A 40,793-nucleotide genomic window follows, 5' to 3' on the forward strand; every position below is an offset into this window, starting at 1 on the left:
GCCCTGCTGTTAGGTTTTCAAACTCGGCTGGCGGCCATTGGACTGATACTGATCCTGTTGCCCATCACCTTTACCGTACAAATAGGGCAATGGGCTACCTCAGGCCCACTTTTTAAAAACATAGCCATACTGGGAGGCCTTACTTTTTTTGCAATCAATGGCTCGCTATGTCATTGCCTGGACAACTACATAAAAATCAATTCCTCTAAATCAAAAAAGAAATCAATATGAAATCATATAAAAACAAAATTCAAGTAATAATCGCGGTACTATTCATATTAGGGCTGACCTTAAATGCATCCGCTCAAACTACCTCAGAGCAGGGTGAAAATACTGGCAAGAAAAAATATGCTTTACTGGTCAGGAATACTGAGCACATGGGAGCCGCATTAAAAACAGCCTCTCAAATGAGAGAATCCGGGTCAAACTATGAAGCCTTTGAAGTGGTGGTGTGTGGTAAGGTAGTAAGCGAACTGATTGATAAGGAGAACGAGACTATTCCGGACATGCTAAAGCAAGCTGGGGAACTAAATGTAAGATTTTCTGTCTGCGGTATGTCCATGAATAAGTTCAACATTTCACCCGGGCTATTACCTGAGCAATTTGAGGTAGTGAACAATGGTCTGATCAGGATTTTTGAGCTACAGGAAAACGGCTACTACACCATTGAGCTTTAGTCTCATGCAAATGATTTTTAAACGGTAAAAATTTAATAAGATGACAAATAAAAAATATATGCTTCTTACGATGGTCCTTTTGGTACTGGGCTCAGTAACCTTTGCCTTCATACTGAAAGACGAGGAGCAGGATAAGCAACTCCAGGAAAATAAAGAAGTGGAAACTTCTGCAAATTATGGCCTTGACTTTAGCCTGGTTGATAAGGATGGCCAGCAAATCAATTTGAAGGATTACCAGGGAAAAACCGTGGTGCTTAACTTCTGGGCAAGCTGGTGCCCTCCCTGCATCGCTGAGATGCCGACCATTCAAACTTTTTACGATGAAATCAATAAAGACGAAGTGAAATTAGTATTGGTGGCGCTGGACAGGGACTTTAATAAATCTATAAATTTTATGGAGAATAAAGGCTTCAATATGCCTTATTATCGTCCGGCCTCCAATCTCCCCAGTCAGTTTGATATAAGAGGAATCCCCATAACCTACATCATAAACGGTAATGGTGAAATCGTCATCACGCATTCAGGTATGGCAGACTTTTCAAGTACAGAATTTAAAGAGTCCGTTGAAAAGGTGGCATCATGATAAATATCATTAAACATAAATGGGTGGTCATCCTCGGAGTGACCACCATTCTTTACTTCTCCGGATGGCACAAAGAAGTAATCGGAAAGCTTCAGCAAGGAGTGTTAGCAACAGGATTAATCAAACCTGAAGTGCAGGAGCGCAATACTTCTGAAATAGAATTTTTAAGCGGAGATATGATATTAGAATCCGCCAGTGGTGAACGGACAGCGCTAAGTCAATTGCAGGGCAAAGTCCTGTTTATCAATTTTTGGGCTACCTGGTGTCCTCCTTGTATTGCAGAGATGCCTGGTATCAACAAACTGTTTGAACACACAGATACTGATGAGGTAGCCTTTTTGATGATCTCCAGGGATGAAGATTTCAGCAAGGCCATTGCTTTTGTTCAGCGTAAGGGGTTTGATTTTCCTATTTACAGACTGAAGAGCCCCCTTCCATCTGTATTGCAAAGCAGGGTGTTACCCACAACATATATCATAAAGAAAGATGGAGAGATAGTGGTAGCACATCAGGGCATGGCTGACTACAATAATGAAAAAATGAAAGAACTTTTAAAGCAATTAAGTAATGAGCAGAGCTAAGAACTTGATTAGATTGTTTTTCATATTGATCTTCCTGATATCTTCCCAAATAATGAACGCCCAGGTTCGGGAAGATCCTGAATGGATCCTGAGTATATCAGACAGTCTTGAGACAGGACAAGAGGCAACCATTATAATAGAGGCCTCAGTCCCCAAAGATTGGTATATGTACTCCAGTGATTTTGACCCTGAGCTTGGGCCTATGGTTACTGAGGTACTTTTTGAAAAAAACAGCAGTTATGAGCTTATTGGTGGATTAAAACCAATAGGAGAAAAAGAAAAATATGATAGCTTGTGGGAAGGCAAATACACGTACTTCACTAAAAAAGCCGTATTTGAACAGCAGATTAAGGTAAAGGATTTGCCACTTCGGATAAAAGCCAGGGCCACTTACCAGATTTGCTCTGATGTAACCGGGCAGTGCATTCCATTTGAAACAAGTCTCAACTATCCTCAAGAGGTAAAGTATCAGTCTAACTCATTTAATAATGAAATGCTTCTAAACCAAAAGGAAGGGAGCATGGAAACAGTTAAAATACAACCCTTTGATAACCCTTATGAACCAAATGAAAGTAATAATTCTCTATGGGGTTTTTTCCTAATATCCTTTGGAGCCGGATTGTTGGCCTTGCTCACGCCTTGCGTATTTCCGATGATACCCATGACGGTTACCTACTTTACTAAATCAACTGCCAGCAGAACTAAAGCTATCGTAAATGCTTTGATTTACGGTGTATCCATTGTGGTGATTTACGCGTTTGTGGGGACACTTTTCTCTTTTTTATTCGGAGCTGAGTTTGCAAATTTTCTGAGTACACATTGGATACCCAATCTCATATTCTTTGCGGTATTTTTCATATTTTCTCTCTCATTTTTTGGGCTTTTTGAGATTACTTTGCCGAGTACACTCATCAATTCTTTTGATCGCAAGGCTGACAAAGGAGGCTTGACAGGCATCTTTTTTATGGCAATGACACTTGTATTAGTAGGGTTTAGCTGTACCGGTCCTATTGCCGGCACTATTTTATTGCAGGCAGCTAGTGGGGAAACCTTAATGCCTTTTGTAGGAATGCTCGGATTTTCATTGTCTTTTGCTATCCCTTTTACACTTTTTGCGGTTTTTCCCGGTTGGCTCAGATCTATGCCAAAAAGCGGTGGGTGGCTCAATACAGTAAAGGTTATTTTAGGTTTTTTAGAGTTGGCCCTTGCCTTAAAGTTCCTCAGCATCATTGATCAGGTGTACCACCTCGAGTGGCTCAGCCGAGACGTGTTTCTGGTACTATGGATCAGTATATTCTCGTTGGCAGGTTTCTATTTACTGGGTAAAATTCACTTAGCTGGAGATCAGAAAAACCAGCCCCTTTCTGTAGGTAGGCTAATGACGGCTATGCTGATGTTTGCTTTTGTTATTTACCTTATACCCGGACTTGTAGGAGCACCTTTAAAACCATTGGCCGGATATTTGCCTCCCATGACCACCCAAAGCTTCTCCTTGAAATCTTATTCTGGTAAAGACGAAGTATCGGAACAGACTGGTAACAAATCATGTGGTTCTCCAAAATATGATGATTTGTTTGAACTTCCTCACGGCCTGCATGGCTTTTTTGATTATGAGCAGGCACTAGCCTGTGCCGAAATGGAGAATAAGCCCCTGTTTATTGACTTTACAGGACATGGATGTGTAAACTGCAGGGAGATGGAAGCTCGTGTCTGGAGTGACCCTGGTGTGCTAAAACGCCTTAAAGAAGATTATGTAGTAGTCGCACTATATGTGGATGATAAAACAACATTGCCTGAGAAGGAATGGTATATCTCAGCTTATGATGGTAAGCCGAAAAAATCAATTGGGAGGCAAAATATGGACTTTATGATTCAAAAGCTCAACGCCAATGCACAACCCTATTATACTTTGGTAGGTGAAAATGAGCATTTGCTCTCAGCTCCATATGCCTATAATCTGGATGTGGAATCATTTATTGAATTTCTGGATAAGGGTATTGAGCGGTTTAAAGAAAATAAAAACCTATGAGTCAGGTAATTTTAGGGTTGATATAGATAAAGGGAGAAAATTGTGATGATTTGTCCTGTGCGGAAAAGGCCTCTTTCTCATACATATTCGGCGGGGCAATAATTAAATTGCCTCTGGCCTGCCAACACCAAAAACCATAGCTCTACCCCATTAGCGGGGCAGAGTTATGGTAAAAGTCGTACCTTTTTCCTGATTGCTCTCCAGTTGAAGGTCTCCCTCATGGGCTTTGATAATCTCATTGACGACGTAAAGGCCGATCCCATAGCTACTTTCACAAGCTCTGCCTTCACTCTCGGTGTACAGACCGGTGAAAATCATCCGACGCTTCTCCTCCTGTATCGGGTTACCCAGGTTATGTACAGAAAAACAGGCATGGCCGTTATCTGAGAATACCTTCACGCTTACTGGCCCACCCTGCTTACCGTAACGCAGGGCATTGGCCACCAGGTTAGTAATCACCTGGTTGATGCGCAACAAGTCCCAGTTCCCAGCTACCGGACCTAAAGATTCCAAATTGATTTCAGATTTGGGATAAGCAATCTGGAATTCCTGTACAATCTGCTCACACTGCTTGCTTAGTTCAGCAGGAGTTTTTTTGATAGACAAGCCACCTCCCAGCCGAAGGTTAGTCAGCTCCAGCAAATTGTTGATCAGCTCTTCCATGCGTTTGATACTGGTATCGCTGCGCTGCAGCAAGGCCTGATCACGCTCGGTAAGTTCGGGCGATTCACTAAGAATCTGGTTGACCCCCTTCACTGCTGCCAGTGGATTGCGCAGGTCGTGCCCCAGGATACCTAGGAACCAGTTTTTACTTTCGTCTATCTTGGTATGAAAACGTGCCATGGAGTGCATCCATGCCTCATCTATGGCTTCGTTGAAGCGGATCATATCCTGGAAGTTGACCTGCCCGGTATCGTGCCCCATTTTTTCTTCCCAGAGACGGAGGACGCTGGCCCGCAGGGCACGAAATTCAGAGCTGAGTTCTACGATGTCAAAGCCGGCTTCTACCCTCTGTGCCCCATGCAGTACGGCCGCCAAGTCGTCAATGGCATGGGCAGGCTTGTTTCCCCGTGACTTTTCTTTTTGCTCAGCCTTATTCTGGGGACTCTCCATATCATTAACGATACGGTCCAGCATTTGCATAATGTGGTCAAGTATTGAGTCCCGCTCCATGTCCTGGGTTGCCTGGATGTTATCCTGTGCGAAGAGCACCCACTCATAGGCGATTTCTTCTTTATTTTCCTGAATAAAATCAGTCAGTCTCATTGCGATTTCGGTAAAAGTTTGATCAAATGAAATAGTATCATGAGCAACTACCAGGTTTTATGGGGTAAAGTTCATTTTAGAGCTTTATCTGACAATATAGCCCAACTGAAGGTTCAAGTAGTGCATGTAAAGCTGATACAAAAAAACACATCAATATAGACTATTTCTTCTAACGGAAGAACACTAATTATTTAACCAAGGAAATTCACGCAATAAGTACTAAGCAAAAACATGGTTTAGTTCTATGGTTGTTTGATATTTTTTAAGGCTTCGTGGCATGATTACTAGGGCAGTAGGCTAACATGTATGGCCCGACGCCTGGTCCGGCTTATGGAAAGTAAAACAAAATTAACGGAGGCGAGCAGCAGTACGCAGGTAGCTAATGCTGCCAGCAGTAAAAATAATCAGGATTACTGACTATTCCTTTCGTGTTTATTTTGGTGTTAAGACGAATATCTGTGATAGGCTGTAGTTGATAGGTTCTATAAAAGTTGCTCCTTCTACCCAATGTAGATCCAATAGTACCTCTTTGTCTTGTCTTTCCTAAAAAGGTCCCTTTTTCGCACTTCTTATAAAGACAAAACACGCCATGAGTTTCCTTAGCTTGATTTAATATTATCCAACTTGATACTGAATGACTTAAGTCATTTTTATTTTTTCCTTAATTCTACATTTTTAGTATTGTATCAGGTATTTGTTGAGCCATGAAACCTAATCTCATAAAGCTCGCTATTGGCATAGTAGGCTTTCTTGTCATAGTATTGGCTGTAATGAAGCTTATAAGCCTTCGTTCCTACGATAAGGATAATCCTCGTAGCTTACCCAACGGCTATTTGATGACGCATAGCGTACACATAGATCGCTCTCCAAAGGAAGTTTTTGATTTCATCACTTATCAAATGGCAGATTATAATCTTTCGCTGGCTGATGCCCATGACAAGTTTGAAATCCTTAACGGGGATGGCCTTACTGAGGGGGCCATCTTCATTTCCGAAGAATATCAGGAAACCGAAGGGGTACGAAATCGCTACCTGGTGAAAGAAGTGATCCCTGAAAAGATGATATTCTATGCCTCCACGCCCAGCCTGATCTATGAATTAGAGGATGATGAGTGGAAACAAACGGGAAGCTGCAATGCCTATGTATATTTTGATATGAAAGACCAAAATGGGGGTACAAATCTTAGCCAGACCCTGGTGTTAGAAATGCACAACTTCTTCACTAAATTTATGATTGACATGATCATATGGGGAGAGGAGGAAAATGAATGGTACGATCACTTGGTGGAAGAACTGGAATCGCTGAAAGTAGCTATTGAATCCAATACTCCAAAGCTATGAAAACTGTAGGAGCCATTTTCATTATCCTACACGGACTGGTACATCTGCTGTATTTCGGGCAAAGTCAAAGATATTTTGAACTCAAGCCCGGATTGCAGTGGCCTGACCGGTCCTGGTTTTTATCCCGGATTCAATCCGAAAAAATGAACAGACTACAGGCAGGTGTTTTTTGCATCATAGGCGCTATAGTACTGGTTATTTCTGGCTTTAGCTTGTGGTGGGGAAAAGTTTGGTGGACCAACATCACTATCATTGGTCTGCTTTTTTCCTCCTTTATCTTTTTGCTGTTCTGGAATGGTAAATTGAAAAACCTGGCTGAACAAGGGGCCTATGCACTACTGATTAACCTGGTGATTCTTATAGTAATCTACCTTTGACGTAAAGATGAATAGTTTTAACGATTCAAGCTACAACCATGCCGCGGCTGCCATTGGCTCTGGCTTTGGCACTCTCAGCGCCTTAGGAGGCATGACGCATGGGATTGGAGAAGTACTTCAGGGCAATGTCTCTCCCGATGGTTTGTTCATAGCATCCTGGGCGGAAGGGCCAATAGCCGAACACCTTGGAGGAGATCCCGGTATGACGGTTATTCCTAACTTCCTCATTACAGGAATTGTATGTCTGATCGTTTCGCTGTTGATGATTGTTTGGTCAGCGAGATTTATCCGTAAAAGAAAAGGAGGTGTCGTATTGGTTATACTAAGCATCTTATTGCTATTATTTGGAGGTGGTGGAGGCCCTCCTGCTCTTGGCCTTCTGGCAGGGCTGGGTGCCTTAGGAATTCACAGCAAGTATCTCTTGTTACGGCAAAAATTGCCAAACACTTTTATTTTTGCTTGTTCACGAATATGGCCCTGGCTGTTTGGACCGACATTGCTGAATGCTATCTTCTTAGTGGTAGGTCATGTAGTGGCTGTTCTCTGGCTTGGAGTTACAAATGCTGAAATATTCGTTTTCAGCTTCTTCTTTGCGGTCTTATCTATCTCTCTATGCATCCTATGCGGTATCGGATATGATATCCATAAAACCCAGGAGGTTCATGAGGGAAAAATGATTGAGTATCAATAATCAACTTTTAAAGTGCTAACTGCTTTGGCTAAGAAACACTTAATATCTACACTTACTATTCTTTATTTCTCCCCACCTCTATTTCATATTCTTTTTCTTTATCCTCTGAATTACTCTGAACCATATCCACGGCAGCAGGGAGGGAAAAAGACGATTCAACCACCAGATAGGAATTTGCTTGCGAGGAGATACAATGATGCACTTATTTCTCAAAACTCTGCGCATCATATAATCAATGCATGCTTCGGGAGTAGGATAATTATGTTTTTTGCGTAAGTAACTCTCATCATGTTTTTTGTAGTAATCCGTAACAATCTGTGCAGATTTATGCATGGGCGTTTCCAGGTAACCCGGGCAAAGCGCAATAACTTTTATTCCATATTGCCTGGCTTCTGATCGCAGATTCAAAGTAAACCCTACCGCAGCATATTTGGAAGCACTATAGCTTGACATAAGCCCTCCTGGCATGAGGCCTGCAAAGGAGCTCACATTGACAATATGGCCGCTACCTTGCTGGATCATTATCGGATAAACCTTCATGCAGGCATAAATGATACTCCAGAAATTAACATCCATCATGTTATGCCAATGTTCCAAGGTCATGTCCTTAAACTCTCCCCCCAGTGCTGCTCCTGCATTGTTGAAAAGGAAATCAATACGGCCGTACTGATCCATGGTTTTATTGATCATTTTATCTACTGCCTTAGGATCTGCTACATCAACATGAATTACTATCCCCTCTCCCCCACCTTCTTTTATCTGATGTAGTGTTTCATCTGCTGATGATAAGTTGATATCTGCAACCGTCACTAAAGCTCCCCTTTTCGCACAATATTGGGCAATAGTTCTACCAAGCCCCGAGCCAGCTCCAGTAACGATAACAATTTTTCCATCCAGTTTCTTCATGACAGCTTTTTTGTGAACCAGACAGTAATCTGTTGAGTAAATTTTTATTGATACTCGTCATTTTAGGAATGTTCCTAAGCATTGTTTAGATGTGGGAAAACTGAATACCGACAAGGTTACAAGTATCTTTTTCTCTTAGTCTTATTGATCACTTATCCTCAATATTTTACCATTGGGTTGGATAGCAAGATTATCCCGCTCAACTACTCAAGATAAGTTAGCTTTAATATTAAGGCTACTTCAGACAGTTATCCTTATCTTTTCCTAAATCTTTTTTGCCCATGCTTCAGCTCTTTTCTTTTCTCCTTCCAGTAGAGGCCCTTCCTTATCCGTAACACAAAATCCTTCAGGCTCAATTATTGACTCTCCACCCTTTTTTTTCATGCTCTTTTCAATCGTCTTAGCCGCATAGCCCCCTGTTTTGACGATAAATCTTAGTACTCCTGACTTGATACTTCGTAAAGCCATTCTGGTATCAAAAGCCGCTACCATTATACCTTTTAGTTTATCACCGGGGAGTGTCTTGAAAAACTCCTGTGTTGCAGGGGATGGACGAAACCCTCGGGTGGGAGAACCCACGATTAAAAGATCTGGTGTACTGAAATGATTTGGGTCCAAGGTTTTAATATCAAGTACCTCAACCTTTGCTCCGAATAAAGTTTGTCCGATCACTTCAGCAATTTCCCTGGTATTACCAAAGTATGAATCATAAAGAATCTGGATTTCCATTGGATTCTCACTTAAGATTATTCTACTCTCCTTAAATTTCCCACTTCAATGCCATATTATCAATGACATAAATCAACTAAACATCTGATTTAATACATACCTGTCATGAAAGTGCATCTATTACTCGTCTTCTACTATTTGCAGCAACTAAAAGTAACAGGAACCTTCCATGTCTCTCTCCCATCTTTTCCTAAATAATTCATTCCATGTTTATCAATTTTTTTCCACAAACCCCGTCCATTATTCATAGTGCTAAAAGAACATGGTGATCATGAGTTTTTTAACACAAGATATTTAGAGCTCTGACAAATACGATCCAGCTGAAAAGTCAGTTTGATTGGCAGATGATTATAAAATAAAACCTCCTTTTTCCTGTAATGTTGATTTAGTACACATCCACGTTTAGCTTTGCATTCGGGTACGCTGACTTTGCGAACTTATTCGCGCAAACTTCACGCATATATCCCTATACATGAGCATAGTTCTAGGATCACTTTAATTGCAAGAGAGATACTGACATGCATAGGCAACTCCCATATTCGTGTGTTTTTTCACGCTAAGAGTTCTGAAACTGAAGTCAATATGAGTAGTATAGGGATCGAGTATATATTGAGTTATACACTCCTTGATGGGGAATTGTGAAATATTGCTGGTCCTTGGTTGCTCAATATTGCGCCAAATTGCTACGGAATATTGAGCAATATCTATAGGGTTGCTATGACTCCAACCCACCATGTATTTAATATACCGCATACCTATGGAAACATGGATTTTTTCACCTGGGCAACTGTGAGCCAATTAATTACCGGAAAGTCTATGCTCTCCAACACCTTAAAGTCTGAGCTGTTATTGCTGATTAATAGATCTGCCTGACCTGCTATATAAGCGTCTGTAAACTTATTATCATCCGGATCTTTGATGATCAGATTCCAAAAAAAAGAGGGCTCTACCCTTTTACAATTGCTCCTCCTAATGATCCCATTGACCACATTTTCAGCAATGGATGCATTGGTCTTCCTCATCAGGATTTCATGATATTCCAACAGAATATCTGTCGTTACAATCAGTTCATACCTTTTCTCTACAAAATATTGAAAGATCCAGTGCTTAAGCGATTTTCTAGGAAAAGTTTGAAGCAGTGCGTTGGTATCAAGAATGACTTTCACGATGATAAGGAGTTCTCAATTTTTCTTTACCCCATTGAGCTGACTTTTCCTTCATATCCCACTCTTCTTTTTCTGCTAGTTCATCTAGCTCCTCTTGAGCTTTGTCAAGAAAATAATTGGAAAGTAAGTCCTTGATTTCTTCTTCTTCTTTTGAAGTCAAATTTTTATGAGCAAACATATCCAGTATTTCCATTTGCATGGGAGTCATTTTATTGGCAGCCAGTACGGGTTTACCCTGTTGTCTTTTCATCTCTTTACTCTTAGTCATAAAACATCATGCTTTGATCCTTCAATATATTGATACGGGCAAGAAAAAACTAATGTTGTAGTGTCACTAAGTGACAAGCAGGTACAGTTGGCTAACTCTAAAAACTTGACTTGTCCTGTTTTGAAAAGGTACTACGCTAAGCTCCTCCCTCCTACTTATTCTTTACTTTAGGGATATATAATGGCCATCTAGTACCAAATTAAGCAAATACGACCTCTATCTATCAGGCTCTTTCTCATCTTTTGGTTACGCTACCACAACGCATCTGTAACGCTACTTAACGCGGACTTTACGATAAAAAACGATACTTGAACGCTATCCACATCATCTTTACGGAAGCTTAACGGATCTTTTACGCATCAACTACGATATTTTTACTGACGAATTTGAGATGAAAGTTAGTTAACCATCTGGGTCTTTCATGTTTCGGGGCACCTAAATACTATTCAAGTGACCAAAAGTCCACCATAAGGGTGAGTTTCTTAGCCATATATTTTTACTTTATTCAGGACACATTCACCTCAACTAAAGGGGGCAATTCTACATGGCATTTAGAATACAATACACTCAGGTCCTCAAAAGAACAGCAGTTTTCATAGTGCAAAAGTTTTATGTGGTCCTAACTTCTCACTATCCAGAATTCTAAAGTAGCTAAAGCTCTAAGGTAATACTTTTCATTTTGAAGAGAGAATCATTATCAAATAAACCCTCCTTTTCTTCTAGTTAGTGTAAACGGCGGTCATGGGGTTTCTTGAAAATGGAATGCCTATATCTTCAGAACTTCGTTCATTAGTAGTTAAGCTAAGTAAGCTGTCAGAAAATATATAGTCACCCTCACTTGTGCTTCCAAAACTCTCAGGTACGAACAAAGATAAAATGGATCGAGCACGCTTCAAACTCCCCGTCATTGTCAAAGTCATATTCCCCAGAATCAGCGCCCCCATTTAAGGATAGGGTGGTCCCGTCAAAAGTATGACCGTAAGTATCCCAATCATTAGGGTCATCATCCCAGGCAATGGCTAAGTAGAATGTTTGCTGCCACTCCTCCCAGAACAGTTCTCCACTTACTGTATAAGCATTCCGGTCTACCGGATCCAGTGTCAAGGTAAAGCGGCCATTAGATTGCACGGACATGCTGGCGTTTCCCCCGTTTGCGACCACGTCTACCGAGACAGTATTTACACTAAATTGGGCTTTAGTGGCATTCCAGGTTCCGGCCAGTTCGCTGATCCGGAACGGACCATCTTTGGTTAGGGGCTCTTCGTCATCATCCGTACTACAGGAGAAATTCAGAGAAACTAATCCGATCAAAAAGATATATATACACGATTTCATAGCTATAAATTTTGGGAGTTACAAGTGTACCCACTGCCGAAACAACATTAAGTTATTTTGATTTTTTACTTTTAACAATGACATTGATCAGTGTGCTGGTATTACTTCCGAACGCTGTGAAAAACGTTCTGCACTTCGTCATGCGCTCCGATATTTTCTAGCGGCTCTCAACTTTATCAATTTATTCAACCCTCAGTTCCTCTGTTTCCAGCCGAACACGCTTAAAACTGGAAAATGATTCCGATGACATGTAGGGGGTATTATAGGTAGGTTAATAGTTGATGGAGTTGGTCTATAGAGTAGAAAAACCTGGTGAATTTAGGTGCTTTCATCTTTAATGTGCAACAATCGCTTAATGTCGAATTATTCTCCCCCTACTCCCTGAATGGGCGAGTATTAATTTAATAATTTCAATTGAGAGGTAAATTATGATAAAATAAACCTTCCTTTTTTCGGTAATGATAATTTGATGAAAATCATTTACTTTGTAGTGCTTATTATTATAAATAAATATCCATCTTTGAGTTTTCTTCTAATTTATAAGAAATGAGCAAAAATATCACTCAAAGAACAGTCGCTTACCTTCGCGTTTCCACCATTGATCAGGATCTGGAAAAAAACAAAGCCGATATCCTTCACCTTGCCAATGAAAAGAATTTAGGAAGGGTAGAATTTATGCAGGAGAAGGTCTCCGGTAAAATCTCCTGGAAACAGAGAATGATTGGGCAGCTCATTGAAGAACTTGATAAGGGTGATGTGATTCTGCTAAGTGAATTTTCACGCTTGGGTCGTAGCATGCTGGAATGTATGGAGATCATCTCCATTGCCATGCAAAAAGGAATCAAGATTTACACCGTCAAGGGTAACTGGCAATTGGATCATTCTATTCAGAGTAAAGTCATGGCGATGGTTTTTTCTATGGCTTCTGAAATAGAGCGGGATCTGATCAGTAAGCGTACCCGTGAATCACTCAAAGCTAAAAGACTTGCCGGTGTAAAATTAGGCAGACCCAAAGGGCCTGGTAAAAGTAAACTGGATATCTACCGTCCTGAAATAGAGGCTTTATTATCCAATGGCTCTACCCAAAAGTTTATCGCTAACCGATACAAGGTCACAGAAGCCACGCTTTCTAACTGGATAAAGAAAAACAAGATCAAGAAAATCAACCAGTAGTCAAAATAGCTCTGAAAACAAGCGGCAATGTAATTCTGAAAATCACATACAAGCTTTAATGAAATACTAAACTTTAAGATATCTTTTCATATGCTTATTGGATATGGATATTTCGGTAATACAGGTTCTTCTTCATTTTTGATGCAACAGGAATTTTAGGAGCTGGGTTGACATTATCCGGATATGGATCTAATGTCAATACTTGCATGGGAAGAAAAGTTGGTACTGGATGAGGCTACTATTGACGGGAACTCTTTGGAGCTAAAGGTAAAAACGGCAATCAACAGCGGAATCTGCCCTCTTTGCCAGACTCCTTCATCACATATTCACAGCCATTACTGTAGAAAAATAGCCGATCTTCCATTATCTCTAAAGGAGACTTCTATAATTTTAAATGTAAAGCGCTTCCGCTGTATGAATGAGCATTGTATCAGAAAAATCTTTTGTGAACGATTAGAATCTATTCCTGCATACTATAGACGTACGAAAAGAATGGAATATCGTCTTAAAGAAATTGGATATCAATTAGGAGGACAAGCAGGGGCATATTTAGCTTCTTTGCTAGGTATGCCTGTGAGTGATACAACAATGATCAGAATCCTGAAAGCTACTGAAACCATATCCTGTGTGACTCCAAAGGTACTAGGTGTTGATGATTGGTCATTGAAGAAAGGCCAATCTTATGGTACTATTTTAGTAGATCTGGAAAAACAGAAGCCTATTGAATTACTTCCTGATCGTGAAGCTGAAACACTTGCTACTTGGCTAAAGACTCATCCAGGGGTAGAAATCATTAGTCGTGACAGAGCTAATTGTTATTCAGAAGGAGCTAAAGAAGGCGCCCCCGATGCTATACAAATTGCTGATCGGTGGCACCTTCTCAAGAATCTGGGTGATGCATTAAAAAGAATGCTGGAAAAACAGCATGCTGAATTAAGAATGGCAGCTAAAGCACTAGCTCTAAAGCAGCTACAACAACAGATTAAAGATATTACGCCTGATACTGTCACTGGTCCTGCTGTTTCGCTTTCATCTCCAACAGCCCATAGGGCTGTGGTCTTTCAAGAAGTAAAATCGCTTTTAGCTCAAGGTTATTCCAGTAGAGCTATCGCCAGACAGCTAAAGATTGGCAGGAATGCAGTCAACAGATACAGAAATTTTGAGCATTATCCTGCTAAAAGTCGTCCGAAAAGTCAGCAATCAACAGTACTTCCTTTTAGAGAATACCTGGATAAACGCTGGCAAGATGGTGAAAAGAACATAAAGCAGCTATGGAGGGAGATAAAAAAACAGGGCTATCAAGGAAGCCTTGGTAGCGTCTAGCGGTTTTTTGAAAATATGCCCAAAGATGCTGCTGCCTTACCTTTACCAGAACTGGAAGTAAAGAATTGGATGCGGCGTGCAGCGCACCAAGGAAGGTTCAATTCTTACTCAGTAAAAAAGAGCCAGATATAAATATGGAAGAGCTGAACTTTCTGGATCTTTTCTTTGAGATTTGTCCTCAAGCGAAACGAGCAAGGAAATTGGCGCTAAGCTTTCATACCATCTTTGAGAAAAAAGATGCCAAAGCACTGCCGGATTGGATACAGCAGGCAAAAGATAGTGGCATAGCAGCACTCAAAAACTTCGCTACAGGATTAGAAAGTGATTATGCAGCCGTGGAAGCTGCCGCTACCTATCATTGGAGTAATGGTCAAGTGGAAGGGCAAGTAAACCGACTCAAACTGATCAAAAGGTAGATGTACGGTCGCGCTGGCTTTGAATTACTCCGCAAAAGAGTGGTCAATTACTATGCCTCAGGTTGATATCATCAAAAGTGAAGAAGAACCGTAGCCCTGGGCAGGAAAAATTACTTATTTGCTGGATCACACGACGCTGCTCAAAGAGCCGCCATGATGTAAACCTTCTTTGCCATCTGTAAAAAGCATGAGGTAAACCCTTACCAGTGGCTTAAGTATACCTTGGAAAACATCATGGCTATCAACCATAAGAACATTAAAGACCTTTACCTCCAGAACTTTAAAAACAACATGTAGTTTAACGGATGGATACGGAACTGCCGCTCCACGGTGGAACCTTTTCCGCATCAATCCGGTACAAGCATACATGGCAGAACCAGAGTACCTTCTTTTGCTAACAGGTGACTCAAGGGTTTACTAACCATAGGGGCTGTGAACACTTTGAAAAAGGATAATGAGTATCATCGGTTTTATGATAGAAAAATTGAGCAAGAGAAGCATCATATGGTGGCTCTCAATGCGGTAAGAAATAAGCTCATCAGCCGTATGTTTGCTGTCATTAATCGTGATTCCCCTTACGTAGCTTTACAGGGCAGGTAAACTAAAGAGAAAGAGGTAGGATATGGTGGGATTGATTATCACTCACATAAGTGAGATGAATGTACTTTGCCAATTTCTTATATATAATATTTATACTCTTTGGCTTGTTTTTCTAATAGAATAACTTGTTGGTAGTAGTTTTGCCCTTCTTAAAGTTCTCCAAATCCATGATAAATTCTTGGAGTTTAATATCAAATTTTCCCTTCGCCATACTGATTGATGCGATCAAGGTATCCGAATCATTCCAACTCTTTGGAAAGTCTGTTGAGGATTTAATTTCATAATTTTCTGAGATTTAATCAAGATATATTAATATAGAGAATTTATTGAACCTTCACACATTAACCTACCTGATACAAAACCTTTGGGAGTGGTGTTTTTTGTTTTCAGTTTGTCACTCCGCTCTCCAGTATACTAAATGTCTTTTGCACACAATCAATCTCCGCAAGCACTCCGTAAGGCAGGGTGAATGTGGGACAGGTATGTCCAAAGTCCATCTCTGTTACAATTGGAAGCTGGTCATTACCCTGTTCCTCTCGCACCACTTGTAAAAGTACTTCATTATAGGCATCTGCATATTTATTATCATAAGGTCTGCCAAATATAAGTCCGTTGATTTTCTCAAAAACACCTTGTGCTGCATAATTTCTTAAAATCCCTTTAAAATGGCTTGGAGATATCATTTCTTCGGATGTTTCTAAAAACAAAATTTTGTTCGTCCACTCTGATCTATCCAACCAATAGTCGGTTGCTTTTAATAATTCTAACACTTCAACACAGCCACCGATCAGCCGCCCTTCCACCTTTTTGTTTCCTTGCAAAAAATTCCATCCCTTATTTGGGTTCAAACTTCTCTTTCGGTTTTGCAGTTCTGGCATATTCCAGTCTAGAAATTCAGAAGTCCAGCCCTCTTGGTTCGGTAAAACCTGATTGATGGGGGCTGATGAAAAAAGCATTCGTCTAATATCATCTATCTGATACTGATGCATTCCTCCGTTCTCAGCAAAACCGACCAACACTGAGGTTCCAAAGAATGAAGTCAGTCCAGCCTTGTAGCAGGCAAAATGGGTTATTGTTGCATCGGAAAAACCTAAGAATATTTTAGGATTTTGTTTAATCATCTCGGTGTCAGTATAAGGCAAAGTTCTCAGACTGTCATCGCCACCAATGATGGAAAAGATTGCTTTGATAGACTTGTCTGAAAATGCTTCCATCAAATCATATGCTCTTGCCTGAGGATTTTTTGCAATAAATTCGGCTGACCTCAAGGCATGCTTGGTTTCCACTACATTCAGTTCAAATGTTTCCTGGAGTTGTCGTTTACCGATTTCATATCTGTGTAAAAGTTCTCCTGCCCCACCCCAAGAAAGTGAAATGGTCGCTATGGTGTCGCCCGGCCTTAATAACTTTGGTTTGATAAGATTCATAGTAGGTTTAATTTCTTGATATTTCATGTTTTTAAGGATGGAACTCTCTTTAACTGGCTGCCATATTCACCCTGACCTATCGGATGGTTTTCAATTTTCATTTATCGTAGAGAAATAGACCCAGACAATAAATAATAATTGGAGCGGTATTTTGAACCAAAGATAATTTAGCCCTGGCCCGTTAAAAGTAGCTGTTTGATAATCTAATTGGTTAATGGCTGCATTTATGTTCGTCGGTAAAATCATAATGAAGAACAAAATCAGGAACCAGGCGGTAATTTTTCTGAGTTTATAAATATGAAGTCCAATAGCTGCTAGTATTTCTATGACAGCAGTTATGTAAATAAGCTCTTTCTTAAACAGCATGAAGTCTGAAATCATCAATACCACGCCTTCTGTAAACATGAAATACCCCATAGCCGTGAAAAGCAACATAACAAACATACCGATTCTGGCTAATAATCAAGTGTTGATGTTTCCTTTTGTAAATTTGAAAATTAATTTACTGGTTAAAGTGGCAAGTATTAAAACAAATAGTCGTTTCATTCCCTTATTGACTGATCTTTAAACCAAAAGCTGAAAGACAAATCATTATTTAATGCTTGCGTATTCCTTTTCTACTTCAAGTAGTCTTTTCTTTCTCCATATTCCTCCACCATACCCCGTCATACTACCATCTGTACCGATTACCCGATGACAGGGTATTAAAATAGATATCCTGTTCATTCCGTTTGCATTAGCAACAGCTCTAACGGCGTTCGGCTTTTGAATATTCATGGATTGTTCTTTATATGTTTGTGTGGTGCCATAAGGGATTTTTCTCAATGCATTCCAGACCAATTGCTGAAAGGCGGAACCAGGTGTATGTAAGGGTACAGTAAACTCTTTTCTATTGCCATTAAAATACTCTTTTAATTGCTTTTCCAATAATTCAAAAAGTGGGTTTTCTCCTTGAACAATTACTGCATTAAGTTTTTTTGTTAGGTCTTTGAATTCATTTTCCAACATTCTTCTATCGGTAAACTCTAATAAACAAATACCCTTACCTGTTGCGCAGGCATACATTGTACCTAATGGACTCTCAATGCGTTTTACATCAATGATTTGTTGTGTTCTACTATGATTTGGTGCAGCGCCAAATATATTTTTAAACGAGCTACCAAAACCACTTAAAGAATCGTAGCCACTGTCAAATGCAACTTCTGTGACATTTGCACCTTTTTGGATTTTTTTGAAGGCAGTGTTAAGTCGTAACATTCTTTGATAAGAGTGAAATGTAATTCCATGATTATTTAAAAACCATCTGCGAATTTGACTTGGACTGGCTCCCATTCTTTTTAAATCATAATCTTTAATTCTACCTAGAGGATTTGCTTCAAGGAGATTCAAAATATTTTTTATGTCAGCGGGTGTTTGATTTAGATTTTCTAAAGGTTTACAAACCATGCATGCTCTATAACCTTTTAATATGCACTCCTTAGAGGTTTTAAAGAACTCTACATTTTCTGGTTTGGGTTTTCTCGCAGAACAAATTGGTCGACAAAATATGCCGGTGGTCTTTACGGCAGTGAAAAAAACACCTTCATATTGTGAGTCCTTCTCAAGGATTGCGTTGTACATTTGATTGAATGTCAGTTCCATATGTATTGATTTTTTCGGTAAAAATATTCTGGGAGATTATTAGCTGCAACCGAAAAATCAACAAGCATTTTCTTTAGCGATTTTCTAACAGATTTTGCATCTAATTGTGAAATCCTGATTTATTACATATTCTTTTTACCTTGTTAATATCTGGTATACAATATTTTCACTGTTCATTGTATCCTTTACATTTAATTATTTTTGGAATTGACTTTACTATTCTCGCTTTACGGGTTTTTGATTGTTTTGGCTGAGAGAAATAAAGTAAATATCCCCTTTGACGACCAGGAGTTAATTTCTTGAAAGCAACCTTAAGTTCATGGTTATATGCAAATGCTTCTTCAAGTTCAGTTGGCATATAATATTCGGAAGTCTTCTTCATTTTAACTTCCAACCCTGCTTTTTCTACTTCAATAGCTTCAAAAATATAGGCTTTAATAGTGGGTTTTAAATCTTCTATTTGCTGTACACTGGTAAATCTAACCTGGCGAGCTGATTGCACATTTTCTGTTTGCTGAATCAACAGGCTGTCAGCGTCATTAAGTAAGGCACCTTTATGAAAAAATAAAGCGCAATAGTCTTTAAAGCCATGAATTAAAACTATGTTCTTGCCCTGAAATGTATAGCATGGATGCATCCATTTGAAACCTTCTTCAAGTCCACAACCCAAACAGATATCTCTTAATAGTTTGGATTCTTCTTTCCATTGTTTTGCTTTATTAATGTATTTATCTACTTTTTCCATTTCCCTTGATCTTTAGCTGCTTTTATTAATTTGAGCCCACGATCTGTCATAAGCCCCTGTTGCAGCATGCTTTCGGCACGTTCTATATTGCGGGCACTCCAATTGCTCCTTTTCGGGTTTCTCGGTGAAAATGTTAAGTAATAGCTTTCGTCATCTCTTTTCTTGCATAAGCTATCAATCCAACCAAAACATAGGGCTTCTTCGGTGGCTTCAATTAAGCCAACACACTCTTTCTTACTATTCTTTTTATGAAGAATTAACCAAACTGCCTTTACTGTTTCGCAGTTTTCATTCAACCAATTTCGCCATTCTGCCCTTTTCTTAAAGTACACTGCTGGCTTATCGTCCTTTATTTCCATTAAGATTGTTTCTTATTATTCAATACTTCTCAATAATGCGTGTCGGTCTTATTCTTCCACTTTTTGGTTAAGAAATTTTTCAATCATTGGAACAATAAGTTCGTTTTCTTTAAAGTCAGCATTTATCGTTGTGATTTCTCCAATATACTCTCCGTGTCCACCCGGAATAATTGCTAATTGTGAGTTGGCCATTTGCCTGTGTAATTCAATGGCGTGTTCTGGTGTAATAATATCCTTATCGCCTATAATGATTAAAGTTGGTGCTTTGATGGATACGATTTGTTCATCGGGTATGTCCTTAAAATTTATCATTCGTTTTGCATCCCTGTCATGCATCCGTTGTAGTCCTGTTGAATCCTGTGCCACCTGAAGATAAGCTGTTTTTAACTGTGGTGGCATATTGTCCAGCGTGGCATTTTCCATAAATCCCCAAAACCAGTTTGGAACTCCATGGCGTTTGACTAATGCAGATCCAATTATAAGTTTATTCACCATTTGAGGATGTCTGATGGCTATTTGAATTGTGGTGGTGCCACCATTGCTAAAACCAAAAAAGTCAGCTTTGTCAATTTGGAGGTTTTTAAGAAGTGATGCCACGTCATCCGCATCTTGTTCAAAGGTTACTTCCGTGTTTCTATCCTCTGTTCGTCCATGGGCTTGAAGTTCCATGGCGACCACTTTCCTGTCTTTAGCTAGTGAGGGAATAATTTTCCCGAAGTTTGACTGTATCGTTGAGCCTCCACCATGGATGAGCACAAGTGGTGTGCCTTCGTTCTCCCCATATATCTCATAATACATTTTGAGACCGTTCACTTCTGAATATCCATTTGTAAAAGAAATAGGATCTTCAGCTGTTTTGACTTTATGGATATCTTTCTCACCTGATCCGGCAGCCTTGTTGCATGCTGTCCCAATAGCTACCAATACAATGCATAAAAGTAAGTGCTTCACCTGTTTAAAGTATATATTTTCCATTTTACTTAACATTTTTTACTAGAATATCTAAAGAATGTTGGTTGTACATTATACCAAGGATATTATCAAAAGGGTCTATTACAGAGGCTGTTACAAAAGTCATTTTTCCACCACTTCTGTCGGTTATCGGCTCGTATAGTTTTGCACCTCTCGAGACTAAAGCATCCAAAGTTTGTTGAAGCTCGTCAACGTGCCAATAAACAATTGCTCCACCTACTTCATTTGACGCATTTTGTGGAGCGTACTTTCGGTCAATAATGCCAAGTTCGTGCTGATAATCACCAAGCCTGAATTCAATATAGCCGGGAACATTGAAGTAAGGTTCCATTCCTAATACTTCACTATACCACTTTTTGGCTTCTTCCAGGTTATCCGCATACAAGCTAATAGTTGCAAGTCCCCTTAATTTTATCTTTTGCATATTTTAGTTCTTTATATTAATTGTATTTTTTTATGAGTGGGCCCGTAATATCATGATAATATTGTTACAGCTAATAATATTAATGAAGGCAAAACCTTTAGAAATGCTTGTCCGACTACAATGTGTGAAATGGCTGTGATACCTAAAATTTTCCAAGTTCAAAGGATAGACAATAAATATAGCGGGTAACCAAGTTGGGAAACTATTTCATTGTATCCACCAATTTGTATCTGTTGTTGTACGCCTCCAGCCAACATTCCCAGGGAGAGAAAGCCGGTGGTGATCCAATAAATGATTTTAACTACCCGTCCGCTATGTGTGTATTTTATTTTAGGTGTCATGGGTGTTAGTTTATTAATTTAGATACTATTTCCTGTAATCGATTATGTGCCAAATTGATGCCTTGGGCAAAGGGCAGTTTTAGCATGTTGTCCCTGTCTGCAACTGACCTGAAAACCATCTTTATGATCAGGTTACTTTTAGACTCATCAACACTTTCAAAGTCCAGAAACTCGAGTTGAACCGGAAAGCCTGCATTGTCCATTTCAAAAGTGCGTGTGATACTTTGGTTTTCTATAACATCATGGATAGTGCCGTTGGCACTAAATACCACGTTTCCATTTTCGTCTTTGGTTTCAAATCGATAGCAGCCGTGAGGTTTGTTCTCTAATTTTAATACTTTGTTGCCCATCCACTGCTCAATCAACTCTGCTTCAGTGTAGGCTTTGAATAGCAAATACACCGGTAGGTCAAATGTTCGTGTAATTAAAATTTCTTGTTTGCCATCTATGGCATTGACTTTCGTTTTTTTCTCCATTGATCTATTTTTTTGATTGGTATGATTTCATGACTTGCTCTAGTTTGTTGAATTTATCATCCCACAGTTTTCTGAATGGCTCAATAAACTCAGCTATTTCTTTCATTCCATCGGGATTTAACTGATAGTAAATTTCCCTGCCTTTTTGCTCTTGCTCTAGGATTTCACATTCGGTAAGAATTTGAATGTGCTTGGAAATGGTTTGTCTGGAATAATCAAAATTTTCTGCAATAGCCGTGGGTGTCATAGCACTGAGTGCAACTAATGAAATGATTGCCCTTCGTGTAGGGTCGGCTATGGCTTGAAATACGTCTCTTCTTAATTTCATTATGCAGTTATTTGACTGCAAATATATACGCAGCCATTTAATTGCACAAATTAATGTAGAGATAAATTATTAGGTCAAATGTGATGGAGTAAACACCCATAGCGCCAATTTGTAACTGTTGCCTATTTCTTTTTCAAGAAGCATAAGCTTTTCTAGCTTGAAAATCCCTAACTGCTAAATCCAAGAACCTAAGTGCCACGGTTTTAATCTCTTCTTCCTTCTGCTTGATCACTTACAGCTTTTTGAGTAAATCTTCAACCTGAATTAGTACCTGCTCATCATAGCCCAGGGCATCCGCAGATAAATCTAACCTATTAGCAATCGCTTTAAGCACATCTGCAGGGAATGCTTGTACCCGGCTTATATCGGAATAAGTTTTTCAGATTTACACCGTACTTTCCAGAAAATTCTTTCCCAGAGAGTCGAATTTGCTGTCGTATAATCAATAACGACTAAAAGCAGAGAGTATATTCTTAAAAGTGCAATAATCGCTTATATGTTAAACAACCCCTGCCCTACCCTGAAAGCGTTAACGTTAATTAAATTTAACGCTTATATTAGTCAACACTTCCGATAGTTCAAATTTTATTTATCGCCATTAATACAGCTTTAAGATATATTTTTTTCCAAATTTACCACTCAATGGGTAAATTTGAACCATTTGATGGTTAATTTTGGAAAAATAGCTACTGGAAAATTTTTTACAGAATTCCTCATTTGCTTTTATAACCAACGGTTTTCCTTAGTCTTTTCTTAGCATATTTTCATTGCACAATAATAACACATATTGCACATTCTTCTTTTTAACTTTTTCGCTTTTCTTAGAATTAGAATTAAATTAATATTAAGTATAATAAGAACTATACTTAATATACTTTTTATATGTTTATTTAGATTATATATTATGATATTTTCTTTATTAATGATATTTTTAGTTATTAGCATTATTACTATATGATTGGAAATAATTATTACATATTATCCTTTTTTACCATACTAATCTTACCAAAAGAATGATTTTAACATTTGTAAATAATAAGGGAGGGGTTGGAAAAACAACCAGCGTACAAAATATAGGCGCATATCTCTCCAAAGACCATAAAGTACTACTAGTAGATATGGACCCACAAGCCAATTTGACAAAAGTGTTCGGGTTGAATCCAAAAGAGTACAGAGGGGAAAGCATCGGAGAAGTACTGCTACAAGAGAAAGCAGTGTCAGATGTCAAACTCGAGGGAGAACTAGACTTAGTACCTGCATCTCATCATCTAGAGCAAGTATCAGGTGTACTAACCCAACAGGCCATGTTTCATACTAGACTAAAGAAAGCACTAAAGGGAAACCCATACGATTATGTGCTTATCGATTGTCCTCCTTCACTTGGTCCGCTTACTACCTGTGCCATGTATGCTTCGCAAATGTACTTTGTACCAATGCAAGCAGAATATTTAAGCTATGAAGGATTAGCAAGGTTATTAGAATATGTCGGGGAGATCAGCGAAGAAAATGACACTCAACTCGGAGGTGTATTTCCTACAAGATATAATCCTAAGGCGAGAGGGCAGGGGAGACACTACTTGGTGGACCTAGCCAGGGAGCAATTGGGGGAAAAGTTCATGAATACCTTTGTTAGAGAAAATATTGCACTCATGGAAGCACAAGGCAGTGGTAAGACGATATTTGAATATGATGAAGAATCAAATGGAGCAGTAGACTATACTGCTGTAGCAGAAGACATTATCAAACGAACAAAAGTAAGCGTATGAAACTGAGCAAAAATAAAAATAGTAGCAAAAAACAGCTCAACATGGTTACCAGTGAGCTAAAGGAAGTTAGCAAGACTAATGAGAAAGAAGTAAAGGAAATAGAGTCAGAAGAAGAAAATATCAGAGTTACTGCTGGACTACCAAAAAGTGTACATGAAAGACTTTTAGACCTAGCTTATTTTGAAGGATTGACCCTAGAAGAAATAATGCAGGAGGCTGCTGAAATGATTCTTGAGAAATATAATCCTAAAGAAAGGCCCCAGAAAGTAAAGGAGAGAAGAAAAAAGCCAGGAAGACCAAGAAAAGAAAGTAATAATCAGTGGTAACTATACCCAAAATCCTCGAGCGCAAGGGCAACTCGTTTTTTGAAAATATCATTGCTAAAAAGTCATCTAAATGAAGAATATGGAAATAAAGTTTAATTAAAAAGTATTAACTATACCCAAAATCCTCATTGATTTGATGAAGGCCATCACAACTATGAAATCGAACTATACCCAAAATCCTCGAGCGCGGAAGTGATTTATTTTTGATAACACAACAAGTGAAATAGCTTTGAAATAAGATTTGATGAAAGAATACCAACTATACCCAAAATCCTCGAAAGACATTAAAACTTTTAAAAGACTTTTGAAAATATACTTTTGAAATACTATAAGGCATAACAGGGCAAACTATACCCATTTTCCGCATCATCTATACCCAAAATCCTCGATGCTAACCCCAAAATCCTCACCAACTATACCCAAAATCCTCGAGACTTTTCCACACTGGTTGCTTTTATTTAGGCCGTTTGACTAATTTGCTGTTAACCAAACCTAAGCTATGCGCGACAAGATAGCCAAGCAACATAATGCCATTACTCAGGCCAAGTACCAGATGTCAGGTCTGGAGCTTAATCTGTTTGCCTGTCTTATTGCTATGACCGACTTGGAAACCGAAGATAGACAAAAGGTCATGATTCGTATCAGTGATATAGAAAATCTAGCGGGCAAGAGATACAGATTGCAGGATTATGATCAGGCATGTGCTATGCTTCATACAAGAACAGCGGTTATTGATTACAATGGTAAGAGAAGAAGGTTCAACCTAGTAATTACTTCTGAGCTAGACGACGAACGCAGACAGATCTTATTAGAAATGCATCCTGATATTAGACCATGGTTTATCAATCTTGATAAATACTACACTTACTATCAGCTTTCCATGACCTTGAAGCTCCCTAGTAAATACAGCAAGAGAATCTATCAGATGGTCTGTCAGTACAGAAGTACCGGTGTAATGAAGATTGGTCTGGAAGAGTTAAAAGAAAGGCTAGGAGTGCTCTCTCAGGATCAAAAAACAGGTAAGTGGGAAGATCTATACCCTGTAACAGGAAAGTTCCAACAGCGCGTCTTAGATAAAGCCTGTGAGGACATTAACACCACCACTGATATGCAGGTAAGCTATAAACCTCTGAAAACAGGTAAAAAGACCACAGCTTATCAGTTTAACATCAAACACCGTCCTAATCAACAAACTATTCCTTTTGAAGGAAGAGAAAATATTGCTTCCTCAATCCCTGTGGGTAATAATAAATTACCATATCCTGCTGGTTCACCTGCAGAAGTTCGCCTACCTGCTTACCGTCTGGCTCCATGGCAGGTAAAACGTATTTTAGAAAGCTTTGATAAAAAAGAAATAGGTAAAATACTATACGCGGTGGACCTTGCTTTAGCCGATAAAAAAGTAAGTAATTTAGGAGCTTACACAGCTGCACAATTTGAAAAGCATAAAGCTATTGGCATTTTTAATCAGAGTAAAACAAAAGCTGAAGTGGTCAATTGAATTCTCATCTCTTGAAGAGTAAAGAGTAGCATTACTCGAACTATTACAAATTCGACTAATAATCAAGCCTATTAGTTGAATGAGCACTAATTCCAAGAGCTGTCTTTTCCTTAATAATTCTCAAAAAACAAACGAATTATAATATTTTAGGAGTTTATTCCCAAAATATTATGTTTATTTGGGAATAAATGGAGAGAATGATTGTACAAAGAACATTGCTTACCAATATTGAGCAAGTATTATTTAAGGGGAAAGCCATCTTGCTCATGGGACCAAGACAAGTAGGAAAGACCACTTTAATGGATACTATGTTAGCAAAACGCTCCGAAAAAGTTATGGTACTCAATGAGGATGAAGCTGATGTTCGGCAATTACTGAGTCAAACTACTTCTACTCGTCTTCGCTCTATTATCGGCAATAGTGAAATTGTCGTTATCGATGAAGCTCAACGCATCTCCGATATTGGCATTACTCTTAAATTATTTACTGATCAGATTAAAGGGGTACAGGTTATTGCGACTGGATCTTCAGCCTTAGAACTGGCAGCTAGCATTAATGAGCCTCTTACTGGCCGTAAGTTTGAGTTTATGCTCTTTCCCTTATCCTTTTCAGAAATGGCATCTCATCATGGGTTGCTAGAGGAAAAAAGATTGGTAGAACATCGCTTGATCCATGGTTACTATCCAGATATCGTTACCAGTCCAGGACAAGAAAAAAAGTTGCTAAAGCTTTTAGCGGATAGTTACCTCTATAAAGACCTACTGGCATTAGGCCAACTTAATTAACCAGCCTTACTAGAAAAAATTGTAAGTGCATTGGCTTTGCAGATAGGTAGTGAGGTATCTTATCATGAATTGGGGCAGTTGGTAGGGGCTGATAATAAGACAGTAGAACGCTACATAGATTTGTTGGAAAAAGCCTATGTGGTATTTCGTCTACCCGCCTACAGCCGAAATGTGCGTAAGGAGATCAAGAAAGGAAAAAAAATCTACTTCTATGACAATGGAATACGCAATGCAGTAATAGGCAATTTCTCCCGATTATCAGGCAGGACCGACAAAGGAGCCTTGTGGGAGAATTTTCTAATGAGTGAACGTTTGAAGTTTCTTCATTATCATGACATAGAAGCTAAAAGCTATTTTTGGCGTACCACACAACAGCAGGAAATAGATTACATAGAAGAAAGGGAAGGTAAACTATATGCTTATGAATTTAAATGGAATCCAAAAGCCAAAGTACAATTTCCTAAAACCTTTCTGAATGCTTATCCGGAGCATGAAACGTATAGTATCAATCAAGAAAATGTAGATGAGTTTATCATTCTGTAGGTAGTGCTTAAAGTAGCTCAATATCAAAATAATTATCATAGTTCTTTATTAGATATCCTATTTGATTTATGCAACTTTTTGTCATATAATTGAGTATGATTAGTTAGTATTATTAAATAATAATAACATGACTGAAAGAGCAACATTTTCCTTGGATGAAGAAGCTTATAACTTTCTCAATAAAGTAGGGGGAACTAATAAAAGCGCTTATATCAATGAACTCTTAAAAAGAGAGAAGCAAAGAAAACTAGAAGAAGAACTGCTGAAAGCCAATCAGGAGGAAGCAGAAGATGCGGATTATCAAGCAGAACTTAATGAATGGGATGCTACATTATCCGATGGTCTTAGCTCATGATGTATAAACAGTTAGAAATACGTTGGATAGATCTAGACCCTACCAGAGGAGCAGAAACACAGAAAAAACGACCCTGTGTCATTCTACAGTCAGATATGGTCAATCGGGGAAGTCGTACCGTCATAGTAGCTCCTATTCTTCCTGGTCACAAACCCTGGCCCTTTGCAGTAAATGTCAGCCCTACTAAGGCCAATGGTCTGGATAAAGACCGCCACATTAATGTCAAACAACTCAGAGCAGTAGATGTGTCTAGAGTAGATAATAAACAAGGGGCATTGGAAAGCAGGTATCTTGGACAGATAGAAGATGCTATAAAAATTGTATTTGGCTTAAGTTAAAAGGACCGAACGTTAGTAACCTGAACAAAGAATTACCACAGATAGGAGATAATTCTTTCGTATAGATTGATTGATCTAAACAATCACCATAAATCAAAAGTTAAAAGAGAGAACATGAAAAAAGCCCGGCAAAGTGCCAGGCCTTAGTTCATTTCCATCAAGTAAACAGCCCAATTGTTATTCCAGTGGTATAGTTTAAAAAATCAATATGCTAAAGTTCAAAAAATCTGGAATCACAATCTTACCTGAACAGTTTCCAATACCGTGCCCATTGGTAAAAGTGCCAGGAATGGGCTCTTTTTCAAGTCCACTAAAGCGATAATTCCCCACCGCTGTAGAAAAAACCCATCAGTTCCACAACTAGCATGTCAAGAAATAGGGGAGGGGTCTTGATAGATAGTATTTTCTTCCTATAGGAAAAAGGAAGGTTTTTATGATAATTTTCTGCAAGTCAATTTGGCAGCATTGAAAGTTATAGATTTCAGCAGCTTCAAGCTTTGATGAATGAAAAGCCATGTCATGTATACCTTTTCACACTATGAATGCTGTACCGGGTTTTGGCACTAGGCTGCCAAAAAAAATACCAAAGCAATTGCCATAAAGAGTAGAGTAGGAGGGAAGGAGTTAGAAAAGGAGGCTTTTTGGGTACATCTCACAATCAGAAGTATTAACAGTAAATTATCTATACCCTCCTTCCTTCACTGATCCTCTCGAAGGATGATTAAACATATCATCTATAGATAAAAATTTGTTTTGAAATTATTGAATAAAAGGCTTTTATACTTCAGGATTACATTCCGATACTGTAAAATTTTTCTATTTTTTTCTTATCGTGTACGTACACAATTAAAAATTTACTACTTTACAAGTAATTAAATTGTTTAGTTAATAATTGACTAGTCAGATCCCTTCAGGAAAATTTCTTGAAGGGATTTTGTTATTGAGGGTGGACATTTACTGTAAATATGTTGATACCTGCTTCTATGTAGTTATATCTATTTTGACACTACCCCACCAAAGAGCTTATTGCTACTGCCTAATCTCTCTTCCAAAACGAGAACCTTTGGAGCTTATTTACCCATAGTAAGTTATTTTATGATGAGGCTAAGCCATTGTTTACACCCATTTTGGGTTAGCCAATTTGGCAACATCTTTTATAATTTGTCAAGAGTAAATCATCAGTAAGAAACTTATTTCAGTCATTAATTGTATCTACAGTTAATTTTATAAAAAGCTACTCTAATAAGGAGAAAAACACTTCTTTAGAAATGCTGCGGGCAGAGTTTCAGAATTCAAATATGCTATTGCTTTTTAGGCATACTCATTGAATAATATGCAATGAAATCCTCATTAGAGAAAAAAATCACTTTTGGCTTAAGTCTGTCTTTTGAATTCTTATGCACAACAATTTTTTTACTACGTATTCATGAATTGTATAAACCCTAAAGAAAGAGTTCAACTCTTGTTCTCTGAGAAGTCGCCTCAAGCCTTCCTCTTTCCTGGAATATGGATTGTATCTGATGATCTTTTAATAACAGTAGTACTGCTGTTGATCATTTACCTGTTGTGAAAAATGAGAAAATCTAGAATAACAAAGAACAAACAATTAGAAACTGGAGAATGGCTCCAAGATGTACAACAGCTAGCCAAGATAGGCCTTTGGGAATACACTTTAGCTTCAGATAAACTGGTTTTCTCAGAGCCGCTGTATGAGCTTTGGGAGATAAATCCAAACTCCCAAGGCACACTTAGCTCGGAGCAGCTTCTTAAAATGATACATTCAGACGACGTAGAAGAGGTCCAACAGAAATTTGAAAGTTGTATTCAAGAAGGCAATGCTTATCAGGTGGAATACCGTGTGTTGGTAAGTGGACAGCAAAAATTCTTTGAAACCATTGTCAAACCAGGAAAAGAGGGTGACAGGGTGATAAAGGTCAGAGGTATTACTCAGGACATTACTGAGCGTAAGCTGGCAGAAGAAGCATTTGCTAGGTCAGAAAAACGTTTTGCCAGTATATTCCGCTTGCACCCCTTACCAGTAGCCATTACCCGTTTAGCGGACGGTAAAATCATTGAGGCCAATGATAAAGCGCTGGAAGTCTTTGGCTTCACTCGTCAGGAGATTCAGCATGCCACGACCTTAGGATTAAACATCTGGGCAAACCCTCAGGATAGAGAATTCCTACTGGAGAAGTTAAAGCAGCAATCTGCTTTACAGTTTGAAGCTACCTACCGCAACAAGGAAGAGAAGGAATGGAATACAATCACCAATGTGGAAGTCATAGAGCTGGATCAGGAGCAGTGTATGCTAATCATACTCCAGGACATTACCGAGCGCAAACAAGCCGAAGAAGCTATCAAAGCTTATTCTGAGCAGCTGGAAAAAGTGAATGCTGGAAAAGACAAGTTCTTCTCCATTATAGCCCATGATCTGATGAGTCCGGTGAATGGGATTATGGGTTCAGCAAATATATTATCTGATCAAATTGAAATGTTGAATCAGCAAGAAATTAGAACATTTGCTGATAGTATTTTCATTTCAGTGAAACATTTGAAGAGATTGCTAAGCAATTTATTAGAATGGGCGAGAATCCATTCAGGGGATATAAAATACCAGCCCAAAGAAGTGAATCTTCACCTGATAGCCAGGGATGTGGTAATGTTACTACATGATAATGCACAAAAGAAAAGGATCAGTCTGCACAACATGTTGCCAGAAGATTTGATCTTACAAGCCGATGAGAACATGCTGCATTCCATGTTAAGAAACCTGCTTTCCAATGCTATCAAATTTTCAAACTTTGGAGGCAAAGTAGAGATAGAGGGTAGACGTCTATCCAACCACCTACAGATAATGGTGTCGGATAATGGTGTTGGTATGAGTGAGTTTGAGCAGCAGCAATTGTTTCAGTTAGGTTCCAAACATACCACCTTAGGTACAGCCAAAGAAAAAGGCACGGGTTTAGGCTTACTACTCTGTAAAGAATTTGTTGAAAAGCACAAGGGAAGCATAGATGTAGAGAGTGAAGAAGGGAAGATAACCACCTTTACTATTACTTTACCTATGTAGTACAGGATGTTGTAAAGTTTAATATTTGATAGTTATTTATTTATGTAAAATGTCCAATCGTATGGGTTTATTGCAGAGTAAAATAAACTGACGTATTTCACATGATTGATAATCCATTTTTTGAATAGATCAAAGATGACATGCTGATCAGCACCGAAGAAGGGCCCATTATTGTAAACGAATTGATTAAGAGCATGTTAGGAAATTTTATAATGTTCAGTAGCTGATGCGCCATATTACTTGTATTAGTCAAGACTTCCTCTGACAGTCGAGGCTTTTTAGATGCGTTTTTTAAGGCATAGCATTCTTGGAATGATCATCGTTTTTAGAGGGGCTCGTAGGAGCCCCTTGACCATTCCAGTCAGTCAGATTATTCCTGGCGGGTTGCTCGCCAGCAGGGCCCGCTTCCGCTTCGTCTGACACAGATAAAGGTACAAAATTTTGATATTGAGTGTGTAACATTTTCTCTTTTGTCAGATGAAGGGAGTCTTTCCAGGTTTGCATTGGCGCCACCGCGGCCCGGTCCTTCCAAAGCAATACTTTCCAGTATGTGTCCTCTGCGTATTGTAATGCTCCAGCCACAGGTCTAAGTCTTTCTGTAACTCATCAGTACTTTGGTAAACCTTTTTTCGGAAAGCAATAGCATAAAATTCGTCCTGCATGGTACGATGAAGTCTTTCGCATATCCCATTGGTTTGAGGGCTTTTTGCTTTGGTTTTGGAATGATCAATGTCCTCAATTGCCAGGTAAAGCTGATACTCGTGATGCTCTCGGTTGCCACAGTATTCCGTGCCACGATCTGTTAAGATTCGCAGTAGTGGAATCTCATGCTGCTCATAGAAAGGAATTACCCTGTCATTTAATAGATCAGCAGCTACTAACGCATTTTTACGGTCATATACCTTAGCATGGGCTACTTTGGTGTAAGTATCTATAAACGTTTGTTGGTAAATTTTACCGACTCCTTTGATATAGCCAACGTAATAGGTATCCTGAGCTCCCAGATATCCTGGATGGTGTGTTTCTATTTCTCCCCGGCATGGAATGCGTGTGCTATTTTCTCCTCCTTAGCCTTCTCCAGAGCCGCTACTTGGGCATCTGTCAAAATTATACCCTCTCTTGCGCCACTTTGGCCTCTAGAGCTTTAAGACGTTTAGGAAAAGTTTCTAGTTGGTGCCGTAACCATACAGATCGCACACCACCAGGAGAAACAAACACACCTCTCTTTTTTAATTCGTTGGATGCTCTGAGTTGGCCTAATGCAGGATGTTCTATGGCTAATTCAACAACTGCCTGTTCTACAGCTTCGTCTACCCTGTTCTTGGGATTGGACTTTTTCCTGCTGATTTCTTGAAGGGCCGAGCTTCCACCTTGTTCATAAAGATCTTTGAAACGATAGAAGCTGTCTCGGCTATAACCCATCACCTTGCAAGCTTGAGATACATTCCCTAACATCTCAGCTAGGTTTAGTAAACCTAATTTGTTTTTAATAACTTTATCTTCTGTAGTCATGGTATAATTATGTTTAAGTAATTGATTTGCTTCACATTCAATTTACTCAAACTGTCAGATTATATCTTGACTACTTCATATTACTATTGATATGTTGGCTAATGTTAAGAAGGATTGAGCACTTTCTATGGTACGTTCGTGATCTATCACCGTTCGCCGGAAGAAATTTAACCAAGCAAACGTCCTTTCCACAACCCATCTTTTTGCTTCTACGACAAAACCTTTTTTTCCTTCTTCTCGCACAGGCACTTCAAAAGTGAGGTTCTTTTCCTCTACTGCCTTCGCAAAAGTACCCCGATAGGACTTATCGGCCATAACTTTCTTTAAGGTTGGCATCGCCTTTTTGCAATTTTCCAGTAAGCCAACACCCCCTGGACTATCGTGGATATTAGCAGCATGCACCTGAGTTTTCCATATCCTTCCCAATACATCAACTAGTATGTGTCGTTTACGCCCATTCACCCATTTGTTGCCATCGGTGCCCCGCTGCTCAATTATCCTAGGGGACAGCTTAACACTCTGTGAATCAGATAGTCCCAAACTGGGGGTAGCTATTCGGTCTTGCTGTATTCTTTCTAGCATGTTCAAAGCCAAATTGATCTGTTCCAACGTCCCATCGCTTGTCCATTTTTCAAAATAATAGTAAACGGCTGACCATTTAGGAAACTGACTGTCTAAGTTACGCCACTGAGCTCCCGTCCTGGCAATCCAAAGAATGGCATCAAACACGTCTCTCAAGGAGAGTTCACGTTTTCTTTGCCAGTTTAAAAACGATTTTATAACTTCCCATTGGCCATCAGTGAGCCGCTCAAATTGTGCTTGCATATCTTATCAGTTTGGTTGCTAATAAGATAAAATGATGGCCATTTTTTCAAAATCTCAATCTCCTAACACGCTCTAACTTTTCAGTTTACTCATCAACCTAAGAAATCAGAACCCAGTGGCAGAACCAGAAATAGATTTTAAGGAGACCTTTAATGCTTTACCCGGTAACTTTCTTATTTTAAAGCCTGATGCTCCTGTCTATACCATTCTGGCAGTCAGTAACGAGCAGCTACAAATTACCGGCACAGAAAGAAAAGAGATAGTGGGTAAAAGTGTTTTTGAAGTTTACCCTGCAAAAGGAGAGACCCATACAGGATCAGGCCCAATAGCGCTAAGAAATTCGCTCCAGCATGTACTAAAGTACATGACTAAGGATTCAATGCCCATGGTACGCTATGATGTGCAAAATGAATCCGGCATATTTGAGCAACGTTACTGGTCAGTCAACAACAAGCCAGTACTGGACAGGGAGGGGCAAGTTGCCTACCTTATCCATTCCGCCATAGACATAACGGATAAGGTAAAATCCCTGACAGAGGAGTTACAAAGCGTTCGTGAAAAAATAGAAGACGAACGAAATCTATTGCAGAACCTGTTTAATCAGGCTCCAGTGGCCCTGGGATTGTTCACGGGGCAGGAGTTGGAAGTAGTTACCGCTAATCAACTTCTTTGCAACATGTGGGGCCACACTCCCGAAGAAGTGCTCAACCGACCCTTATTGGAAGGAGTACCTGAGCTTCAGGGGCAAGAATTTGATGAGCTGATTCGCCAGGTGCTACATACTGGAGAGCCCTTTATTGGCAAGGAGGTAGCAGCCCAGTTGGTGCGCAACGGAACCTTAGAGACGACCTACTATAATTTCGTCTATCAGCCATTGTATGATGAGCAGAGAAATATCCTGGGCGTGGTGGATGTAGCCATAGAAGTGACCGAACTGGTTCAGGCTCGAAAGAAAGTAGAAAAGAGAGAAAAAGCACTGCAGGACCTGAACCAGCAACTTGAAAACAGGGTCAGAGAGCGTACGCAACAATTGGAAATAGCCCATCAGCAAGCCGAACTGCAGTGGAAAGAGCTATTTAATTTGTTTGAACAGGCGCCCGTAGCCATTGCGGTTATCAAAGGACCAGACTATGTGATAGACCTTGCGAACCATAAAGTGTGTGCTTTGTGGGGACGTACGCAGCAACAGGCATTGAATATACCTTTATTTGAACTGCTTCCGGAAGCTGCCGGCCAGGGTTTTGAAGAACTATTAGATCAGGTAATGGCCACCGGTGAGCCTTATTTGGCTAAGGAGTTACCCTCTCAGATCAACCGCAATGGTAGACAGGATACTGTCTATTGGAACTTTGTTTACTATCCTTTTAGAGATGATCAGCAAGAGATCAAGGGCGTAACGGTGGTAGCGAACGAAGTGACTGAGCAGGTATTAGCCCGGAAGAAAATAGTGGAAAGCCAGAAAGAACTCAGGCGCTTTAAGTTCATGGCCGACCAGGCGCAGGATGCCTTTGTCCTGATTAGAAAGGACTGGACTTTTGCCTACCTGAATAAAAATGCGCTGGAGTCATGGGGTTACTCAGAAGAAGAAGCCCGTCATTTGCGGCTAGCTGATATAGAACCTACTTTTCAGGAAGAGCAGTTTGCTCAGATATTTGAAAAGGCACAAAAAGAAAGTATTCCTCCGGCTGAAACCTGGCATAAACGAAAAGGTGGAGAGCTGTTTCCCGTAGATGTGAATGCTGTCGGACTGGAGTTGGATGGCGAACCTTATGTTTTTGCTATCGCTCGGGATATTAGTGAACGCAAGAAAGTAGAAGAAACATTACGTTTGAAAAATAAGGAACTGGTCCATATAAATAACGACCTGGATAATTTCATCTATACGGCCTCTCATGACCTGAGAACTCCAATCACCAATATTGAAGGTCTTATCATGATTCTGCTGGAGAATTTGCCTACTGAAACGCTGAAAGTGAAACTGGTTCAACAGATAATTGATCTGATGCAAGAGTCAGTAACTAGATTTAAAAAGACCATTGCCGTTCTCAGCGATGTTGTTAAGCTACAGAAAGAATACGAAGGAGATGTTGTTTTAGTAGATCTTGAAGCTGTGATGCAGGAGGTGCAACTAGACCTACAGCCAATGATCAGGGAATTTGGTGCAGAGCTGGAAATAGATCTTACAGATTGCCCATTCATTCGCTTTTCAGAAAAAAATCTACGTTCGGTAATTTATAACCTACTTTCTAACGCTATTAAATATCATTCTCCGGAACGCTTGCCTAAAATCCACATTCGTTGCGAAAGCAGCGGTGAATATAAGATATTGACAGTAAAGGATAATGGTATTGGTATGAGAAAGAATGGTCTGGACCAGATTTTCAACATGTTCAAACGTTTTCACACCCAAGTAGAAGGTACTGGTATTGGTCTTTACATGGTCAAGAAATTGGTAGTAAATGCCGGTGGCCATATTAAAGTAGAAAGCCAAGAGGGTGAAGGAACCACTTTCCGTGTATATTTTCCATCATAATATTCATCCACTCCCAGATTTGTACAGGATTTCTTCATCAACATTGGTTCTATACGGGTACTTCAATCATTAATAGCTCAATTCCTCGGGATTCTGCGGTATCGCCCACCATGTTCAAAATCTCATGTCTTATATTATAACTGAAGCACAAAGTAGTGCGAGAAAGGGACGTTTTTAAAACAGTACAAGTCACCTAATCTTATGATCAGGATAGTGTATAACTTTTTTGGTGCTAAATCACTTCTGAAGCCTATCCATAGTTGCAAAGCTACAGAGCAGAGGCAGATAAACCTTTTAATAAAAGAGAGGTTACAAATGGGAAAGCATTTTTTTAACTTATTCAGTAGCTTATTTTTTATGAAAACCTCCGTTAAATTTATCAATCAAGAGCAATCTAAGTTCTTTCCTACCTTAAGAAGCAGAGTCAACCAGTACTTTAAAGACAATAATATAACCCGGTACGGCAATCAGGAAATGGTCATCAAATCCGTGACGCTGATTAGCCTGTATCTTTTATCTTATGTAGCTATTTTAACGCTTCCACTAAATGCGTGGCTATTACTGCCTTTTGCTCTGTTGATGGGTGTTGCTAAAGCAGGTATAGGCATGTCAGTGATGCATGATGCCCTGCATGGCTCTTATTCTAGAAGTGCCCTGGTGAACAAACTCATGGGCAATACGATCTATATGCTAGGGGCCAATGCTTTTGTATGGAAGGTACAACATAATATGCTTCACCATACCTATACCAATATTCATGGTTTGGATGAAGATATCAATACTAAAGTAGTGATACGCTTGTCAAGACATGCACCTTTAAGAAGCTTTCACCGTTTTCAGCATATTTATGTGAACAAAAGTCGAGGATGGCTAACAGGAATTAGAAACAATGAGATGACTTATTACAGGAAGAGTTAGTTTAGAGCAATAGCAGGAGTAGCATTGCCCGCAGCAAATTATTGGCCTCTGTATATCTGTAAACACTTTATTTACCACAAGTAAAGACAACCCAATGAAAATCAATTTTGAAAAACGAGGAAAAGGCAAGCCTTTACTGCTGGTTCATGGCTTAGGAGGGAGTATACGTTCGTGGGATATCATCATTGATGACTTAGCCAAGGCGCGAGAGGTGGTTACCATTGATTTACCAGGGTTTGGAAATTCTCCACCATTGGCAGGAAAAGTATCTATTGGTACACTGTCTGATGCCCTGACAGATTTTTTAAAACAACAAGATCTGTTAGGAATTGATGCGGTGGGAACTTCAATGGGCGCACGACTGGTACTGGAAATGGTCAGAAGAGGAGGAATTCTCGGCGCAGTAGTTTCACTCGACCCTGGCGGATTTTGGCAAGGTTGGGAGAAACATGCATTTTTTGCTTCTATCAAAGCTTCCATTAAATTAATAAGACTTATACATCCACTATTGCCTAAAATATTGTATAACCCGGAGGGGCGCAGCTTACTGCTCTTGCAGTTTTCTACTAGACCCAAACAATTACCCCCGGACATTGCTTTAAAGGAATTAAATGACTATGTAAAAGCACGATCTTTTGATGAACTTTTGCGAAACCTGGTTTATGGAGAAGAACAGAAAGGCCTGTCAAAGGGAACTTTAGACAAACCCTTGGTCATCGGATGGGGGCGTAATGACAAGGTATGCTTCCCGAGACAGGCTAAAAGGGCTATGAAACTATTTCCGGATGCTCAATTACATTGGTTTGAAAACTGCGGACATTTTCCTCAATGGGACCAAACAAAAGAAACAGCGCGATTGATATTAGCTACCACCCAATAAAATTTAAATTGTCAGTTAATTCTTTAGCTTTTATAAAGCCTTTGAACTTCCAACTTAAAGGTTTGAGTAAGCATCGATTATAAAAACTAATATAGCTTTCTGTCCTGTCTGTCAAGGCATCAACAGAAGAGAAATTTCCATTCCTGATCACATGCCTTTGTAATTGGGGTATTCGTAGCATGCAGGTAATTCATTTACTCTAAGAAGACGCAAATCACAGAAATTAAACGTTGGTTTTACTACACACGCCTAATAAGCGACATTATACCCGGATATTGCTGTTTATTTTGCCGTGTAAATATTCAAAGTGTAGCAATCTCTCCAGTAATGAGTTTTGAAAACACCAAACCAGCATACACATGGAGAAAATTGCTGCCCTTAGAGTAAGTCATTTACCTCTACACTACGAATACCCCTAATTATGCCCAAAGAAAACAGAAAACAGCTATGGAGCGAGTTTGCATTATCAACAGAGAAATAGTAGGGTGTGAAAGGCAGGCTTTCAGAACAAGAGATGACAAAAGATTTTATCCTTCCTGATCTTCATTGTACATGCGAATATGGTTGATCACTTGTTCTAGTCCCTGCTGTATTTCAGAACCTTCAGCTTTAAGCTCATTGGCAGAAGTACCGGCTTCTATCTGCTGACGTATATCATACATTTTCTGATAGAAAACTTCCAGACCCAGCATGTTGAACAACATCTTAGCCTTGTGCATCACTTCTTCCAGTTGTTCAGCATCACTCTGCTCCAGAGCGTTGAAGTAATTGGTTTGGAAGGATTCCAGTGAAGTGATAGTCATCTCATAAAACTTTTTCTTTTTTTCTGGTAAACCATCAAAAGGCTCTTCTGCTTTAGCAAAGTCCGGTTCAAATCTACTTCTTTGCATATCCCTTTTTGTTTCTTGATGGACAGGTGTATCATCTGATATATCCTCTACCAGCACATAGGGTGCAATGGTGTTCATGAGCTGTTCAGGTTCAAAAGGCTTGGTGATGATGCCATTGAACAGTTTAGCATCAGCTTCTTTTACTTTGGTCAAAGAAGTGTCGGCAGTTAGCACGATGATAGGCACTTTAGCATAATGCTCATCCAGCTCACGAATCCTGCGACTGGCTTCCAGCCCATCCATCTCTGGCATGCGGATATCCATCAGGATGAGATCATACTTCTTCTGTTGTGCTTTTTCTATGGCTTCCAGTCCATTACTAGCTTCATCAGCCTGCAAGTCCCACCATTCCTCTAGATGCTGCTGCAAGACCATGCGGTTAAAAGCGGCATCATCCACCAGCAATATCAGCATCCCGGATTGTATGCTCTTCTTTACTGCCTGCTGAGACGGACCTGTCTCTTCTTCCGGCCTGAGACTTTCTTCACTGCCTATCTGCTGTCGGAGCGTGAAGTAGAACACAGAGCCTTTACCTTCTTTGCTTTCCACCTGGATGTCACTATGCATGAGTTGCAGCAGGGATTTGGTGATAGACAAGCCTAAACCTGTACCTCCATAGCGGCGCATCGTGGAGCTGTCACCTTGCGTAAACTTGTCAAATATATTCTGTTGCCTTTCTTCTGAGATGCCTGTTCCGGTATCTCTGACAGCAAAATGCAGCTCCACAATATTTCCTTCCTGCTTTTCCAGATGAATCTCCAGACTGATATTTCCGTTTTCGGTAAACTTGTTGGCATTGCTGATGAGGTTGTTGAGGATTTGTGCCAGCTTGTGCGGATCACTGCGCAGGACATCCGGTACATTCTCTGCAACTTTAAAGCTTAGTTCATTCTGCTTTTCTTCGGCCAGGGGGTGATGGGATTGCCAGATGCTGTGGACTAAAGTAGACAGGTGGTAATCTACATTTTCCAATTCCATCTTGCCTGCCTCAAGCTTGCTGTAATCCAGAATGTCATTGATCAGGTTTAATAAAGAGTGTGAAGAAAACTTCAGTGCATTGAGGTTTTCTAGTTGTTCCGAACGGGGATTCTTTTTGAGCAGTAGGTTGCTCAAGCCGATAATGGCATTTAAGGGGGTGCGTATCTCGTGGCTCATGGTAGAGAGAAACTCATCTTTGGCACTGGCTGCTTTTTCGGCCTGCACTTTGGCCTGTCGTAACTCCTCTTTCTCCTGTTTTTGTACGGTAATATCTCTGATTCCAAGCAATATGAATTGGACATGGTCAAGGCGGCGGGCGTTAAGCAGCATCACTCGTTTGCCGATCTTTTCAAATTCATGGGTAACTTCATAATCATTGAATACCTTGTTATCAGGCAGCACATCTTCAAGAAGCATGTGCAACTCAGGAATATTCCACTGACCGTTGCCAAGTTCATAGATCAGCTGATCTTCAGTATCTTGAGAATGCACCTCAAAGTGATTGTAAAAAGCTGGATTGGCTGATTTTACCCGTAGATCAGGGTGGAGGACGAGGAAAGGTTCATGAAGTGTTTCAATGATTTTTTCAGCATAGAGCTTCTCTTTTTGTAGTTTCTTATTTAAGAATTGTAGCTCTTCTTTACTTTTTTGATACTCCTTGCTGATCGCTTCTAATCGCTGGCGTGTTTCTTCCAGTACTGATTCAAGTTCTTTATCTTTCAAATCGGTTGTGGTTAATGAGCAGTATACTTTATTTAATGGGGTAGTCTTTAGCTAAGGTGATTTTGTAATGGAGTGTAAAAACCACATCATTGATATGGGTAAATCTATAGGTGTATAAGGAAGCCTTAAGGGCTGCTAATCCACCGTTGGAAATATCTACATCAGTGATTGTTAACACACTAAAGAGCTAAGCGCATGAAACTTTACCTTTATGCCAATGTATGTCTTGATATCATGCTGGCTCAACATTACTAGAAAAAAATAATTTAACTTAGACTTTAAACATAAGCGCTGAGTTGTCATCTTCAACCGCCATTAAAACCTATAAGTGCTTGGGTGCTTTGGAAGAACATTTGTCTTTTCATAGCTAAAAAAATTGATTCAGTAAAAAATGAATAAAGTAATGATCTTCCTGAGTCATATAACTATTACAACTTGCTTATGTTTTATTTGTTGAAAAAAGAATAGCAAAGACGGCAATGGGCAACCACATTAAGTCTTGAAGCTGCTCTTACTCCACTTTGGTTGTCCGGGTTGCTTTCCAACCACAGGCTTCCACAATACAATTGTATTTATTAATCAAATTTTGTGCCTATTTAATGGCTTATCCTGCAATGAGTCAACAGATAAAAATGAAATTCAGGGCGGAAAAAGGCATTTCATAGATTGTAATATTT

Annotated in this window: 42 protein-coding genes and 4 pseudogenes; 25 read left to right on the forward strand and 21 right to left on the reverse strand. The window is 39.5% G+C overall.

The genetic code is table 11. The features are described 5' to 3' along the window. The 5 genes and pseudogenes from WJR50_RS30390 to WJR50_RS30410 form a co-directional block, all read left to right on the forward strand. Nucleotides 1–231, forward strand: a pseudogene (locus WJR50_RS30390) (DoxX family membrane protein); the annotation flags it as partial. After that, nucleotides 228–677 (forward strand): DsrE family protein, encoded by a 450-nt coding sequence (locus WJR50_RS30395; protein ID WP_341297101.1) that lies wholly within the window; start codon nucleotides 228–230, stop codon nucleotides 675–677. The pseudogene WJR50_RS30390 and the gene WJR50_RS30395, both read left to right, overlap by 4 nt. A gap of 40 nt (nucleotides 678–717) precedes the next feature. After that, on the forward strand, nucleotides 718–1,260 hold the full coding sequence (locus WJR50_RS30400) for a TlpA family protein disulfide reductase (protein ID WP_341297102.1): 543 nt from the start codon (nucleotides 718–720) through the stop codon (nucleotides 1,258–1,260). Further along, the gene (locus WJR50_RS30405) at nucleotides 1,257–1,841 is read left to right on the forward strand and encodes a TlpA family protein disulfide reductase (protein ID WP_341297103.1); all 585 of its coding nucleotides are present in this window, start codon (nucleotides 1,257–1,259) and stop codon (nucleotides 1,839–1,841) included. The genes WJR50_RS30400 and WJR50_RS30405 overlap by 4 nt, the downstream gene beginning before the upstream one ends. Nucleotides 1,842–1,893: 52 nt before the next feature. Beyond that, the gene (locus WJR50_RS30410) at nucleotides 1,894–3,870 is read left to right on the forward strand and encodes a protein-disulfide reductase DsbD family protein (RefSeq protein WP_341297104.1); all 1,977 of its coding nucleotides are present in this window, start codon (nucleotides 1,894–1,896) and stop codon (nucleotides 3,868–3,870) included. A gap of 150 nt (nucleotides 3,871–4,020) precedes the next feature. Here WJR50_RS30410 and WJR50_RS30415 read toward each other — a convergent pair whose 3' ends face one another. Further along, nucleotides 4,021–5,136, reverse strand: a complete 1,116-nt coding sequence (locus WJR50_RS30415) for an ATP-binding protein (protein WP_341297105.1) — start codon at nucleotides 5,134–5,136, stop codon at nucleotides 4,021–4,023. 704 nt (nucleotides 5,137–5,840) lie between these two features. Between WJR50_RS30415 and WJR50_RS30420 the strand changes: the two genes are divergently transcribed. Genes WJR50_RS30420 through WJR50_RS30430 form a run of 3 tightly spaced genes read left to right on the forward strand, consistent with a single transcriptional unit; the run spans nucleotide 5,841 to nucleotide 7,544 of the window. Beyond that, nucleotides 5,841–6,476: a hypothetical protein gene (locus WJR50_RS30420; protein WP_341297106.1), complete on the forward strand. Its 636-nt coding sequence runs from the start codon at nucleotides 5,841–5,843 to the stop codon at nucleotides 6,474–6,476. Further along, on the forward strand, nucleotides 6,473–6,853 hold the full coding sequence (locus WJR50_RS30425) for a hypothetical protein (protein WP_341297107.1): 381 nt from the start codon (nucleotides 6,473–6,475) through the stop codon (nucleotides 6,851–6,853). The genes WJR50_RS30420 and WJR50_RS30425 overlap by 4 nt, the downstream gene beginning before the upstream one ends. A gap of 7 nt (nucleotides 6,854–6,860) precedes the next feature. Continuing rightward, complete coding sequence (locus WJR50_RS30430; RefSeq protein WP_341297108.1) at nucleotides 6,861–7,544, forward strand: hypothetical protein; 684 nt, start codon at nucleotides 6,861–6,863, stop codon at nucleotides 7,542–7,544. A gap of 78 nt (nucleotides 7,545–7,622) precedes the next feature. Here WJR50_RS30430 and WJR50_RS30435 read toward each other — a convergent pair whose 3' ends face one another. The 5 genes from WJR50_RS30435 to WJR50_RS30455 form a co-directional block, all read right to left on the reverse strand. Then, on the reverse strand, nucleotides 7,623–8,450 hold the full coding sequence (locus WJR50_RS30435; RefSeq protein ID WP_341297109.1) for an SDR family NAD(P)-dependent oxidoreductase: 828 nt from the start codon (nucleotides 8,448–8,450) through the stop codon (nucleotides 7,623–7,625). Nucleotides 8,451–8,714: 264 nt separating this feature from the next. After that, entirely contained in the window at nucleotides 8,715–9,179 is a 465-nt protein-coding gene (locus tag WJR50_RS30440; RefSeq protein WP_341297110.1) for a flavodoxin family protein, read from the reverse strand. Nucleotides 9,180–9,934: 755 nt separating this feature from the next. Continuing rightward, nucleotides 9,935–10,345, reverse strand: a complete 411-nt coding sequence (locus WJR50_RS30445) for a putative toxin-antitoxin system toxin component, PIN family (protein WP_341297111.1) — start codon at nucleotides 10,343–10,345, stop codon at nucleotides 9,935–9,937. After that, complete coding sequence (locus tag WJR50_RS30450) at nucleotides 10,329–10,613, reverse strand: DUF8507 family protein (RefSeq protein ID WP_341297112.1); 285 nt, start codon at nucleotides 10,611–10,613, stop codon at nucleotides 10,329–10,331. The genes WJR50_RS30445 and WJR50_RS30450 overlap by 17 nt, the downstream gene beginning before the upstream one ends. Nucleotides 10,614–11,468: 855 nt before the next feature. Then, nucleotides 11,469–11,948, reverse strand: a complete 480-nt coding sequence (locus tag WJR50_RS30455) for a hypothetical protein (protein ID WP_341297113.1) — start codon at nucleotides 11,946–11,948, stop codon at nucleotides 11,469–11,471. Nucleotides 11,949–12,494: 546 nt separating this feature from the next. Here WJR50_RS30455 and WJR50_RS30460 point away from each other — a divergent pair. The 5 genes and pseudogenes from WJR50_RS30460 (at nucleotide 12,495) to WJR50_RS30480 (ending at nucleotide 15,460) form a co-directional block, all read left to right on the forward strand. Continuing rightward, the gene (locus WJR50_RS30460; protein WP_341297114.1) at nucleotides 12,495–13,121 is read left to right on the forward strand and encodes a recombinase family protein; all 627 of its coding nucleotides are present in this window, start codon (nucleotides 12,495–12,497) and stop codon (nucleotides 13,119–13,121) included. Nucleotides 13,122–13,313: 192 nt separating this feature from the next. Continuing rightward, nucleotides 13,314–14,444 carry an ISL3 family transposase gene (locus tag WJR50_RS30465; RefSeq protein ID WP_341297115.1) on the forward strand — a complete coding sequence of 377 codons (1,131 nt, stop codon included), beginning with the start codon at nucleotides 13,314–13,316 and terminating at the stop codon, nucleotides 14,442–14,444. A gap of 65 nt (nucleotides 14,445–14,509) precedes the next feature. Then, nucleotides 14,510–14,860 (forward strand): transposase, encoded by a 351-nt coding sequence (locus tag WJR50_RS30470; RefSeq protein ID WP_445223504.1) that lies wholly within the window; start codon nucleotides 14,510–14,512, stop codon nucleotides 14,858–14,860. 84 nt (nucleotides 14,861–14,944) lie between these two features. Continuing rightward, nucleotides 14,945–15,157 (forward strand): annotated as a pseudogene (locus tag WJR50_RS30475) (IS66 family transposase); the annotation flags it as partial. Between the two features lie 135 nt (nucleotides 15,158–15,292). Continuing rightward, a complete protein-coding gene (locus WJR50_RS30480; RefSeq protein ID WP_341297116.1) occupies nucleotides 15,293–15,460 on the forward strand; it encodes a hypothetical protein in 168 nt (55 codons plus the stop codon). Nucleotides 15,461–15,846: 386 nt separating this feature from the next. On the opposite strand, the gene WJR50_RS30485 is transcribed toward WJR50_RS30480, so the two are convergent. The 10 genes from WJR50_RS30485 to WJR50_RS30530 all read right to left on the reverse strand — a co-directional run bounded on the left by WJR50_RS30485 (nucleotide 15,847) and on the right by WJR50_RS30530 (nucleotide 22,173). After that, entirely contained in the window at nucleotides 15,847–16,914 is a 1,068-nt protein-coding gene (locus WJR50_RS30485; RefSeq protein ID WP_341297117.1) for a S66 family peptidase, read from the reverse strand. Nucleotides 16,915–16,977: 63 nt separating this feature from the next. Next, the gene (locus tag WJR50_RS30490; RefSeq protein ID WP_341297118.1) at nucleotides 16,978–17,331 is read right to left on the reverse strand and encodes a DoxX family protein; all 354 of its coding nucleotides are present in this window, start codon (nucleotides 17,329–17,331) and stop codon (nucleotides 16,978–16,980) included. A gap of 147 nt (nucleotides 17,332–17,478) precedes the next feature. After that, nucleotides 17,479–18,528 carry a bifunctional transcriptional activator/DNA repair enzyme AdaA gene (locus tag WJR50_RS30495; RefSeq protein ID WP_341297119.1) on the reverse strand — a complete coding sequence of 350 codons (1,050 nt, stop codon included), beginning with the start codon at nucleotides 18,526–18,528 and terminating at the stop codon, nucleotides 17,479–17,481. 166 nt (nucleotides 18,529–18,694) lie between these two features. After that, on the reverse strand, nucleotides 18,695–19,273 hold the full coding sequence (locus tag WJR50_RS30500) for a YdeI/OmpD-associated family protein (RefSeq protein WP_341297120.1): 579 nt from the start codon (nucleotides 19,271–19,273) through the stop codon (nucleotides 18,695–18,697). Further along, nucleotides 19,261–19,632 (reverse strand): YdeI/OmpD-associated family protein, encoded by a 372-nt coding sequence (locus tag WJR50_RS30505; RefSeq protein ID WP_341297121.1) that lies wholly within the window; start codon nucleotides 19,630–19,632, stop codon nucleotides 19,261–19,263. Before WJR50_RS30505 ends, WJR50_RS30500 begins: the two co-directional genes overlap by 13 nt. Nucleotides 19,633–19,680: 48 nt before the next feature. Then, complete coding sequence (locus tag WJR50_RS30510; protein ID WP_341297122.1) at nucleotides 19,681–20,607, reverse strand: alpha/beta fold hydrolase; 927 nt, start codon at nucleotides 20,605–20,607, stop codon at nucleotides 19,681–19,683. Nucleotide 20,608: 1 nt separating this feature from the next. Further along, a complete protein-coding gene (locus tag WJR50_RS30515) occupies nucleotides 20,609–21,028 on the reverse strand; it encodes a VOC family protein (protein ID WP_341297123.1) in 420 nt (139 codons plus the stop codon). Nucleotides 21,029–21,186: 158 nt separating this feature from the next. Continuing rightward, entirely contained in the window at nucleotides 21,187–21,369 is a 183-nt protein-coding gene (locus WJR50_RS30520; RefSeq protein ID WP_341297124.1) for a hypothetical protein, read from the reverse strand. Between the two features lie 5 nt (nucleotides 21,370–21,374). Next, the gene (locus WJR50_RS30525) at nucleotides 21,375–21,845 is read right to left on the reverse strand and encodes an SRPBCC domain-containing protein (RefSeq protein WP_341297125.1); all 471 of its coding nucleotides are present in this window, start codon (nucleotides 21,843–21,845) and stop codon (nucleotides 21,375–21,377) included. A 4-nt stretch (nucleotides 21,846–21,849) separates the two neighbouring features. After that, nucleotides 21,850–22,173: an ArsR/SmtB family transcription factor gene (locus tag WJR50_RS30530; RefSeq protein ID WP_341297126.1), complete on the reverse strand. Its 324-nt coding sequence runs from the start codon at nucleotides 22,171–22,173 to the stop codon at nucleotides 21,850–21,852. 1,013 nt (nucleotides 22,174–23,186) lie between these two features. Between WJR50_RS30530 and WJR50_RS30535 the strand changes: the two genes are divergently transcribed. The 9 genes and pseudogenes from WJR50_RS30535 (at nucleotide 23,187) to WJR50_RS30570 (ending at nucleotide 30,857) form a co-directional block, all read left to right on the forward strand. Continuing rightward, the gene (locus tag WJR50_RS30535; RefSeq protein WP_341297127.1) at nucleotides 23,187–23,939 is read left to right on the forward strand and encodes a ParA family protein; all 753 of its coding nucleotides are present in this window, start codon (nucleotides 23,187–23,189) and stop codon (nucleotides 23,937–23,939) included. Next, a complete protein-coding gene (locus tag WJR50_RS30540) occupies nucleotides 23,936–24,265 on the forward strand; it encodes a hypothetical protein (protein WP_341297128.1) in 330 nt (109 codons plus the stop codon). Before WJR50_RS30535 ends, WJR50_RS30540 begins: the two co-directional genes overlap by 4 nt. Before the next feature lie 499 nt (nucleotides 24,266–24,764). Continuing rightward, nucleotides 24,765–25,766 (forward strand): replication initiation protein, encoded by a 1,002-nt coding sequence (locus WJR50_RS30545; RefSeq protein ID WP_341297129.1) that lies wholly within the window; start codon nucleotides 24,765–24,767, stop codon nucleotides 25,764–25,766. A 197-nt stretch (nucleotides 25,767–25,963) separates the two neighbouring features. Then, the gene (locus WJR50_RS30550) at nucleotides 25,964–26,551 is read left to right on the forward strand and encodes an ATP-binding protein (protein ID WP_341297130.1); all 588 of its coding nucleotides are present in this window, start codon (nucleotides 25,964–25,966) and stop codon (nucleotides 26,549–26,551) included. Nucleotides 26,552–26,566: 15 nt separating this feature from the next. Beyond that, nucleotides 26,567–26,788, forward strand: a pseudogene (locus WJR50_RS34385) (DUF8612 domain-containing protein); the annotation flags it as partial. 45 nt (nucleotides 26,789–26,833) lie between these two features. After that, the gene (locus tag WJR50_RS34390; RefSeq protein WP_510167122.1) at nucleotides 26,834–27,094 is read left to right on the forward strand and encodes a DUF4143 domain-containing protein; all 261 of its coding nucleotides are present in this window, start codon (nucleotides 26,834–26,836) and stop codon (nucleotides 27,092–27,094) included. A gap of 127 nt (nucleotides 27,095–27,221) precedes the next feature. Beyond that, nucleotides 27,222–27,449: a type II toxin-antitoxin system MazE family antitoxin gene (mazE, locus tag WJR50_RS30560; RefSeq protein ID WP_341297132.1), complete on the forward strand. Its 228-nt coding sequence runs from the start codon at nucleotides 27,222–27,224 to the stop codon at nucleotides 27,447–27,449. Beyond that, nucleotides 27,446–27,787 (forward strand): type II toxin-antitoxin system PemK/MazF family toxin, encoded by a 342-nt coding sequence (locus WJR50_RS30565; RefSeq protein WP_341297133.1) that lies wholly within the window; start codon nucleotides 27,446–27,448, stop codon nucleotides 27,785–27,787. Before mazE ends, WJR50_RS30565 begins: the two co-directional genes overlap by 4 nt. Nucleotides 27,788–29,360: 1,573 nt before the next feature. Then, entirely contained in the window at nucleotides 29,361–30,857 is a 1,497-nt protein-coding gene (locus WJR50_RS30570; RefSeq protein WP_341297134.1) for a PAS domain-containing sensor histidine kinase, read from the forward strand. A gap of 291 nt (nucleotides 30,858–31,148) precedes the next feature. On the opposite strand, the gene WJR50_RS30575 is transcribed toward WJR50_RS30570, so the two are convergent. The 3 genes and pseudogenes from WJR50_RS30575 to WJR50_RS30585 all read right to left on the reverse strand — a co-directional run bounded on the left by WJR50_RS30575 (nucleotide 31,149) and on the right by WJR50_RS30585 (nucleotide 33,194). Continuing rightward, nucleotides 31,149–31,439, reverse strand: a complete 291-nt coding sequence (locus tag WJR50_RS30575) for a hypothetical protein (protein WP_341297141.1) — start codon at nucleotides 31,437–31,439, stop codon at nucleotides 31,149–31,151. Next, a pseudogene (locus WJR50_RS30580) lies at nucleotides 31,379–32,369 on the reverse strand (IS481 family transposase); the annotation flags it as partial. The gene WJR50_RS30575 and the pseudogene WJR50_RS30580, both read right to left, overlap by 61 nt. A gap of 75 nt (nucleotides 32,370–32,444) precedes the next feature. Continuing rightward, the gene (locus WJR50_RS30585) at nucleotides 32,445–33,194 is read right to left on the reverse strand and encodes an IS5 family transposase (protein ID WP_341297135.1); all 750 of its coding nucleotides are present in this window, start codon (nucleotides 33,192–33,194) and stop codon (nucleotides 32,445–32,447) included. 115 nt (nucleotides 33,195–33,309) lie between these two features. On the opposite strand from WJR50_RS30585, the gene WJR50_RS30590 reads away from it, so the two are divergent. The 3 genes from WJR50_RS30590 (at nucleotide 33,310) to WJR50_RS30600 (ending at nucleotide 37,525) form a co-directional block, all read left to right on the forward strand. After that, complete coding sequence (locus tag WJR50_RS30590; protein ID WP_341297136.1) at nucleotides 33,310–35,727, forward strand: PAS domain-containing sensor histidine kinase; 2,418 nt, start codon at nucleotides 33,310–33,312, stop codon at nucleotides 35,725–35,727. A gap of 357 nt (nucleotides 35,728–36,084) precedes the next feature. After that, nucleotides 36,085–36,645 (forward strand): fatty acid desaturase family protein, encoded by a 561-nt coding sequence (locus WJR50_RS30595; RefSeq protein WP_341297137.1) that lies wholly within the window; start codon nucleotides 36,085–36,087, stop codon nucleotides 36,643–36,645. A 94-nt stretch (nucleotides 36,646–36,739) separates the two neighbouring features. Beyond that, on the forward strand, nucleotides 36,740–37,525 hold the full coding sequence (locus WJR50_RS30600; protein WP_341297138.1) for an alpha/beta fold hydrolase: 786 nt from the start codon (nucleotides 36,740–36,742) through the stop codon (nucleotides 37,523–37,525). Between the two features lie 527 nt (nucleotides 37,526–38,052). Here WJR50_RS30600 and WJR50_RS30605 read toward each other — a convergent pair. Next, nucleotides 38,053–40,116, reverse strand: a complete 2,064-nt coding sequence (locus tag WJR50_RS30605) for an ATP-binding protein (RefSeq protein ID WP_341297139.1) — start codon at nucleotides 40,114–40,116, stop codon at nucleotides 38,053–38,055. 28 nt (nucleotides 40,117–40,144) lie between these two features. Further along, a complete protein-coding gene (locus tag WJR50_RS30610) occupies nucleotides 40,145–40,294 on the reverse strand; it encodes a hypothetical protein (protein WP_341297140.1) in 150 nt (49 codons plus the stop codon). Nucleotides 40,295–40,793 lie beyond the last annotated feature (499 nt).

It is taken from the genome of Catalinimonas locisalis, from assembly GCF_038039535.1.
Taxonomy (GTDB): domain Bacteria; phylum Bacteroidota; class Bacteroidia; order Cytophagales; family Cyclobacteriaceae; genus Catalinimonas.

What these genes read in the sequence shown, in the direction of transcription:
- WJR50_RS30545 (WP_341297129.1), top strand. Translation starts at nt 24,765, where the DNA reads ATGCGCGACAAGATAGCCAAGCAACATAATGCCATTACTCAGGCCAAG.
- WJR50_RS30510 (WP_341297122.1), bottom strand. Translation starts at nt 20,607, where the DNA reads ATGGAAAATATATACTTTAAACAGGTGAAGCACTTACTTTTATGCATT.
- WJR50_RS30430 (WP_341297108.1), top strand. Translation starts at nt 6,861, where the DNA reads ATGAATAGTTTTAACGATTCAAGCTACAACCATGCCGCGGCTGCCATT.
- WJR50_RS30505 (WP_341297121.1), bottom strand. Translation starts at nt 19,632, where the DNA reads ATGGAAATAAAGGACGATAAGCCAGCAGTGTACTTTAAGAAAAGGGCA.
- WJR50_RS30550 (WP_341297130.1), top strand. Translation starts at nt 25,964, where the DNA reads ATGATTGTACAAAGAACATTGCTTACCAATATTGAGCAAGTATTATTT.
- WJR50_RS30440 (WP_341297110.1), bottom strand. Translation starts at nt 9,179, where the DNA reads ATGGAAATCCAGATTCTTTATGATTCATACTTTGGTAATACCAGGGAA.
- WJR50_RS30400 (WP_341297102.1), top strand. Translation starts at nt 718, where the DNA reads ATGACAAATAAAAAATATATGCTTCTTACGATGGTCCTTTTGGTACTG.
- WJR50_RS30485 (WP_341297117.1), bottom strand. Translation starts at nt 16,914, where the DNA reads ATGAAATATCAAGAAATTAAACCTACTATGAATCTTATCAAACCAAAG.
- WJR50_RS30425 (WP_341297107.1), top strand. Translation starts at nt 6,473, where the DNA reads ATGAAAACTGTAGGAGCCATTTTCATTATCCTACACGGACTGGTACAT.
- WJR50_RS30530 (WP_341297126.1), bottom strand. Translation starts at nt 22,173, where the DNA reads ATGAAATTAAGAAGAGACGTATTTCAAGCCATAGCCGACCCTACACGA.
- WJR50_RS30515 (WP_341297123.1), bottom strand. Translation starts at nt 21,028, where the DNA reads ATGCAAAAGATAAAATTAAGGGGACTTGCAACTATTAGCTTGTATGCG.
- WJR50_RS30500 (WP_341297120.1), bottom strand. Translation starts at nt 19,273, where the DNA reads ATGGAAAAAGTAGATAAATACATTAATAAAGCAAAACAATGGAAAGAA.
- WJR50_RS30520 (WP_341297124.1), bottom strand. Translation starts at nt 21,369, where the DNA reads ATGACACCTAAAATAAAATACACACATAGCGGACGGGTAGTTAAAATC.
- WJR50_RS30395 (WP_341297101.1), top strand. Translation starts at nt 228, where the DNA reads ATGAAATCATATAAAAACAAAATTCAAGTAATAATCGCGGTACTATTC.
- WJR50_RS30435 (WP_341297109.1), bottom strand. Translation starts at nt 8,450, where the DNA reads ATGAAGAAACTGGATGGAAAAATTGTTATCGTTACTGGAGCTGGCTCG.
- WJR50_RS30565 (WP_341297133.1), top strand. Translation starts at nt 27,446, where the DNA reads ATGATGTATAAACAGTTAGAAATACGTTGGATAGATCTAGACCCTACC.
- WJR50_RS30450 (WP_341297112.1), bottom strand. Translation starts at nt 10,613, where the DNA reads ATGACTAAGAGTAAAGAGATGAAAAGACAACAGGGTAAACCCGTACTG.
- WJR50_RS30525 (WP_341297125.1), bottom strand. Translation starts at nt 21,845, where the DNA reads ATGGAGAAAAAAACGAAAGTCAATGCCATAGATGGCAAACAAGAAATT.
- WJR50_RS30460 (WP_341297114.1), top strand. Translation starts at nt 12,495, where the DNA reads ATGAGCAAAAATATCACTCAAAGAACAGTCGCTTACCTTCGCGTTTCC.
- WJR50_RS30490 (WP_341297118.1), bottom strand. Translation starts at nt 17,331, where the DNA reads ATGTTTGTTATGTTGCTTTTCACGGCTATGGGGTATTTCATGTTTACA.
- WJR50_RS30535 (WP_341297127.1), top strand. Translation starts at nt 23,187, where the DNA reads ATGATTTTAACATTTGTAAATAATAAGGGAGGGGTTGGAAAAACAACC.
- WJR50_RS30410 (WP_341297104.1), top strand. Translation starts at nt 1,894, where the DNA reads ATGAACGCCCAGGTTCGGGAAGATCCTGAATGGATCCTGAGTATATCA.
- WJR50_RS30570 (WP_341297134.1), top strand. Translation starts at nt 29,361, where the DNA reads ATGAGAAAATCTAGAATAACAAAGAACAAACAATTAGAAACTGGAGAA.
- WJR50_RS30415 (WP_341297105.1), bottom strand. Translation starts at nt 5,136, where the DNA reads ATGAGACTGACTGATTTTATTCAGGAAAATAAAGAAGAAATCGCCTAT.
- WJR50_RS30595 (WP_341297137.1), top strand. Translation starts at nt 36,085, where the DNA reads ATGAAAACCTCCGTTAAATTTATCAATCAAGAGCAATCTAAGTTCTTT.
- WJR50_RS30600 (WP_341297138.1), top strand. Translation starts at nt 36,740, where the DNA reads ATGAAAATCAATTTTGAAAAACGAGGAAAAGGCAAGCCTTTACTGCTG.
- WJR50_RS30585 (WP_341297135.1), bottom strand. Translation starts at nt 33,194, where the DNA reads ATGCAAGCACAATTTGAGCGGCTCACTGATGGCCAATGGGAAGTTATA.
- WJR50_RS30405 (WP_341297103.1), top strand. Translation starts at nt 1,257, where the DNA reads ATGATAAATATCATTAAACATAAATGGGTGGTCATCCTCGGAGTGACC.
- WJR50_RS30455 (WP_341297113.1), bottom strand. Translation starts at nt 11,948, where the DNA reads ATGAAATCGTGTATATATATCTTTTTGATCGGATTAGTTTCTCTGAAT.
- WJR50_RS30495 (WP_341297119.1), bottom strand. Translation starts at nt 18,528, where the DNA reads ATGGAACTGACATTCAATCAAATGTACAACGCAATCCTTGAGAAGGAC.
- mazE (WP_341297132.1), top strand. Translation starts at nt 27,222, where the DNA reads ATGACTGAAAGAGCAACATTTTCCTTGGATGAAGAAGCTTATAACTTT.
- WJR50_RS30465 (WP_341297115.1), top strand. Translation starts at nt 13,314, where the DNA reads ATGTCAATACTTGCATGGGAAGAAAAGTTGGTACTGGATGAGGCTACT.
- WJR50_RS30540 (WP_341297128.1), top strand. Translation starts at nt 23,936, where the DNA reads ATGAAACTGAGCAAAAATAAAAATAGTAGCAAAAAACAGCTCAACATG.
- WJR50_RS30420 (WP_341297106.1), top strand. Translation starts at nt 5,841, where the DNA reads ATGAAACCTAATCTCATAAAGCTCGCTATTGGCATAGTAGGCTTTCTT.